The sequence below is a fragment of the Stenotrophomonas sp. FW305-3-2-15-E-LB1 genome (assembly GCF_058787375.1).
Window position 1 is genome coordinate 106,457 of sequence record NZ_JBYSZR010000004.1, and the last position, 55,448, is coordinate 161,904.

At 67.2% G+C, this 55,448-nt stretch carries 53 protein-coding genes and 1 tRNA gene (1 of these 54 cut by a window edge); 21 read left to right on the forward strand and 33 right to left on the reverse strand.

All coding sequences use genetic code 11. The annotated features are described in order from the left end of the window. Window positions 1-48: 48 nt before the first annotated feature. On the reverse strand, window positions 49-843 hold the full coding sequence (locus AC3WL7_RS04855; protein WP_079223577.1) for a MetQ/NlpA family ABC transporter substrate-binding protein: 795 nt from the start codon (window positions 841-843) through the stop codon (window positions 49-51). 28 nt (window positions 844-871) lie between these two features. Beyond that, window positions 872-1,843, reverse strand: coding sequence for a helix-turn-helix transcriptional regulator (locus tag AC3WL7_RS04860; RefSeq protein ID WP_492749536.1), 972 nt, complete (start codon window positions 1,841-1,843; stop codon window positions 872-874). Between the two features lie 82 nt (window positions 1,844-1,925). On the opposite strand from AC3WL7_RS04860, the gene AC3WL7_RS04865 reads away from it, so the two are divergent. Further along, entirely contained in the window at window positions 1,926-2,525 is a 600-nt protein-coding gene (locus tag AC3WL7_RS04865) for a hypothetical protein (RefSeq protein ID WP_108758929.1), read from the forward strand. Between the two features lie 107 nt (window positions 2,526-2,632). Continuing rightward, a complete protein-coding gene (locus tag AC3WL7_RS04870; RefSeq protein ID WP_492749537.1) occupies window positions 2,633-3,409 on the forward strand; it encodes a DUF481 domain-containing protein in 777 nt (258 codons plus the stop codon). 97 nt (window positions 3,410-3,506) lie between these two features. Here the strand turns inward: AC3WL7_RS04870 and hemC are convergent, their stop codons facing one another. From hemC to AC3WL7_RS04900, 6 genes are all read right to left on the reverse strand, one after another. Beyond that, entirely contained in the window at window positions 3,507-4,418 is a 912-nt protein-coding gene (hemC, locus tag AC3WL7_RS04875; protein WP_492749538.1) for a hydroxymethylbilane synthase, read from the reverse strand. A gap of 549 nt (window positions 4,419-4,967) precedes the next feature. Next, on the reverse strand, window positions 4,968-5,702 hold the full coding sequence (locus tag AC3WL7_RS04880) for a LytR/AlgR family response regulator transcription factor (RefSeq protein ID WP_492749539.1): 735 nt from the start codon (window positions 5,700-5,702) through the stop codon (window positions 4,968-4,970). Between the two features lie 4 nt (window positions 5,703-5,706). Beyond that, window positions 5,707-6,723 carry a sensor histidine kinase gene (locus AC3WL7_RS04885; RefSeq protein WP_108747884.1) on the reverse strand — a complete coding sequence of 339 codons (1,017 nt, stop codon included), beginning with the start codon at window positions 6,721-6,723 and terminating at the stop codon, window positions 5,707-5,709. A gap of 30 nt (window positions 6,724-6,753) precedes the next feature. Continuing rightward, window positions 6,754-7,413, reverse strand: coding sequence for an alpha/beta hydrolase (locus AC3WL7_RS04890; RefSeq protein ID WP_108758933.1), 660 nt, complete (start codon window positions 7,411-7,413; stop codon window positions 6,754-6,756). A 50-nt stretch (window positions 7,414-7,463) separates the two neighbouring features. Further along, complete coding sequence (gene mdoH, locus AC3WL7_RS04895) at window positions 7,464-9,392, reverse strand: glucans biosynthesis glucosyltransferase MdoH (protein ID WP_108747442.1); 1,929 nt, start codon at window positions 9,390-9,392, stop codon at window positions 7,464-7,466. Window positions 9,393-9,827: 435 nt separating this feature from the next. Then, window positions 9,828-9,992, reverse strand: coding sequence for a hypothetical protein (locus AC3WL7_RS04900; RefSeq protein ID WP_174208702.1), 165 nt, complete (start codon window positions 9,990-9,992; stop codon window positions 9,828-9,830). 211 nt (window positions 9,993-10,203) lie between these two features. On the opposite strand from AC3WL7_RS04900, the gene AC3WL7_RS04905 reads away from it, so the two are divergent. Further along, complete coding sequence (locus AC3WL7_RS04905) at window positions 10,204-10,590, forward strand: DUF2628 domain-containing protein (RefSeq protein WP_283222436.1); 387 nt, start codon at window positions 10,204-10,206, stop codon at window positions 10,588-10,590. Between the two features lie 68 nt (window positions 10,591-10,658). Here AC3WL7_RS04905 and AC3WL7_RS04910 read toward each other — a convergent pair whose 3' ends face one another. After that, window positions 10,659-13,193 (reverse strand): methyl-accepting chemotaxis protein, encoded by a 2,535-nt coding sequence (locus tag AC3WL7_RS04910; protein WP_492749540.1) that lies wholly within the window; start codon window positions 13,191-13,193, stop codon window positions 10,659-10,661. 267 nt (window positions 13,194-13,460) lie between these two features. Continuing rightward, on the reverse strand, window positions 13,461-14,354 hold the full coding sequence (locus AC3WL7_RS04915; RefSeq protein ID WP_108747445.1) for an NAD-dependent epimerase/dehydratase family protein: 894 nt from the start codon (window positions 14,352-14,354) through the stop codon (window positions 13,461-13,463). A gap of 233 nt (window positions 14,355-14,587) precedes the next feature. Between AC3WL7_RS04915 and AC3WL7_RS04920 the strand changes: the two genes are divergently transcribed. Continuing rightward, window positions 14,588-14,905 carry a KGG domain-containing protein gene (locus tag AC3WL7_RS04920; protein WP_079223595.1) on the forward strand — a complete coding sequence of 106 codons (318 nt, stop codon included), beginning with the start codon at window positions 14,588-14,590 and terminating at the stop codon, window positions 14,903-14,905. 96 nt (window positions 14,906-15,001) lie between these two features. Here AC3WL7_RS04920 and AC3WL7_RS04925 read toward each other — a convergent pair whose 3' ends face one another. Then, window positions 15,002-15,454, reverse strand: a complete 453-nt coding sequence (locus AC3WL7_RS04925) for a PA2169 family four-helix-bundle protein (RefSeq protein ID WP_079223597.1) — start codon at window positions 15,452-15,454, stop codon at window positions 15,002-15,004. Between the two features lie 191 nt (window positions 15,455-15,645). Continuing rightward, window positions 15,646-15,972 (reverse strand): hypothetical protein, encoded by a 327-nt coding sequence (locus tag AC3WL7_RS04930; RefSeq protein WP_492749541.1) that lies wholly within the window; start codon window positions 15,970-15,972, stop codon window positions 15,646-15,648. Window positions 15,973-16,121: 149 nt separating this feature from the next. On the opposite strand from AC3WL7_RS04930, the gene AC3WL7_RS04935 reads away from it, so the two are divergent. Together AC3WL7_RS04935 and AC3WL7_RS04940 are read left to right on the forward strand one after the other, a co-directional pair. Further along, the gene (locus tag AC3WL7_RS04935; protein ID WP_492749542.1) at window positions 16,122-16,763 is read left to right on the forward strand and encodes a glutathione S-transferase family protein; all 642 of its coding nucleotides are present in this window, start codon (window positions 16,122-16,124) and stop codon (window positions 16,761-16,763) included. 234 nt (window positions 16,764-16,997) lie between these two features. Then, window positions 16,998-17,753: an SDR family oxidoreductase gene (locus AC3WL7_RS04940; RefSeq protein ID WP_492749543.1), complete on the forward strand. Its 756-nt coding sequence runs from the start codon at window positions 16,998-17,000 to the stop codon at window positions 17,751-17,753. A gap of 56 nt (window positions 17,754-17,809) precedes the next feature. Here the strand turns inward: AC3WL7_RS04940 and AC3WL7_RS04945 are convergent, their stop codons facing one another. From AC3WL7_RS04945 to dtd, 12 genes are all read right to left on the reverse strand, one after another. Further along, window positions 17,810-18,796 (reverse strand): glycoside hydrolase family 43 protein, encoded by a 987-nt coding sequence (locus tag AC3WL7_RS04945; RefSeq protein WP_492749544.1) that lies wholly within the window; start codon window positions 18,794-18,796, stop codon window positions 17,810-17,812. Window positions 18,797-18,898: 102 nt separating this feature from the next. Beyond that, window positions 18,899-19,318 (reverse strand): H-NS histone family protein, encoded by a 420-nt coding sequence (locus AC3WL7_RS04950; RefSeq protein WP_492749545.1) that lies wholly within the window; start codon window positions 19,316-19,318, stop codon window positions 18,899-18,901. Window positions 19,319-20,004: 686 nt separating this feature from the next. Beyond that, window positions 20,005-20,232 (reverse strand): hypothetical protein, encoded by a 228-nt coding sequence (locus tag AC3WL7_RS04955; RefSeq protein ID WP_492749546.1) that lies wholly within the window; start codon window positions 20,230-20,232, stop codon window positions 20,005-20,007. Beyond that, window positions 20,222-21,277: a hypothetical protein gene (locus AC3WL7_RS04960; protein ID WP_492749547.1), complete on the reverse strand. Its 1,056-nt coding sequence runs from the start codon at window positions 21,275-21,277 to the stop codon at window positions 20,222-20,224. Before AC3WL7_RS04960 ends, AC3WL7_RS04955 begins: the two co-directional genes overlap by 11 nt. 409 nt (window positions 21,278-21,686) lie before the next feature. After that, complete coding sequence (locus AC3WL7_RS04965; protein WP_492749548.1) at window positions 21,687-22,289, reverse strand: hypothetical protein; 603 nt, start codon at window positions 22,287-22,289, stop codon at window positions 21,687-21,689. 318 nt (window positions 22,290-22,607) lie between these two features. Then, window positions 22,608-23,441 carry a hypothetical protein gene (locus tag AC3WL7_RS04970; RefSeq protein ID WP_492749549.1) on the reverse strand — a complete coding sequence of 278 codons (834 nt, stop codon included), beginning with the start codon at window positions 23,439-23,441 and terminating at the stop codon, window positions 22,608-22,610. A 23-nt stretch (window positions 23,442-23,464) separates the two neighbouring features. After that, window positions 23,465-24,196 (reverse strand): hypothetical protein, encoded by a 732-nt coding sequence (locus AC3WL7_RS04975; protein WP_492749550.1) that lies wholly within the window; start codon window positions 24,194-24,196, stop codon window positions 23,465-23,467. Between the two features lie 241 nt (window positions 24,197-24,437). Continuing rightward, window positions 24,438-24,513, reverse strand: a tRNA-Ile gene (locus AC3WL7_RS04980). Between the two features lie 40 nt (window positions 24,514-24,553). Further along, a complete protein-coding gene (locus AC3WL7_RS04985; protein ID WP_492749551.1) occupies window positions 24,554-24,886 on the reverse strand; it encodes a hypothetical protein in 333 nt (110 codons plus the stop codon). A 484-nt stretch (window positions 24,887-25,370) separates the two neighbouring features. Further along, a complete protein-coding gene (gene yjjJ, locus AC3WL7_RS04990) occupies window positions 25,371-26,771 on the reverse strand; it encodes a type II toxin-antitoxin system HipA family toxin YjjJ (RefSeq protein WP_492749552.1) in 1,401 nt (466 codons plus the stop codon). Window positions 26,772-27,017: 246 nt separating this feature from the next. Then, window positions 27,018-28,871 carry an RNA polymerase sigma factor RpoD gene (gene rpoD / locus AC3WL7_RS04995; protein ID WP_079223624.1) on the reverse strand — a complete coding sequence of 618 codons (1,854 nt, stop codon included), beginning with the start codon at window positions 28,869-28,871 and terminating at the stop codon, window positions 27,018-27,020. 90 nt (window positions 28,872-28,961) lie between these two features. Continuing rightward, on the reverse strand, window positions 28,962-29,402 hold the full coding sequence (dtd, locus tag AC3WL7_RS05000; protein WP_079223626.1) for a D-aminoacyl-tRNA deacylase: 441 nt from the start codon (window positions 29,400-29,402) through the stop codon (window positions 28,962-28,964). A gap of 61 nt (window positions 29,403-29,463) precedes the next feature. Here dtd and AC3WL7_RS05005 point away from each other — a divergent pair, with 61 nt between their 5' ends. The 4 genes from AC3WL7_RS05005 to AC3WL7_RS05020 all read left to right on the forward strand — a co-directional run bounded on the left by AC3WL7_RS05005 (window position 29,464) and on the right by AC3WL7_RS05020 (window position 33,717). Next, window positions 29,464-30,384 (forward strand): lauroyl acyltransferase, encoded by a 921-nt coding sequence (locus AC3WL7_RS05005; protein ID WP_108758948.1) that lies wholly within the window; start codon window positions 29,464-29,466, stop codon window positions 30,382-30,384. A gap of 75 nt (window positions 30,385-30,459) precedes the next feature. Then, a complete protein-coding gene (ribA, locus tag AC3WL7_RS05010; protein WP_492749553.1) occupies window positions 30,460-31,593 on the forward strand; it encodes a GTP cyclohydrolase II RibA in 1,134 nt (377 codons plus the stop codon). Between the two features lie 76 nt (window positions 31,594-31,669). Further along, on the forward strand, window positions 31,670-32,182 hold the full coding sequence (locus AC3WL7_RS05015; protein WP_295517874.1) for a PH domain-containing protein: 513 nt from the start codon (window positions 31,670-31,672) through the stop codon (window positions 32,180-32,182). Beyond that, complete coding sequence (locus AC3WL7_RS05020) at window positions 32,179-33,717, forward strand: PH domain-containing protein (RefSeq protein WP_492749554.1); 1,539 nt, start codon at window positions 32,179-32,181, stop codon at window positions 33,715-33,717. Before AC3WL7_RS05015 ends, AC3WL7_RS05020 begins: the two co-directional genes overlap by 4 nt. 116 nt (window positions 33,718-33,833) lie before the next feature. Here AC3WL7_RS05020 and AC3WL7_RS05025 read toward each other — a convergent pair whose 3' ends face one another. Continuing rightward, the gene (locus tag AC3WL7_RS05025; protein ID WP_492749592.1) at window positions 33,834-34,904 is read right to left on the reverse strand and encodes a CDP-glycerol glycerophosphotransferase family protein; all 1,071 of its coding nucleotides are present in this window, start codon (window positions 34,902-34,904) and stop codon (window positions 33,834-33,836) included. On the opposite strand from AC3WL7_RS05025, the gene AC3WL7_RS05030 reads away from it, so the two are divergent. Then, window positions 34,903-35,709: a glycosyltransferase family 2 protein gene (locus AC3WL7_RS05030; protein ID WP_492749555.1), complete on the forward strand. Its 807-nt coding sequence runs from the start codon at window positions 34,903-34,905 to the stop codon at window positions 35,707-35,709. The genes AC3WL7_RS05025 and AC3WL7_RS05030 overlap by 2 nt on opposite strands. Window positions 35,710-35,882: 173 nt before the next feature. On the opposite strand, the gene AC3WL7_RS05035 is transcribed toward AC3WL7_RS05030, so the two are convergent. From AC3WL7_RS05035 to def, 5 genes are all read right to left on the reverse strand, one after another. Then, window positions 35,883-37,187: an O-antigen ligase family protein gene (locus AC3WL7_RS05035; RefSeq protein ID WP_492749556.1), complete on the reverse strand. Its 1,305-nt coding sequence runs from the start codon at window positions 37,185-37,187 to the stop codon at window positions 35,883-35,885. Between the two features lie 95 nt (window positions 37,188-37,282). Beyond that, complete coding sequence (locus AC3WL7_RS05040) at window positions 37,283-38,998, reverse strand: ArnT family glycosyltransferase (RefSeq protein WP_492749557.1); 1,716 nt, start codon at window positions 38,996-38,998, stop codon at window positions 37,283-37,285. Between the two features lie 22 nt (window positions 38,999-39,020). After that, entirely contained in the window at window positions 39,021-40,352 is a 1,332-nt protein-coding gene (gene rsmB, locus AC3WL7_RS05045) for a 16S rRNA (cytosine(967)-C(5))-methyltransferase RsmB (RefSeq protein ID WP_492749558.1), read from the reverse strand. A 4-nt stretch (window positions 40,353-40,356) separates the two neighbouring features. Beyond that, the gene (gene fmt, locus AC3WL7_RS05050; RefSeq protein WP_200732495.1) at window positions 40,357-41,280 is read right to left on the reverse strand and encodes a methionyl-tRNA formyltransferase; all 924 of its coding nucleotides are present in this window, start codon (window positions 41,278-41,280) and stop codon (window positions 40,357-40,359) included. 121 nt (window positions 41,281-41,401) lie between these two features. Next, window positions 41,402-41,914: a peptide deformylase gene (gene def / locus AC3WL7_RS05055; protein WP_079223642.1), complete on the reverse strand. Its 513-nt coding sequence runs from the start codon at window positions 41,912-41,914 to the stop codon at window positions 41,402-41,404. 129 nt (window positions 41,915-42,043) lie between these two features. Here def and AC3WL7_RS05060 point away from each other — a divergent pair, with 129 nt between their 5' ends. The 9 genes from AC3WL7_RS05060 to AC3WL7_RS05100 all read left to right on the forward strand — a co-directional run bounded on the left by AC3WL7_RS05060 (window position 42,044) and on the right by AC3WL7_RS05100 (window position 51,864). Then, on the forward strand, window positions 42,044-43,171 hold the full coding sequence (locus tag AC3WL7_RS05060; protein WP_108747456.1) for a LysM peptidoglycan-binding domain-containing protein: 1,128 nt from the start codon (window positions 42,044-42,046) through the stop codon (window positions 43,169-43,171). A 228-nt stretch (window positions 43,172-43,399) separates the two neighbouring features. Further along, window positions 43,400-44,533 (forward strand): DNA-processing protein DprA, encoded by a 1,134-nt coding sequence (dprA, locus tag AC3WL7_RS05065; protein ID WP_492749559.1) that lies wholly within the window; start codon window positions 43,400-43,402, stop codon window positions 44,531-44,533. 43 nt (window positions 44,534-44,576) lie between these two features. Beyond that, complete coding sequence (locus AC3WL7_RS05070; RefSeq protein WP_079223647.1) at window positions 44,577-45,050, forward strand: DUF494 family protein; 474 nt, start codon at window positions 44,577-44,579, stop codon at window positions 45,048-45,050. Window positions 45,051-45,089: 39 nt separating this feature from the next. Next, a complete protein-coding gene (locus tag AC3WL7_RS05075) occupies window positions 45,090-45,824 on the forward strand; it encodes a GYF domain-containing protein (RefSeq protein ID WP_492749560.1) in 735 nt (244 codons plus the stop codon). Window positions 45,825-45,879: 55 nt separating this feature from the next. Continuing rightward, window positions 45,880-46,836, forward strand: coding sequence for an RDD family protein (locus AC3WL7_RS05080; protein WP_492749561.1), 957 nt, complete (start codon window positions 45,880-45,882; stop codon window positions 46,834-46,836). Between the two features lie 250 nt (window positions 46,837-47,086). Further along, the gene (locus AC3WL7_RS05085) at window positions 47,087-49,564 is read left to right on the forward strand and encodes a DNA topoisomerase I (RefSeq protein ID WP_492749562.1); all 2,478 of its coding nucleotides are present in this window, start codon (window positions 47,087-47,089) and stop codon (window positions 49,562-49,564) included. Window positions 49,565-49,731: 167 nt separating this feature from the next. Further along, the gene (gene tsaC, locus AC3WL7_RS05090; RefSeq protein WP_079223653.1) at window positions 49,732-50,292 is read left to right on the forward strand and encodes an L-threonylcarbamoyladenylate synthase type 1 TsaC; all 561 of its coding nucleotides are present in this window, start codon (window positions 49,732-49,734) and stop codon (window positions 50,290-50,292) included. 43 nt (window positions 50,293-50,335) lie between these two features. Continuing rightward, window positions 50,336-51,043 carry a DUF4124 domain-containing protein gene (locus tag AC3WL7_RS05095; RefSeq protein ID WP_108747460.1) on the forward strand — a complete coding sequence of 236 codons (708 nt, stop codon included), beginning with the start codon at window positions 50,336-50,338 and terminating at the stop codon, window positions 51,041-51,043. Between the two features lie 104 nt (window positions 51,044-51,147). After that, window positions 51,148-51,864 (forward strand): hypothetical protein, encoded by a 717-nt coding sequence (locus AC3WL7_RS05100; RefSeq protein ID WP_492749563.1) that lies wholly within the window; start codon window positions 51,148-51,150, stop codon window positions 51,862-51,864. Between the two features lie 81 nt (window positions 51,865-51,945). Here the strand turns inward: AC3WL7_RS05100 and AC3WL7_RS05105 are convergent, their stop codons facing one another. Then, entirely contained in the window at window positions 51,946-52,722 is a 777-nt protein-coding gene (locus tag AC3WL7_RS05105) for an SDR family oxidoreductase (RefSeq protein ID WP_079223656.1), read from the reverse strand. A gap of 111 nt (window positions 52,723-52,833) precedes the next feature. Between AC3WL7_RS05105 and AC3WL7_RS05110 the strand changes: the two genes are divergently transcribed. Beyond that, the gene (locus AC3WL7_RS05110) at window positions 52,834-53,040 is read left to right on the forward strand and encodes a hypothetical protein (protein ID WP_492749564.1); all 207 of its coding nucleotides are present in this window, start codon (window positions 52,834-52,836) and stop codon (window positions 53,038-53,040) included. 84 nt (window positions 53,041-53,124) lie between these two features. Here AC3WL7_RS05110 and sppA read toward each other — a convergent pair whose 3' ends face one another. Beyond that, a complete protein-coding gene (gene sppA / locus AC3WL7_RS05115) occupies window positions 53,125-55,047 on the reverse strand; it encodes a signal peptide peptidase SppA (RefSeq protein ID WP_079223658.1) in 1,923 nt (640 codons plus the stop codon). Window positions 55,048-55,162: 115 nt separating this feature from the next. After that, window positions 55,163-55,448, reverse strand: the final stretch of a protein-coding gene (locus tag AC3WL7_RS05120; protein ID WP_492749565.1) for an MATE family efflux transporter. The gene runs 1,079 nt beyond the window's last position; 286 of the gene's 1,365 nt are visible here — the last part of the coding sequence; its start codon lies off the right edge, out of view; its stop codon occupies window positions 55,163-55,165.

Sequence of the window (55,448 nt, forward strand, 5' to 3'; positions counted from 1 at the left end):
CCCCCCCCCCCCCCCCCCCCCCCCCCCCCCCCCCCCACTACCGCAGGGTCAGAACGCCGGCAGCACCGCGCCCTTGTACTTGGTTTCGATGAAGGCCTTCACCTGCGGGCTGGTCAGTGCCTTGGCCAGCTTCTGCACGCGGGCGTCGTCCTTGTTGTCCGGGCGCGCGACCAGGAAGTTCACGTACGGCGAGTCCTTGCTCTCGATCGCCAGCGCGTCCTGGGTCGGGTTCAGGCCCGCATCCAGCGCGTAGTTGGTGTTGATCAGGGCCAGGTCGACCTGGTCCAGCACGCGCGGCAGCATCGCCGAATCCAGCTCGCGGAACTTCAGCTTCTTCGGGTTGGCGATGATGTCGCGCTGGGTCGACAGGGCGTTGCTCGGGTCCTTCAGCTCGATCACGCCGGCCTTGTGCAGCAGGATCAGCGCGCGGCTGTTGTTGCTCGGGTCGTTGGGGATGACCACGTCGGCGCCTTCGCGCAGGTCGGCCAGCGACTTCACCTTGCGCGAGTACGCACCGAAGGGCTCGATGTGCACGCCGATCACCTTGGTCAGGTCGGTCTTGCGGTCGCGGTTGTAGGCATCCAGGTATGGCTCGGTCTGGAAGTAGTTGGCGTCCACCTGCTTCTGCACCAGCTGGTCGTTGGGCTGCACGTAGTCGTTGAACACGCGCACGTCCAGGTCCACGCCTTCCTCCTTGAGGATCGGCTTGACCACCTCCAGGATCTCCGCGTGCGGCACGGCGGTGGCGGCCACCACCAGCTTCTGCGAAGGCTCGCCGGACTTGCCGCAGGCGGTCAGGGCCAGCGCAGCGGCGAACAGGGGCAGCAACAGGGTCTTCTTCATGGGGGCAACGGGTCTCTCGGGGGGAGGGTCAGGAGTTTTCGTAGTTGGACAGGGCCAGGTCCAGCAGCGCCTTGATCTGCTCGCGCAGCATCACCGGCTCGACGATCTCGGCATCGGAACCGTAATGCAGCACGTCCATCAGCAGCTCGCGCGAGACGCTGTAGGGCACCTTCAGCTCGTAGCGGCCATCGGGCAGGAAACGGCCCTGCTGCTTGGAATGCCAGTGTTCGTCGGCCACCCAGCGCGCGGCCTTGGCGCTGAACAGGATGGTCGCCCAGCCCTTGGGCTGGCCGGAGAAGATGCCGTAGCTGGCACCCAGCTGTTCGTCCAGCTCGGATTCGGCCACGTCGCGGGCACCGCTGTCGACCACCCGCGCCTTGTGCACGCGGTCCACGGCAAAGCTGCGCAGGGCTTCGCGGTCGTGGTCCCAGGCATCCAGGTACCAGTTGTCGCGGTAGTGGGTCAGGCGCTGCGGCGAGACGGTGCGCCGGGTGGACTCATCGGTGGAGCGGGCGCGGTACTCGAACGCCAGCTGCTTGCGCTCCAGCACGGCCGAGGCAACGGTGCGGAAGCTGCCTTCATCGAACTTGCGGCCGCGGTGCGGGATCACCCGCACCCGGTCCACCGGCCAGTTGGAGACGCCGGCCTGGGCCGCCAGCAGGCTTTCGATGCGCTGCTGCAGCGGGGCCAGCACCGACGACAGCACGCCGCCGCCGGTACGCGCCAGCAGGTGCTGCGAGGCCAGCAGGGCGTGCAGCTCCTCCGAGCTGAGCCACAGCCCGGGCAGCTCGAAGCGATCGCTCTCGTCAGCCATGTAGCGGAAGCCGGCCTCGCCGTCGCCCTCGATCGGGGCCATCAGCGCGTCGCGCAGGAAGGCCAGATCTCGGTAGACGGTGGCACGGGAACAACCGAGCTTGTCCTGCAGGGTCGCCACCGTCACCGGATAGCGCGCGGACTTGAGCAGACGATGCAGGGCGGTGATGCGTTCGTATCGGTCCATGCCCCTGATTATGTCCGAGTCGCGGGCGTTGTGTGGGGGCTTTGGGCTATCGTGGGCGCCCCCCGCCCCCATGGAGCGCCCGATGCGCCGCCTGCCTGCCCTGCCCCTGCTGGCCTGCCTGCTGCTGGCCGCCTGTGATCGCGCCCCCGCTCCGGCGGCCGCCGGCGCCCCGGTACCGGCCGCCGAGCCGGCGCACGCGGTGCTGGCCGCCAGCGAGCGCCTGGCCGGCCTGCGCAGCTTCCACGCCGAACTGGACCTGCAGGGTGCGGCGCAGCCGGTGCGCAGCGCCATGGACTTCGTCGCGCCCGACCGCTTCCGGGTGCAGACCCCGGCCGGCCAGCAGACGATCATCGGTGACACCATGTTCCTGCAGGCCGGCAGCGCCATCCAGCAGGTACCGACCCCGCCAGGCCTGATGGAGCAGTGGCGCAGCCCGCTGCCCAAGGATGCGCCCGCAGCCGAGCTGCGGGCCGAGGATCTGGGCCGGCAGTCGCTGGACGGGGTGGATACCCGCCACTACCGCCTGCTGGGCGAGGCCGGCGAGCGGCTGGAATACTGGGTGGACGACCAGGGACTGCCGCGGCAGATCGTGCGCAGCGGCAGCAACCAGGGCCGTCCCTACCAGCTGCGCCTGCGCTACTCGCGCTTCAACGACCCGGCCCTGCGCATCGAGCGCCCCTGAATGGGCGATGGCGATAACGCCTGCTGAAGCGCTGCTTCCGACCGGTTCTGGCGGCTATGGCGCATCCAGTATCATCACGGGTTGTTAACCGCTTCGGAGAAGCCTTGATGTCCCTGCGCGTGACCCTGCTTGTGCCCCTCCTGCTGTGCGCGCCGCTGGCGTATGCCCAGGATGCCTCCGAACTGGCGGCGATGACTTCGCCGTGGAGCGGCAGCGGTGGCGAACTGGGCTTTGCCGCAGCCAGCGGCAACAGCAGCACCGAGAGCTTCAACGGCGCCCTGCGCCTGCGCTACACCGATGGCGACTGGGTGCACACCATGGACCTGTTCGGCCTGCGCTCCAGCTCCAAGGTGACCGAGACCAACGACGACGGCAGCACCTCCCGCCGCGACAACACCACGGCCAACCGCTATACCGGCGCCGCCGGCAGCGCGCTGCAGCTGGGCGAACACCGCCAGCTGTTCGCCAAGGTGCGTACCGAGCGCGATGACTTCGCCACCTATGATCGCCGCAGCTCGTTCGGCCTGGGCTACGGTACCCGCCTGATCAACACCGAGCGCCTCTCCTTCGACGCCCTGCTGGGCCCGGGTGTCAGCCGTACGCACAGCACCGAGGATGACCGCACCCGCACCGGCCTGATCGGCCAGGGCCAGTTCGAGCTGAAGTACGCCATCACGTCCAACACCGACCTGATCAACAACCTGCTGGTCGAATCGGGCTCGTACAACACCTTCGGCCAGAACGATTTCGGCGTGTCGGTGAGCATGAACGAACACCTGGCCCTGAAGGCCGGCTGGCAGGCCCGTTACAACAGCGACGTGGCCGACGACAAGCGCCGCACCGATACGCTGACCACGATGAATGTGGTCTACAAGTTCAAATGAGAAACGGGCGCCCAGGGCGCCCGTCTTCTTTTGGTAGTGCCGGCCGCTGGCCGGCAACTGGATGATGCCGGCCAGCGGCCGGCACTACCACAGCGGTTCAGACGTTCAGCAGCTCGCCTGCACCGCCGTCCAGCAGCATCCTGGCCACCTGCTGGCCCAGCGTTTCCGGATCGCTGGCCGGGCCCACGGCTTGGGCGCGCACCGCGCGGCCATCACTGGCACTGCCGACCATGCCCTGCAGGTGCAGATCCTGGCCCTGCCACTGTGCGATGGCCGCCACCGGTACATGGCAGCTGCCATGCAGCGCGCGGTTCATCGCCCGCTCCGCTTCCACGCAGGCACGGGTATCAGCGTCATCCAGGCGGGCGAACAATTCCATCAGCCGCGCGTTGCCACCATCACACTCCACCGCCACCGCGCCCTGTGCCGGCGCCGGCAGCCACTGCGGCGGCTGCAGGCGGGCCACGATGCGATCGCCCAGGCCCAGCCGTTCCAGCCCGGCCACGGCCAGCACGATGGCGTCGTAGCCACCGTTGTCGAGCTTGGCCAGGCGCGTGTTGACGTTGCCGCGCAGGTCCAGCAGCTGCAGGTCCGGGCGCAGCGCGCGCAGCTGCGCCTGCCGGCGCAGCGAGGACGTACCCACGCGCGCGCCGATGGGCAGCGCATCCAGCGAGGCATACAGGTTGGAGATGAAGCCATCGGCCGGGTCGTGGCGGGTCAGCATGGCCGGCAGCGCGAACGGCGCATCCAGTTCCATCGGCACATCCTTCAGCGAATGCACCGCGCAGTCGGCATCGCCGCGCAGCATGGCCAGCTCCAGTTCCTTCAGGAACAGGCCCTTGCCGCCGATGGCGGCCAGCGAGCGGTCGAGCACTTCATCGCCGCGGGTGCTCATCGGCACCAGTTCCACGTGCAGGCCGGGGTAGGCCTGGCGCAGGCGGTCGGCGACGTGTTCGCTCTGCCAGAGGGCGAGCGGGCTCTTGCGGGTGGCGATGCGGACGGTTTCCATCCGGGCATTATCGCGCCTATCGGCGGGATACGGCCAACGGCGGAGCCCCTCGTGGCTGGGGCGTTGGCTGGATCCATCGTGCTTGGCCGGGTGGGTGGGCCGCGCAGGGGACGCTGCAAGTACGTCCCTGTAAGCTCGTAGGCGCCATCCATGGCGCCTGCGCCCCTGCGCAACCCACCCACCCGGCCTCTGACAGTTTCCGTGCGCGCCAGCCACGGAAAATCAAAAGAAAAACAGAGCAACAGCGGGTCGCTCCGCTCGAAGCCGAGCATGGCTCGGCTCTACATTTCTCTCCCCTCCGATAACACCAATGCCTTTGCCGTCCGACGCAGGGAAAACGAGAGGGTTGGGCCGGGGTGGGGTGGCGGGACCGTTGGCGCCATGGATGGCGCCATCGAGCCCCCATGGATGGGTTTACGGCGTGTACCCCCCCCCCCCCCCCCCCCCCGGCCCGACCCAGCACGTAAAAACAACGAGCCAACCAACCCGCCGTTGCTGTTGCTTCAGACGTTGCTCGTAAGCAGTCGCGGCCGCAGGCCGCGCGGAACCTCACAGATGCCGCAGTTCCTGCTTCAGCGTCGCCACGCACCGCCGGCTCACTTCCAGCGGCTGCTTGCCATGCCGCAGCACCGCCTGCACCTGCCCGCCCACGCCACGCCGCAGCTCCACCAGTTCATGGCGCGCCACCAGGCAGTTGCGGTGGATCCGCACGAAGCGGCTGGCGAACTCCTCTTCCAGCGACTTCAGCGATTCTTCAATCAGGTCTTCGCCGCGTGCGTGGTGCACCACCACGTACTTTTCTTCGGCCTGCAGGTAGTGGATGTCATCCAGCGGAATCAGGCGCAGGCTGCCACGCAGGCGGGCGCACAGCATGCTGCGGGCCAGGCCGCCGCTGTGCTCGGGCTGGCCATCGCGGCCGGCCAGGAACGTGCGCGCACGGGCAATGGCCGCCGCGAGGCGTTCGGCGCGCACCGGCTTCATCAGGTAATCGATCGCTGCCGCCTCGAAGGCCGACAGCGCGTGCGCATCGTAGGCGGTGCAGAACACCACCGCCGGCCGTGGTTCGAAGCTGGCCAGGTGACGCGCGGCTTCCAGGCCGTCCAGGCCAGGCATGGCGATATCCAGCAGCACCAGGTCCGGCTGCAGTTCCGCGCACGCATGCAGGGCCTGTTCGCCGTTGCCGGCCTCGGCCACCACGTCGATGCCCTCCTGCGCGGCCAACAGGCTGCGCAGGCGCTCGCGGGCCAGCGGTTCGTCATCGGCGATGACTACCCTCACGCTCATTCCCTCACTGGATCGGCACTGTCACCTGACAGGCATAGTAGCCTTCGCTCCAGCCGGCCGTCATCCGCGCGGCACGACCGAAGCGCCACGCCAGCCGATGGCCGATGCTGTGCTGGGCGTGGCCGGCACCGCGTGCCAGGGCCAGCCCAGGGGCCTGCGGATCCGGCGCCGGATTGCGAACTGTGATCTGCAGCTCATTGTTCGTGCAGGCCAGCAGCAGCTCGATGGTGCCGCCTTCGGGCAACCGCGAAATACCATGCAGCACCGCGTTTTCCACCAGCGGTTGCAGCACCAGTCGCGGCAGCGGCAGGTCCCACGGCAGGGGTTCCTCGCGCTGCCAGCGCACCTGCAGGCGTTCGCCCAGGCGCAGCGATTCAATCGACAGGTAACGCTCGGCCAGCTCGCATTCGTCGCGCAGGGTCGAATCACCCTCGCCGGCGCCCAGTGCTGCACGGAACAGATCGGACAGATCCAGCACCGCACGCTCGGCCACGGCCGGGTCGCGGTGCAGCAGGCTGGCGATCAGGTTCATGCTGTTGAACAGGAAATGCGGGCGGATGCGCGCCTGCAGGGCGTCGGCCTGCGCGCGTGCGTTGGCCTGCACCTGCGCGGCCCAGCGGTCACTGACATAGAAATAGCGCAGCGCCAGCGCGGTGATCAGGGCGGTGGTTGCAGCACTGCCCAGGGTGAAACGCCAGAAGCTGATGCCGCGGGTGAAGTTGTCACCCAGCACCGCGTACAGGGCGTGGACGACGCCGGCGCAGGCCACCGCGATGAACGCCGACAAGCCGATGGCCAGCACCGCGCCAAGCACCTCGGGCAGGGTCGACAGTGCGCGCCGCAGCAGGCACAGGCAGGCGCTGACCGCCAGCGCAAGCCACAACGCGAAACCGCTGGCCGAGGCCAGCTCGCCCAGCGTCCAGTGGCGGCTGCCATCGGGCGCCAGGGCCAGCACCACCACCACCAGTTCGGCCAGGCCCAGCATCGCCAGCATGCGCGGCAGGCGGCACAGTTCCGGCATCCACGGGGCGCTGGCGCTGGCAGCCATGGCTCAGGCCACGCCCAGCCGTTCCTGCAGCCAGTCGCCCAGCGCCTGGATTTCCTCGGCGCAGACCTGGTGCGCCATCGGGTAGCGCTGCCACTGCAGGGACAGGCCCAGCGTGCGCAGCACCTGCGCGCTGTGCTCGGCCACCGCCAGCGGGATCACCGGGTCGCCACTGCCGTGGGCCATGAACACCGGCACGTCGACCGCGCCGTCGACGCGGCGGGCGGCTTCTGCATCGGGCAGGTAGGTGGACAGGGCGATCAGGCCCGCCAGCGGCGCGGTACGTTCCAGCGCAGCACTGAGAATGACCGCCCCGCCCTGCGAGAAGCCGGCCAGGAAGATGTGGTCGGCGGCGACGCCGCGTTCGATCTCGCGCGCGATCAGCGCATCCAGCTGGGCCACCGATTCACGCACGCCGGCCATGTCGGCACGCGAGCGGAAATCCATGCCGACGATGTCGTACCACCCGCGCATCGGCACGCCGTTGTTGATCGTGATCGGCCGCACCGGTGCATGCGGGAACACGAAGCGCAGCGCCGGCCAGTGCGGGCGCACCAGCTCGGGCACGATCGGCGCGAAATCATGGCCATCGGCCCCCAGGCCATGCAGCCAGATCACCGACCATTGCGGCGAGGCGCCGGTTTCCTGTTCCACCGTTTGCAGCATGATGCGGCTCCTTCAAGTTCGAGCCGCATTATGCCGCCGCCATGGGGCGATCAGTACAGCGGCGGCTGCTGGGCCGCTTCGCGGCGCAGTTCGGCGGCACGCACCAGAACGGGCGGCGGAGTGTTTTCCTCGGGGATGTCCAGCAACCCCAGGCGGTGCAGGAAGCCACCGGGCCCGCGCGAAGAGGTCAGCGCCACCACGGGAATGGCCAGCACCATGCCGATCACCACCGGTGCCATCCACGCGGCCAGCGAGGGCGATACCGCCCAGGCCAGCACACCCATGAAGGCACCGAACACGCCCAGCCCGCCATAGCCACGGACCAGCGCCATCCAGGAAATGCCGCCGTCGTCGCGCTGCTGCGCGTCCCAGCCCGAATCGCGGCCGGACAGCACTTCGGCCACGCCGCGCGACTGCACGTACATCACCACCGGCGCCATCAGCGCCGCCAGCACGGTTTCCACCAGCATCGACACGAAGGCGCGGAAGGCGCCACCGCAGCCGCGCCGATCCACCGGATCCAGCAGCATGGCCAGGTAGCCCAGCACCTTGGGCAGCAGCAGTACGGCCATGGTCGCGCCGAACAGGCGCACCACCTGCTCCTCGTCCTGCGCACGCCAGTACACGCTGGGCGACAGGTGCAGCAGCGCATTGAAATCGATGCCTTCCTGGAACAGCGGGATGGCGATGCCGATCAGCATCAACATGCCCCACATCGGCGCTGTGAAGTAGTGGCCGATGCCGATCAGCATGTGCACGCGGCTGATCCAGTGCAGGCCGCGGCTGCCGACCACCTTGCCGTGCTGCAGGTTGCCCTGGCACCAGCGGCGGTCGCGCACCAGCATGTCGGTCAGGGTCGGCGGGCCTTCTTCGTAGCTGCCGCCCAGGTAGGGCACCATGTGCGCGGCCCAGCCGCCCCGGCGCATCAGCGCGGCTTCGACGAAATCGTGGCTGAGCACGTGGCCGCCGAACGGCTTGCGCCCAGGCAGGGCCGGCAGGCCGGCCTGGTCGGCGAAGGCGCGGGTGCGGATGATCGCGTTGTGGCCCCAGTAGTTGCTCTCGGCGCCATGCCACCAGGCCACGCCGCGGGCGATCACCGGCCCGTACACGCGGCCACCGAACTGCTGCATGCGGGCAAACAGGGTTCGGCCGCCGATCACCGACGGCAGGGTCTGGATCAGGCCGACGTCAGCGTTGTGTTCCATGCCGGCCACCAGGCGCACGATGCTGTCGCCGGTCATCAGGCTGTCGGCGTCCAGGATCAGCATCTGCGGGTAGGCACCGCCGAAACGGCGCACCCAGTCGGCGATGTTGCCGGCCTTGCGCGCGCCGTTGTCGCTGCGGCGGCGGTAGAACAGGCGCACCCGGCCATCGGGCACAAGTTCGCGCAGCTCGTTGAAGACCAACTCTTCGGCGCGGGCGATGTCCTCGCGGCGGGTATCGCTGAGCACGAAGAAATCGAAGCGTTCCAGCTGCCCGGTGGCAGCCACCGATTCGTAGATCGCACGCAGGCCGGCCAGCAGCCGTCGCGGGTCTTCGTTGTAGGTGGGCATCAGCAGCGCGGTGCGGCTGTGCACGATCGGCAACGGCTTGTCCGGGTCGATGCCCAGGCGGTAGCCGCGGTCGAACACGGCGGTGAGGAAGCCGGCCACGGCACTGGCGAAGGACAGCGCGATCCAAGCGAACAGGCCGACGAACAGCACCAGCAGGCAGGCCTCGAGCACACTGATGCCGTCGGTGGACAGGACCCGCCACATCATCCGCGTGGCCACGGCGGTCATCGCCGCAGTACCACCGAAGAGGTACAGGCGGCGCAGCTTGATCATGCGCGGCGAGGTGCGGTGGCGTCGGACCTTGAGCTTGCCCTCGCGCAGGGTCTGCTCGGGCATCTGCAGGGGGGCTTCGGGCGGCAACAGCGCCCAGCCGGCGTCCAGCTCGGGGTTGCCCGGGCCGGCGTGGGAGGTGGTTTGAGCTTCCATCGCGTCTACTCCGCCCAGGCAGCGCAACTGGCCGTCCTGGCCAGGCGGCATGCACCAGGGTTCCCCGCGCGCATTCCCGGCGCCCGCACTTGTCCTGCCTGCGACGGCGTCACGCCGCGCAGTCGATGTCTGTCACTACCGGAACCCACACGATCTCCAACGGGGCGGAATCGAAAATGCGGCCCAGCATAAGAGGGCAAATGTAAGGTGAGCGCGAAGGTTTACGCCGGGGATTTCCCCCATTCAGCAAAAAGCGGGCGATGGCGGGCTCGAGCATGCCGCGCACACGCAGGCGCGACGGAAACTGGATCGAGCAAAATGATAACGATTCCCAATCAGGGGATTCGGCCGCAGATGCGCCAGGAGACGCCAACCTGGGTTGGCCGATGCTCGTTCTGCGCAGAAGGGTGCCAACCAGCGTTGGCACCCGCCAGGCTAGATCGTCTCGGGCGCAGCCGGATCGCGGCTGGCCGCCGTGCGCGCGCGGTCCATCGCCACCGCCAGTTGCTGGCGGGCGAGCAGTTGTTGTGCCTGCACCACTTCGGGTGTCGGCAGAAGCACCGGGCCAGGTGCGTTTTCCGGTGTAACAGGTGTGGTCATGCAACCTCCGTGGACATCCCGCCGACCGCAGGCCAAGGCCCAAGCGACAGCGGAACTGCGCACCCTATCCTAAAAACAAGAAGGGTGGGTGACGGTGCGACGCCCGGACGCAAGGCCCTGACTGGTTCAGCGTCACATTTCTTGCGGCCCGGACTGGCTGGCTGAATGCGACGCATTTATCATGAAAACGTTTTCTTACACGGACGTTCCCATGAATGCCATCGATCTTTCCCGTTTCAGCGCGAAGTGGCAGTTCCGCTTCAACTTCTACCAGCAGCACGGCTCGCCCAAGGATCCGCGCTTCGCGCCGGCCTGGAAAGCGCTGCCCGTCGGCGAGCGCCTGACGATCAACATCAATTTCCTTGCCCTGTTCTTCAGCTGGATCTACCTGCTGACCCTGGGCATGTGGCGCAAGGCGCTGGTGATGATCGCCATCTTCATCGGCCTGTTCGCACTGGCCTTCGTGCTGCCGACCATCCTGGTCCAAGGGCTGATCGGTGGGTTCTGCGCGCTGCTGGCCCACTGCACCAACTACGGCTACTACCTGGAGCAGGTAAAGGGCCGCGCCAGCTGGAACCCGTTCGACGGCTTCATCTGACGCACGGCCAGCGGTGCGGATGTGCATCAACGACGCCCGGCTCCGGCCGGGCGTCGTCGTCTGCGCCGTCAAGCCGCGCGCAGCTTCGCCGCCGCCGGCGCATCGGCCTGCAGGCGGAAGCGCGACACTGCCACCGCCAGCTGCTCGGCCTGGTCCTCCATCGCCCGTGCGGCGGCCGTCGCCTCTTCCACCAGCGCCGCGTTCTGCTGGGTGGTTTCGTCCATCTGCACCACGGTCTGGTTGACCTGCTCGATGCCCGCCGACTGCTCGCGCGAGGCGGCCGAGATCTCGGCCATGATGTCGTTCACCCGGCCCACCTGGCCGACGATCTCCTGCATCGTGCGGCCGGCACCGTGCACCAGCTGCGCGCCTGCGCCGACCTGCGCCACCGAGGCGTCGATCAGCCCCTTGATCTCCTTGGCCGCGCCGGCAGAGCGCTGCGCCAGCGCGCGCACTTCACTGGCCACCACGGCGAAACCGCGGCCCTGCTCGCCGGCTCGCGCCGCTTCCACTGCAGCGTTCAGCGCCAGGATGTTGGTCTGGAACGCGATGCCGTCGATCACCGAAATGATCTCGGCAATGCGCTGCGAAGAGTTCTCGATCTGCTCCATGGTCTGCACCACCTGGCCGACCACCTGCCCGCCTTCGCTGGCCACGCCGGCCGCCGATGCCGCCAGGCTGTTGGCCTGCTGCGCGTGCTCGGCATTCTGGCGCACGGTGGAGGTCAGTTCCTCCATCGACGCGGCCGTCTCTTCCAGGTTGGCCGCCTGCTGTTCGGTGCGGCGCGACAGATCGCTGTTGCCCGAGGCGATCTCGCCGGCCGCCAGGCGGATGCTCGCCGCCGACTGCTGGATCTGGCCGACGATCTGGGTCAGCTGCTGCACCGTGCTGTTGGCATCGTCACGCATCACCGCGAACACGCCGTGGAAATCACCCTGCATGCGCGTGCTCAGGTCGCCGGCGGCAATCGCGCGCAGCAGCGTGGAGAGCGCGGCCAGGTTGTGGTCGCTCACCTGCATCATGGTGTTGAGCGTTTCCACCATGCGGCGGAAATCGTGCTCGAAGCGCTGGCTATCGCCACGCACGGCGAAATCACCGGCAGCCGCGGCGGCCGCCAGCTGCTGGATCTGTTCGTTGATCGCGCCCAGGTTGGCCTTGGTGGTGGCCATGGCGGCGGTGAACACCGCCTTCTCGCCCGGCAGGGCCTCCATGTCCACGCTGAGGTCGCCCACGGCGTAGCGCTGCATCACGTCCACCAGGCGCTGGGTGACCGCGTTGCTGGACGCCACCAGCTGGTTGCTGTCGGCCACCATGCGGCCGTATTCGCCCGGGAAGGCGCTGGCATCCATGCGGTAGCTGATCTGGCCCTCGTCATGGCGCTGCGCCATGTCCGCCTGCGCCGCCATCACCGCCTGCAGCGTGCCACGCATGCCCTGCATCGCCTCCAGCAGGCGGCCCACTTCATCGTTGCTGCGCGGCGGCAGTGCGGTGTCCAGCCTGCCGGCCGCCACGTCACCGGCGATGCGCACGGCCTGCGCCAGCGGGCGGATGGCCAGGCGGCGCAGCAGCACGTAGACGCCGGCACTGAGGGTGAGCGCGGCGATCACGCCGACCAGCAGGGTCAGCCACAGCAGCTGCCGGGCTTCGGCCACGATCACGGCGTGCGGCACCACCACGCCCAGTGCGAAGTGCTGCGGGGCATCGCCCACCTGCATCGGCACGTACAGGCGCACGTTGCCTTCGGCATCCGGCTCGAACGCCTCGAACGTCTTGCCCTCTGCAATCTGCGCCAGCATCTGCTGGGTGGCCGCATCGCTGCGCGGCTTGCCGATTTCGGCAGCATTGGCCGCCGCCAGCACCACGCCCTTGGGCGAAAGCAGTTCGACCCGGCCGGCCCCCATCGGGGTCAGCGTGGCCAGGTGCTTCTGCAGCGCCGCCAGCGAGAAATCGACGGTGAACACGCCCAGGAAGGTGCCGTTCTCCACGATCGGCGTGCTCAGCGTGCTCATCAGCACCTGCTGGCCACCGATGGCGTACGAGTAAGGCTCGCTGACCTTGGGCAGCTTGTCCCGGCTCGGCCCCATGTACCAGTCACCCGAGCCGTCGGGCAGATCGGTGTAGGCAGTCATCGGCGACTGCTGGGTCTTGCCGTTTTCCCAGGCCCAGTAGCTCATGAAACGCCCGGTGGCATCGTGCGCTTCGCTGTCCACGAACTCCGCATCCTTGCCATCGAAGGCATTGGCCTCCCACATGGTGCTCTTGCCTACCCATTCCGGGTGCGCGTGCAGCTGTTCGCCGATGACCGCGGCCAGCGCGGCACGGTCCGGGGCATCGCCGCGGGCCCGCTGGGCCAGCACGGTTTCCACCATCGCATCGTTGCTGGCGAAGGCCGTGCCCAGATCGGCCGAGACCTTGCGCGCCTCGGCAATCGCTTCGCTGCCCATGGTCTGGCGCGAGGCATTGACCAGGCTGGCACTGGCCTGGCGGTAGATGAGGAAGGCGGTCACGCCGAAGCAGAGCAGCGCGATCGAAGCAGTGCCCAGCATCAGCTTGTGGGCGATGCTGCCCGGGCGACGGGCAGCGGCAGAGCGGGAAGAAGGCATGGATGGATCCGCAGGCAGTTCAGGACAACCGGCACCACGACGGTACCGCGCAGATGCGCGATCCCTCGCGCGGCCGCCTGCCGGCTGCGGATCGGAACCCACGGTGGCAAGGCACGCACCGGGTTAGCGGCCGCAGACGGGGCGGGTTGAGGAAAACCGCCTGCGGGAACCTGAATGGACTCACGTAGCGTCGAGCTTGCTCGAGGTTCCGCCGCGTAGAGTCGAGCTTGCTCGACTGATGCCAGGAGCAGTCGAGCAAGCTCGACTCTACTCCACCACGCGGTCGCCCACCCATTGCGTGCGCGGCAGCACTTCGATGCTGCCCGCCGCGTACTGCTGCAGCACGCCCTCCGGGCCGAAGCGCGGCTGCCAGCCCAGCGCCTGGCGCAGGCGGCTGCTGTCGTAGACGCGGTCAATGCTCAGCGGCAACGGCCAGCCGCGGCGCTCGAATTCGGCCAGCAGCTGCGGCACCCGCCGGGCCAGCACCTGCCGCGGGTTGGCGGCCAGCTGCAGGCAGTCGCTGCGCTGGAACGGCGTGGCCGCACAGGCGATGTAGCGCTGGAAGGCCCCGCCCTCGTCCACCAGCAATGCCGCATGCGCGCTGGCCACGTCGCGCGCATCGATGCCGCGATGCAGGCGGAACATCGCCATGCGTTCAGGCGACTCGGGGAAGCAGCGCGCCATGCGCAGCACGCGCACGTCAAACCCTGGCCCTGCCGCGCGCTCGGCCAGCGCTTCGGCCTGCAGCTTGGTGCGGTGGTAGATGGTGCGCGGCAGCGGGTCGGTGGTTTCATCGATCCAGCGGCAGCCACCGGCCACCACGGCGTGGCCGTACAGCGCCGTGGTGCTGGTCAGCACGAAGCGGCGCACACCCGCCTGCCGGGCCAGCTGCAGCAGCTGCGCGGTGGCGTCCACGTTGATCTGCTGGAACACCTCATCAGGCACCAGGCCGACATGCGGTGCGTGCAGGGCTGCGGTGTGGATCACCGCATCCACGCCCCGCACGGCGCGCTCCAGCGCCTGGCGGTGGGTAATGTCGGCAATGATGCGGGTGGTGTTGAACGGGCTGCGGTCCAACCCCACCACGTCGTGCTCGGCAGCCAGCGCACCGAAGATCGCGCGCCCGATCCGCCCGGAACTTCCGGTCAACAGGATCTTCATTGAATCCATTCACTCGACAACGCCCGGGAGCTACCGGGATGACCCGATTCTAGGCGCGGGCGAAGGCTCGGCAACAGCCTGTTCACGTGCGCGGCCTGGTAGCGGGGCGTCAAGCGCATGCATGGCCGGCGTGAAAGCCGCGGTGGGGATATGCACCTGCCATTAGCCCCGCCTGTGCAGGATGGAAGCGGTCGTCGAAGCTGGCGGCGTCCCTTCCGCACAGGAGACACAGCATGGCCAATGCACCCCACGGCGCACAGAATCGCGGCTTCGCCTCGATGGATGAAGACAAGCAACGCGCCATCGCCGCCAAGGGCGGCCGCGCGGCCCACGCATCGGGCAACGCGCATGAATTCAGTTCCGCCGAGGCACGCGTCGCCGGCCGCAAGGGAGGTGAGGCGATCAGCCGCAACCGCCAGCACATGGCGGCGATCGGCCGCGAGGGCGGGCATGCACGGCATGCCAATGCGCAGCGCCAGCAGCAGCAACAGATGCAGGACGAACCGCAGGCCCCTGCCGCACCAGCGTCGCCCTACCCGCAACAGGGCTGACTCTCCGTCTGGGCCAATCCATCCGGGCCAATAACGACCAGGCCCCGCCAATGGCGGGGCCCTGCACAGCAGCGATCACGCAGCCGAAGCTGGGGATCAGGCCGCCTTCATCGCATGCTTGCGGTCGCGCATCACGCGGTGGCAATCCTGCACTTCCGGCAGCCACGCGGTCACTTCCTGGCGCACGGCCGGCGGCAGGTCGTTGTCGTTCAGCACGTCCTTGAACGCGCCCAGCAGGCGGTCCTCGGATTCTTCCAGCTCGGCCACGTAGCCATAGTTGGTATCGCCGAAGGCGGCGCGTACTTTGCCGTAGAACTGCTGCATGGAACCGACCATGGTGCCGTGCTCGGCCGGCTTGCCGCCGGTGGCGACGACGGCGCTGCTGAGCGAGGACACGATACGCGCCTTGACACCGGCGATGCGCACGAACAGTGCGGACAGCTCGGTGTCCTTCACCTTGGTGGCGGCTTCTTCATAGAACGACTTGCCGTCGCGGGCGATCTCGATCAGGTCGTTGAGGCGGTGTTCGATGGTGGACTGGGTGCTCATGGTGTTTCTCCTTGATCGGGTCTGCGGGATGAGGGCAGCGGTGTGTCCGTTGCCTGCAGGACCAGAGTGGAGAAGTGCATGTGCGGCGCGGGTGAGCACTGTTTTATGCAGGAATCACTGTCTCGAACGGCAACTGACTGTTCACGTTCTCTTGCATGGGATTCACGCTCAGAGAACGTTCTCGTCCATCCTCATGGATTCGGCGATTCGCCATGCGATGACGCGAATTTCGACAGCGAAGACGACTCGACGGGCAAATCGTTTGCCAGGCACCATTCCACAAAGTCGGCCACCGCCACTGTCACCCGGACAGTGCCGACGCCACTCACTCTGGCGAGCCACACGTGGCGCTCAATATCTTTCTCCCACTCGGCAAACGTATCGTGCCAGTCCCGCTCAGGCAGGAGCGCCTTGAAGATGGCGTACTCTTCCTCCCGGAACCATGCAAACGCAAGATACGGAGCATCATCCGCGCGAGGACGAGGAAGTGGCACGAGGGCGGGACGACGGTGTCTCATGGTTCCATGACCTCGGCGGAGCGTCTCTGAAGTATCCGACAGCGGCCCCTTTCGGTAAATGCGCAGGTAGGTGCGACCAGGTGTCGATTCCCGCCCCCGCCGTTCGTCGGAACGGGAAAGGCAGGCCCTTCGCCTGCAGGAGCACCGCCATGCACCCGATCCTCACCGCCTTCGCCACCTCCCCCGACCGCGGCCAGGGCCTGGCCCGCGACATGCGCGTGCGCTGGGCGCTGGAGGAACTGGGCATCGCCTACGACGTGCAGCTGCTGACCTTCGCCGAGATGAAGGAACCCGCGCACCGTGCGCGCCATCCGTTCGGGCAGATTCCCACCTATGAGGACGGCGATCTGCGGCTGTTTGAATCGGGCGCGATCATCCTGCACCTGGCCGAGCAGCATCCGGGCCTGCTTCCCGCGGATGCAGCGGGCCGCATGCGCGCGATCGTCTGGATGTTCGCCGCCTTGAACACGGTGGAACCGCCCATCGTCGAGCGCTCGATGGCCTGGGTGCTGGAGCGCGAGCAGCCCTGGTACGCGCAACGGCTGGTGATGCTGGATGAGCGCGTGCGGCGGCGGCTGGATGAGCTGTCAGCACGGCTCGGTGATGGCCCCTGGCTGGACGGCGCGTTCAGTGCCGGCGACCTGCTGATGGTGTCGGTGCTGCTGCGCTTGAAGAGCAGCGGCATCGTCGATGCATTCCCGTTGCTGGCTGCCTACGTGGCGCGCGCGACGACGCGGCCAGCGTACCAGCGCGCGTTTGCTGCGCAGCTGGCGGTGTTCCAGCACCAGTAGCACCAGCAGCCGCCACATTGACGCCCAGCCCGCACAGGCCTAAAGTCTGCGCCGCAGCCCTGCATCAGGCGCTGCCGCAGGCGTTATCGTCATCCAACGCGCCCACACCCGGGAGGGCCTCAGCAGAGGGAACCCGGATCAAAGGCGCCACGGTACCGTCCTGCCCTCCCCTTTCTGCTGGAAGGGATGCATCCTGCCGTGGCCTTTCCCCAGACCCTCTGGAAAGGCACTCCCATGAAGCTCTCCGGCAACACCATCCTCATCACCGGCGGCAGCCGTGGCATTGGCCGCGCATTCGCCGAAGCCCTGCATGACCGCGGCAACCAGGTCATCATCACCGGCCGCGACCCCGCACTGCTGGACGCCATCTGCGCGCAGCGCCCCGGCATGACCGGCCTGCCACTGGAGCTCGGCGACACCGCGTCGCTGGCGCAGGTGGCCGAGGTCGTACACGCGCGCTTTCCCTCGCTGAACGTGCTCATGGCCAATGCAGGCATCTCGCGCGCGGAAGATCTGGCCAGCGGCCACTGGGATGACCTCGATGCCGAAGCCATCGTCGACACCAACATCCTGGGCGTGCTGCGCACGGTCGCGACCTTCCTGCCGCTGCTGACCCGGCAGCGCAGCGCGACCTTGATGGCCACCAGCTCGTCGCTGGCCTTCCTGCCCCTGGCCAGCTTCCCCACGTACTGCGCCAGCAAAGCCTTCCTTCATTCGTGGCTGGTATCGCTGCGCCATCAACTGCGCCACCTGCCGGTGGACGTGCTGGAACTCTCGCCGCCCTACGTGCAGACCGGGCTGACCGGCGCCGCGCAGGCCAGCGACCCTCGCGCCATGCCCGTGCAGGACTACGTGCAGCAGGTGCTGCTGAAGCTGGAACGCGGCGATCATCCACGCGGTGAAGTGCTGCTGGACGCTGACCAGGCGCGACGCTGGGCCGAACGCGATGGCACCTACGATGCGATCTTCGCGCTGATGAATCCCGCGTAGGCGCGGTCGCACCACCGCGCCTGACAGCCGCCGCCGGAAGGATCCGGTGGCGGCCCTCAGCGCAGCGGATCGGCCGCCACGCCCTCATGGGTGATCTTCACCGGCAGGATGTGGCCCTGCGCATCGAAGTGCATGCGCTCGATGGCGGTCTCGCGATGGTCGCGGGCGGTGTCACCGTGCGGGCGACGGTGGTAGACGATGTACCAGCGGTCGGTGCCCGGCACGTGGATCACCGAGTTGTGGCCGGCGCTGGTAGCGATGGCTTCATCCTGCTGCAGCACCGTGCCGACACGCTTGAACGGGCCGGTGGGTGCATCGGCAATGGCATAGGCCACCGTGTAATCCGGGCCACCCCAGCCGCCTTCGGACCACATGAAGTAATAGTGGCCACCGCGCTTGAACATCAGCGGGCCCTCCACGTATTCCGGCGCGGGGGTGATTTCCTTGAACAGCGAACCATCGGCCAGCGGCAGCACGCCGGTGAAATCATCCTTCAGGCGGACGATGTTGGCGTGCTTCCAACCGCCGTAGATCATGTACCAGGCGCCGTCGTCATCCTTGAACACGAACTGGTCGATGGGCTGCGCGCCATTATGGAAGGCGCCTACCAGCGGCTTGCCCAGCAGATCCTTGTACGGGCCTTCCGGGCGGTCGGCCACGGCCACGCCAATGCCACCCAGTTCGCTGTCGGTCTTGATGTCGTTGGCGGCAAAGAAGAAGTAGTACTTGCCGTTGTTTTCCACCACGGACGGCGCCCACATCGCGCGCTTGGCCCAGGCCACGTTTTTCGCGTTCAGAACATCGGCATGCTTGGTCCAATGCACCAGATCCGGCGACGAGAATGCATCGAAGGTGATCTGCGCATCGTAGTCCGCCGAGGTGGTCGGGAATATCCAGTAGCGGTTGGCGAATACCGCCGCTTCCGGGTCGGCATACCACCCCTTCAGGATCGGATTACCCGAGGTGGCCGGCGGCGCGGCCTGCGCGCCCGTTGCCAATGCCGCTGCCATGCAGGCGGCCATCATCCACTTGCCCAACGCCATGCCGTGCGCTCCCGTGCTGGATAGATTGGGAGCATATTAGATCGATTCAGATGCGGAATGCGCGGGCAGCCCCACCCCATGCGCGGGAGTGGGACGCAGGCCTCAGGCTTTCTTGATGACGGTGCGCTTGCCGATGCTGCTGGTCTTGCCCGCGGTCGGCTTGGCCAGGCCCGGAATCAGGAAATCGGTGACCTTGTGGCCCATGGACACCTTGTGTGCCAGCCAACGCGGCATGCGGCCACGGCCGGTCCAGGTCAGGCGCTTGTATTCCGGATCGCGGTATTTGGCGGCGACCTTGCCGGTTTTACGGCGGGCGGGTTTGCGCGCGGGTGCGGCGGTTTCTGTGGCTTCATCACCGAAGAGTTCTTCGATGGTGTAACCGGCTTCGGCGGCAGCGGCCTTCAGCAGGCGGCGCACGGCGGCGGCCGGGCGGCGGGTGGTGATGAGGGCTTTGCGCTGTTCGGCCGCAGCCACCAGTGCGCCCAGCTCCCGAAGGCTGAGCGATTCGATATCGATAGTCATGCGGGGAAAGGTCTACTGCGGCGGGCTGGGTGTCAAGTTTGTTTTATTGATAAATCAGCAATGGCTGGCGGACGATGCTTCCCGCTTATCAGACATGGCATCGAGGCCCCCTAGCTGATCGTCAAACAGAGCGGATGGTTGCCAGCACGCGAGCCATGAAAGCAACCGCGAAGCCGGCCAAGTACTCGAGAAGTGCCCGATGCCGTTCTCTCAAAGGAACTGAAGCTGTCGAGCCTTTCAGAGGCGTACGCGTCAGCGGTTTGATCTCGTCCTTGGTCAGGCAAAGCTTTTCAGGATTTTCAAACATCCTTGTTGGAAGGCTAGGCGCCCTTGGGCGCGCTAGGGCCCTCTGGTGCGCCCACTGCCTTACGCAACAAGATCGCCCGGTTCCACTCCCCGATGTAATCCAGAGAGCTACTCTCGGCTACACACCAAGGAGGAGCCCTGGACGAGTTGCCAGCCGCACTGGCGTTTGAGCAGGAGATCACCCTTCTGATGCAGCAGCTAACCGCCCAGCGGGTCGACCTATCTAGCAAACACCGGCTGACCGTCGAGGAATCGGCGTTCTACCGCAGCGTCTCTCGCAGCCAGTTCGACTCTCACATTGCGGAACACCTAATCGAGGCTCGCAACTTCACGGGTGAGAAGTTCCACCAAAAAGCCCCGCTTATGCGGGGCCATCGAGTTCACCCGGCAATCTTGATCTTGGGTAAATCCACCAATGTTGGAGTCACGACGACCGCTTTTCCATCTTGAATTCGAATGACAAATCGGCCGGTCTTCACTTGCCCTTTGTGTACGGGAGCCAAGTTAGCCTTGCCGTTGCTCTGCGGCGCTACGATTCGAACTGGACGATCAGACACCTCAAACGCCGGTGCCTTCATGGCGGCGGAGTTGTAGGAGCTACGCATCATGGTTGTATCCCACATGTTGGTGAACGATTTCCGGCTCGTTTAAAAATGCAAAAGGCATGCCACGTTGCATAAGGCCTACCCGTGTACGGCCTCCGACCGTCGGAATGCCCATTGCGAACTTCTGTATAGCAGATTCGGCGTTAACCAAGGTTGACACCAAATCGACTGCGGATTGTACAGGCAAATTGGCCCAACTGAATTGAGGAGCCCCCTGACCCCAGGGCAAGTCCTCCGGCAGCTCCACCGTGACGTCAAGCTGAGCTTGTTCAGGAATCTCTACGCCCTGCTCCCTCAGCTGATCCAGCACTGATGTCACTAAAGTCGAACGTTGCCTCTCCATCGCGGCGGCCACTGCATGGTTTATGGGCCACATCGCGTTGAAGCTGGTACCGTTTATCAATGCTTCGATCGACGAAGTCTGTCCTCCCCAAGCCGCACTGCAATGGGGTGCATCCGGAAATATCTCGGCAGCTTCCCCTGCATCTCCCGCCGCGATACTGACCCTAAAAACCTTGATGTAGGCATCATCTGGGCAGTAGCCAGAAACGATGAACTGAAGGTCATCAGCCCGGTAGTACCCGTCACCCTTCTCGGGATCGAACTGGACCTGCTGCTCCCAAAGGGGGCGCAGGAAATCGATGAAGTCGTTTACGACCTGCTCGGCAGCTTCGTATATTTTCTGATCTGCGAAGCACCTCCGGCGAAACCGGTCTGCCAGATCTGAAATTACTACTCCGTTCAACGTACCGAGTCCTGCAGTGGTTGCTGCCACGGAGCGTTCAATATCGGACACGTCCTTGTCCTGATACAGAACGAACATTTTCCGTACTCCGCCCATGATGTTGGTAGGCGTCATCTGGAAATTGCGCTCATCAAGAACAAGTAGTGGCCTCCCCTCCGCATCCCGAATTAGCTCACCATCTTCATCTCGAGCCAGTGCGTCGGGAGTACGAAATGGAAAGTACGCACGCTCCATCATGCTGGAGAGCGAATCGCATCCTAAAACGACGCCATGGTAAGTGGCGACGACTACGTTTGTGGTCATCCACTCCCACTGTTTGCTGTGCCCCGGGTTCGGCCAGCTTCTGCTCAGCCGATGGCGAATACTAGTCTCAGTCTCAGAAGATTACGACAGGGGTCTGCCTGGCGGCACCTTTATCGTGGTTTTCCCGCCCCCCTCCCCACAGGACGCCCCTCCCCTGACTCTCGGTCCGGCTCGGCTGGCCTCGCGCCACTCCAGCACCATGCGCGAGACCGTCTTTCAGCCACCAGCCGGCTCCCCAGCCACTACCCCCTCCTTTCGCACCAATCGCGGTTGCAGCAAAGGCCATTCATTGATCCGGGCATCTCCCTACCTGATGTGAGCACCAGCAACGAAAAGCTGCGAGAGGAAGCTGACGAGCTACAGCGCAATGCCGCCGGGTCACACCACATCTGGACGTAGACCTTAGAGATTAGAGAACAGAATCCAAAACCTGCGGATACAGCTGAAGTAGCCAGATTGAAAAAACAGCAAGCGCGGCCAAAACACAGTTAGCGAACACCGCATAGCCAATCTTCGCCCCACCTCCACTGGCAGCGTGGAGGTGCTTTCGTCGATCTGTGCTTGTGTGAAAGATGATGACATACCAGATGCCACCTACGACGACTGCTGCCAGGTTGATCGCTATCTCCTTACTCCATGTCCAGGGCCAAACACGCCCCAGTAGGACTGCTGCGACAGCAAGCATGTAGGTGCGGATAGTAGTTAGGAACCAGTCAAGTACCGGCAGATAGTACTCGTCAATGTCGAAGATGGCGGCAACAAACCACAACGAATTTACTGCGAGCGACAGGTAAAACATCGCCCCAAGAAGAGGGATCGAAGAGATTCCACTCACAACTGCTTCGACAGTTTTAGGGTTTTTCCAGATGTATGGCCCCCACCATTGGAAGATTACTGAAAGCACAAGTAATCCCCAAAATTCAAGAATCCAACCGCCGCGCAGAGGCTCACCCACCGACCTCGCGGCACCCAGAGTAACGTCTAGCTGGCTTGGGAATTGCTGGGAGGACATGGTACTACCCGCTGCATTTACGTCTGATATCGGCCCCAACTGCTGCTTCTTAAGGCATGGGTGCTGCGGACAATCTCGGACCGGCATATGGATCATCCCCAAGCCAGTCCCATGCGCACCGTTCCAGCGAAGTGACGATCTGATGGCGTCAGCGTAATGCCACGCTGTCTTTCGGAGACTAGTTAACTGCGCTGAACGACCCTTGCAGCGACTAGATAGCGACCTGCAGCTGTAGCTCGTGTGTAGGCGTCAGGCCGGGGATTGGCTCCCTTTGGCTCAATCGGCGTGTTGATTGCGTCCTAATCGCGCCACAACGGTCTACGCGGCTTGCAGGACCTTCTCTGCACCTTCGACGGCCGATGTGACGGGATAGAAGCGCAACTCAGCCGCCAACGCCTCAGCCTCAATCTCTTCGCGCGCACTGGCTACAGCAGTCCTCTGCTTATCGCCCAGCGTAACGTCGTCGCTTCGCGTCGTCGCACCGATCAACGCCGCTCCTGAGATTCCAACCAGTTCCCGAGCACGCTGAAGCTCAAAAAGGCGAGCTCTAGCATCACGAATGCTTGCACCAATACGCAATGGGTGAACGACACAGAAGTGGAGAAGCGCCCGTTGTGATGCAAAGCCAAACTTCACAGGATTGCCTCCGTTGACCAGAGGAGTAGAACGGCCAAAATAGTCCGAAAACTCCGGACGCTGCGCCAGCACTAAGTCCTTAACCTCGGTACTAAATCGTCGATTGACGTCTTCTGGAAGTGGCGTCTCGGCTTGATCAAGGTCTTCTAGCTTGGCCAAGCTCGCCATACTGGAATAGAGCAGCGCAGCTGTACGCAGGAGATCATTTAAACTGTGTGCAGACGTTTCCCTCAGCGGCCCAGGGACAAGCCCCATGTACCTCGCATCCGAAGACTCAATGCTCCCGTTGCGCTGTTCAGCAATTGCGACGTATGTGGACAATGCTTGATCAATTAGACGGCGAGCACCGGTGGCCTGAGCACCAAACATCCCATCAAGTGACTCGTCTCGAATGAAACGGAAGACGCCTGCCGTACCCTCGAAATTGTAAAGAACCCCAACAAGAATTCGCTCACCAGTTCCCGTCACCGGCTCCCAAAACATGGGCCGCCAAGGGTGCCGCTGAGGCTTGGTCACGATGGACTCCGTAGGCATATTCATCACAGATTTGCCAATAGATCATCAGGTCTGGGGAAGCGAGCAGTGAGGCGTGCACCCAAGTCCTCAAGGCGCTCAACGATCAGTGCTTGCCACGGTCCAGCATTGTGCATCCCTTCTACAACAAGGGCCGCGCTGGCAACTTCTGATCGATTCAGAGCCAACCATTGGGCGATTGCACCATGTAGCGCCTCGTCCGCCTTTCCGGCCTCTACCATCAGTATGCACAACTTGTTCAGGTCATCCATGTGAAGGCCGTTCCCAAGAGCTAGTGCGTGATCTATCCAGGCCTCTTGGGTGCCGTCCCAAAGTATATTTCCGAGGTTGCGGTCGCGGTTGTCTATCGCTTCATCTATCGCAAGAGCCAGCGGGGTGGAAGGAAAGGAACCGACCAAAGTAGTAGCCAGTCTAAACGCGATTTCCTGGTCGGCCTCCGCATGACCCGGCCCTAGTCCAACCCGCTGCTTGAGATTAGGGTATCCAACATCAGCACTGGCAAACGACACCCCGTGGGTGTCCGCAATTAGGAATGGTCGAGGAACAACCAGACCCCATCGGCTCAGAAGAATTGAGCAGAGCGCCTCCGCAAAGACAAATTCCGGAGGGTCCCGCTTAAGAACTGCGGCAAGAAGCTCGCCGTCCACCGTCTGAATTACACACCGGAGAGCCCCAAAATCGCCGTCTCCAGCTGGCGTTTCCGATCCTTCAATTACCGTGGCCCAAGCCAATTCCATTTATCCCCCCCCTTGAGGCCTTGGTGGCGCCATGCCCGATTGGAGAGATCCTAACCGGCCTAGAGCCCACCGGCCAATGGCGGACGAGAGTTACAGAGTGGGGGGGCGGGCTCTAGTGAGATCAATGAGCGATCCGCGAACATCTAGCCCGCTGAGATCTACCGCAGCGGCTACCGTGCATTCGACTGTCTAGGTGTGGGGAGCGTACCGCAGACGCCCTCCAATCGACCGAGCATTAATCTGGTGGGCCCACCAGGATTCGAACCTGGAACCAAAGGATTATGAGTCCTCTGCTCTAACCGTTGAGCTATAGGCCCTGCGCAGCGCCACAGTGTAGTGGAGCGCGCCCCCGCCCGGCTACTCAGGCATCACGGCCAGTGCCTTGGCCACCTGCTCCAGCCGCACCTCGGCAATCTCCGCGAAGTGCTGCATCTGCCTCAGATGCGCGTGGAAAAGGGCCACCGTCCGCCGGGCCGATTCAAGCCCTGGCTGATTGCCACCACTAAAGCCCTCAACCAGTCCCGATCCCGGGAGCGTCAGCAACGCGTACGTCGTACGCCGGGCAAACCCCAGCCGATCCTCGCGCTCATCCTGCAGCACCTCATCCCAGTCCATCAACGGCACGAAATCACAGTCGTCCGCCGCCCCCTTTTCATCAGAAGCGACACCAGCTATCGGCTTCAGTCCCATCTCGCTCTCCTACGATTCGTCGAACCTCTTCCGCCTCCTGTTGAGAGAGGCGACCGGGTGCTTCAACACGGTCGTAGGGCCGCCCGCAGCTTTCCTCCTTGCGGAGTCTTGTATGGCTGCGCGCCACCCGGTCAGAAACCTTGGAGCTCACCGGGATGGCGAGTGATACGGCTTGACCTTGGACTGCCTGCTATTGCGTCAGACAACCCGCCTACGAAGGTGTGTTGAGCACCTGCGAAGGACTGTGTAGAAAGGAAGGTAGAGGGCTCAATTGCTGATTGCGACACGCTCTGGAGTGCATGCAGCATCCGGAAGGTCCAACGCCTTGAACGGATTAGGAATTCGACTGGGTGAGCGCAGCGCACAGGAAAATTCTGCGGTCAGATTCCAACAATCCTCAAAGCCGAGTACGTCACAGGGCGCAGCGCCGAGGCACTAAGAGCGACTCAATCATTGGAAACGCGGGGAGATGCGTCACCCGAAATCACCCGAACCGCGCCCCCATCACCCTCACCCGCTCGGCATTCCCCCGCGCCAGCGCGCGCAATCCGTCCGACCCCACCCGCGCATCCCCCGCAACGCGCGCCCAGAACTCGCTCGCCAGTGGCGCCGCCCAGCGCAGATGCTCCAGCTCCCCGCTCTCACGCGGCGCCACCGCATCCAACAGCACATCCTGCCGTAGCACACCCAGCCGCGACGGCGCCAACGACATCGGCAACATGTCGTAGGCCGGCGCCAGCGGGAACGGGCCGCGATCAACGAGGCGGAAACCGATGTTGCCCTGGTGCATGTCGCTGTTGCCGATCAACCGGCCAAACGCATGCAGCCGCGCCATCGCCTGCACGGTCGCCGCAGACAACCAGCCCAGCGCCTGCAGCTGCGCACCCGCGCGCGGCCACTCCAGCGTCGCTTCGCCGGTAAACGCGGACGACAGCGACAGCAGCGAAACAAAGCCCCGGCGCCCCAGCACATCGGCACTGCGGTCGAAACGCGTGACTTCCAGGAAGGTATGCGTGGGCGTCTGCAGCAACTCACTGCTGGCGGCATCCACGCCAGCGGCGCGCAGGGTTTCCAGTGCCAGGTGTTCGCAGACCAGCAGGTCGGACCAGCGTTGCGCGGCCTCGCCGCCGTCGGGCTGGGCAAACTTCACGATCACCGCGCGGCGACCACCCTCGCCTTCCACGGTGGCGGTGAACTTGGGCTGCTCGCCGCCGGGCGAAGAACCCACGTCTTCGCCGGCCAATGCGGCACGCGCGCGTTGCGGGTACTGCTGCGGGCGGTCGCGTACATCCACGCGGTCAGGCGGTGCATCCAGCGCGGCCAGAGCCGCCTGCACGGCCTCACTGCCCAGCAGCAGATCGCCGGTCTCGGTTCCGCCGCCATGCACCAGCGCCACCAGCACGTCGTCGCGCTGGCAGCGGGCCAGATCCGAAGGCAGTCCAAGCCCGCGCGCACGTCCATGCGCGAAGCTGCGGCCGAGGAAGCCCTGCGGGCGCAGGTCGTCGAGGTACCACGGCAGGCCCGGGAAGAAGGCGGCGATGTCGCCGTCCGGCGCGCGCAGCAGGTTGGGCCGCGCACGGCTGGCATCCACGTGGAAGGTGTCGCCACTGAGCGCGATCACACGACCCAGCTCTTCCAGCGTGGCGTCTTCGCGCAGGCGGTACAGCGGCCATTCGCTGCCCACGCGGGAGGGCTGGCGCAGGGCATAGGCGGTGGCGCGCGTCTGGCCCAGGCGCACGACCTGATCGCCACTGGCCGCGACCAGGCGGCTGAGCGTCATGCGGTTCACGCCCAGGCGCTCGGCCAGCGCGGCCGCCGGCTGTGGCTGGCCGGGGGGAAGCTGGGCGATCAGATCCTGGGGTTGCAGGAGCGCGCGGCGGGCCATGGGCGGGCCTTGGGGACGAATAGTGTTACGTATTTATCGCAAAATAATGCAGCCTGCAAGCGGGGTAAAACTTAAAAACTATTGTTTTACACGGATTTTTGCAAAACCATCCCTAGCAGACATCAGAAATAGTGTTACGTAAAAATTACGAATACTGCATACACCCCGCCGGGCGCGGCCCGGCGCTACCAAAGAAAAACCCCGCCGAAGCGGGGTTTCTCTCAACTCATCAGCATTCGCCGAATATCAGTCGATATCCAGGAAGCTGCGCAGCTGCTCCGAGCGGCTCGGGTGACGCAGCTTGCGCAGGGCCTTCGCTTCGATCTGGCGGATGCGCTCGCGGGTCACGTCGAACTGCTTGCCGACCTCTTCCAGCGTGTGGTCGGTGTTCATGTCGATGCCGAAGCGCATGCGCAGCACCTTGGCTTCCCTCGGGGTGAGGCCGGCCAGCACGTCGCGCACGGTTTCAGACAAGTTGATGTTGGTGGTGTTCTCGATCGGGGACTCCACGTTGGTGTCCTCGATGAAGTCGCCCAGATGGGAATCCTCGTCGTCGCCGATCGGGGTTTCCATCGAGATCGGCTCCTTGGCGATCTTCATCACCTTGCGGATCTTGTCTTCCGGCATGTCCATTTCCTTGGCCAGCTCCTCCGGCGTAGCCTCGCGGCCGTACTGCTGGAGCATCTGGCGGGAAATGCGGTTCAACTTGTTGATCGTCTCGATCATGTGCACCGGGATACGGATGGTGCGTGCCTGGTCGGCAATCGAGCGGGTGATCGCCTGGCGGATCCACCAGGTGGCGTAGGTCGAGAACTTGTAACCGCGGCGGTATTCGAACTTGTCCACGGCCTTCATCAGGCCGATGTTGCCTTCCTGGATCAGGTCGAGGAACTGCAGGCCGCGGTTGGTGTACTTCTTGGCGATGGAGATGACCAGGCGCAGGTTGGCCTCGACCATTTCCTTCTTGGCCTTGCGGGCCTTGGCTTCGCCGTAGGCCATGGCGCGGCTGATTTCCTTCAGCTCGTCCAGGTCCAGCAGGGTCAGCTTTTCGATGTCGATGGTGGCCTGCTGCTCGGACACGATCTGGTCCTTCACCTCACGCAGCGCCGAGGACCACTTCTGCTTACGCTTCAGTGCGTCTTCCACCCATTCCAGGTTGGTCTGGTTGCCTTCCCAGGAACGGATGAAGTCCTTGCGCGGCATGCGGGCGGTGACGGTGGCCAGGTTCAGCACGCGGCGCTCATGCGACTTGATGTCGGCCATGGTGTCGCGCAGCTGCTTGGTCAGCACGTCGGTCAGCGGCAGCGGCAGCTTCAGGGTGACGAACACCGCCGACATCTCCTCGCGGAGCTTGGGCAGGTTCTTCTTGTCGCCCTTGGCGGCAGCCTTCTTGAAGGCATTGAACGCGTCGGTCAGCGCCTGCATGCGCGCGGCGACTTCCTCCGGGTCCGGACCGGTCGGTGCGGCTTCTTCATCACCGCCGTCGACATCATCATCTTCGTCTTCGTCGCTGTCGTCGTCGCTGTCGTCGCTGTCATCGGACGCAGCAGCGGCCGGAGCCGGCACTTCGTCGGAGAGGTCGTTGAAGCCGACGATCACTTCGGCCAGGCGCTTCTTGCCTTCCTTGTGGGCGTCGTAGTCGGACAGCAGCGATTCGACCGAGACCGGGAACTGGCCCAGGGCAGCCTGCACCTGCGAAAGGCCTTCCTCGATGCGCTTGGCGATGGCGATTTCGCCTTCGCGGGTCAGCAGCTCGACGGTGCCCATTTCGCGCATGTACATGCGCACCGGGTCGGTGGTGCGGCCACCTTCGGTGTCCAGCGCACTCAGCGCTGCGGCGGCTTCTTCGGCCGCGGTGTCGTCGACCTCACGGTTGCCCGTGTTGCCGTCGTTGAGAAGCAGGGTTTCCACATCCGGCGCAACTTCATGGACATCAATGCCCATGCCGTTGATCATGCCGATGATGTCTTCGATCTGTTCCGGGTCGACCATGTCGTCCGGCAGATGGTCATTGACTTCGGCGTAGGTCAGGTAGCCCTGTTCCAGGCCCTTGCTGATCAGTTGCTTGATTTCGGATTGGGCAGGACGTTCGTTGGCCATGTAGTGCTCGCGCCACCGGCTAGGGAGAAATAGGGAACGTAGCATTATACCAGCCCGGGGCCCCGCCTGCCGGGCGGTGGTCCCGGCGGCCTAGGGCCTGAGAAGGAAGGTCACGGGACCGTCGTTGACCAGGCTGACGACCATATGGGCACCAAACCGGCCCGTTTCCACCCCCGGGGCGTGTTTTTCACGGCAGATCCCGACAAATCGATTGAACCCGCGTTCAGCCTCGTCCGGCGGCGCGGCGCTGGTGAAGCTGGGGCGCATGCCCGACCGGGTATCGGCGGCCAGGGTGAACTGGCTGACCAGCAGCAGCCCGCCCCCGGTATCGCGCAGCGAACGGTTCATTTTCCCCGCCTCATCTGCAAATACACGGTAGCCAAGCAGGCGATCGGCCATCCGCTGCAGCTGCGCCTCGGTATCGCCCGGTTCCATGCCCACCAGGGCCAGCAGGCCGGGGCCGATCTGCCCGACCGCCTCGCCCTCCACATGCACGGCAGCCTGGGTGACACGCTGGATCAGGACGAGCATCGAAGGGCTCCAGATAACGGGGGCGGCCACGATAGCAGCGCCCTTGGCTAAACTGGGGCCAATGAATCCGCAACGCAAAGCCCGGCTGGTCCATCGCGCCACCACCCTGTTCGCCCGCCTGCCCTGGCCGCTGCTGCGGGGGTTCGCGCACGCCGTGGCCTGGGCATGGATCCGCCTGAACGCCCGCGAGAGCCGGGTGACCCGGCGCAACCTGGAGCTGGCCTACCCGGAGATCACCGGCGACGCGCGCGACCGCCTGCACCGCGAGCTGCTGCGCTCGACCGCCCTGCAGGCCATCGAAACCCTGCGCCTGTGGAGCCGGCCGCCGGCCGACAACCTGCGCCTGCACCTGAAGGAACAGCACGGCGCGGCCCTGTACGACGCGGCCCTGGCCAGCGGCAAGGGCGTGATCGTGGCCGCCCCGCACTACGGCAACTGGGAGCTGTTGAACCAGTGGCTGGCCTCGCGCGGGCAGATCGCCATCGTCTACAAGCCACCGGAGGACGAGGCCAGCGACGCCTTCCTGCAGCTGGTGCGTGGCGGCCAGAACGTACAGCAGGTGCGCGCTGAAGGCCCGGCCGTGCGCCAGCTGTTCAAGGTGCTCAAGGACGGCGGTGCCACCGGCATCCTGCCCGACCAGCAGCCCAAGGCCGGCGACGGCGTGTTCGTGCCGTTCTTCGGCGTGCAGGCGCTGACCATGACCCTGGTCAACCGCTTGGCTGAGCGCACCGGCGCCACCGTGCTGTACGGCTGGTGCGAGCGCATCGGGCCGGACATGGAGTTCGCCCTGCACATCGAACCGACCGACCCGGCCGTGGCCGATCCGGACCCGCAGGTGGCGGCCACCGCGCTCAACGCCGGCATCGAGCGCATCGCCCGGCGCGATCCCACCCAGTACCAGTGGACCTACAAGCGCTACACGCTGCGCCCGCCGGGCAGCGGCGAAGATGACCCGTACGCCACCGAAGAACATCCGCATTGAGGACGGCGGCGGCTGGCCTGCGACCGGCTGCCGCGGTACGTTGAATACCGCGCTGGCGCCCCCATAGAGACTGCGATGTCTGCCTCCCCCGGTCCTGCCATGCCTGCTTCTTCCCTGTTCGGCGATCCCGCCGCGATCCGCTGCGAACGCGCGGTGGCCGAGCTGCGTGCCGGTCGCCCGGTGCTGCTGCACGATGGCCACGGCCAACGCCTGGCAGTGATCGCGCTGGACAGCGCCACGGCCAGCAGCTTCGCCGCCTTCGCCAGCGCTGCGCGCGAGCGTCATTACCTGTTCCTGACCGCCACCCGGGCCCGCGTGCTTGGCGTGGAGGCCGCCGAGGGTGCGCGCCTGCCGCTGGCCGGCGTAGCCTTCGATGCCCTGCCCTCGCTGGGCTACCTGCGCGAACCGGGTCCGATGCCGGAAGGCTGGAGCGCGGGCGACGACTTCGATGCCGGCGCAGTGGAGCTGGCCCGCCTGGGCCTGCTGCTACCGGCGATGGTGGCCGTGCGCCTGGACACCGGCGACCCCACCTTCGACGGTGCGGCCGAGGTGGCCCTGTGCGACCTGGCCGAAGGCGCGGCCCATGCCGCCCATGACTACGAACTGGTGGCGCGCTCGCCGGTGCCGCTGCGCGACGTCGGCATGACCACCTTCGCGGTGTTCCGCGGCGGCGTGGCCCAGCGCGACCAGGTGGCGATCATCGTCGGCGAGCCCGACCTGTCGGCGGTGGTGCCGGTACGCGTGCATTCCTCGTGCCTGACCGGTGACCTGTTCGGTTCGCTCAAGTGCGACTGCGGCGACCAGCTGCGGCGCGGCCTGCGCAAGCTGAAGGAACTGGGTGGCGGCGTCCTGCTGTACCTGGACCAGGAAGGCCGCGGTACCGGTATTGCCGCGAAGATGCGCGCCTATGGCTACCAGCACGACGGCCTGGACACCATCGACGCCGATGCACAGCTCGGCTTCGGTGCCGATGAGCGCCGCTACGGCAGTGCAGTGGCGATGCTGCGCGGCCTGGGCATTTCGCGCGTGGCCCTGCTCAGCAACAACCCGACCAAGGCACAGCGCCTGCGCAATGCCGGCATCGAAGTGCTGGACTGCATTCCGGTCACCGGCGAGATCACCGCCGAGAACGAGCACTACCTGCGCACCAAGGCCGACCGCGCCGGCCACATGCTCGATGTCGACGCGCTGATCCAGGCCGCCCAGTAACGCGGCCGACCTGCTACCGTCTGCGCGGGGTGGCCACAGCCACCACCGCCCTGCCCCGCTGCCCGACGGACACCGCGTGACCGAACTGCCTTCGCCTGCATCGCCGCACCTGGACCACCTGGACCACTGGCAACCGCTGCCGCTGCGCGCCGCCCGCCTGGCGGCGCTGGGGGGCGCCTTTGGCGGCCTGTTCGTGCCCGGCGCGCCACTGGCCGCCGCCTGGTGGTTCTTCGATCTGCCCGGTGGCCTGTGGGGTGCATCGGTCGGCCTGCTGGCGGGCCTTGCGTTCGGCGCCTGGCTCGGCCACCGGCGGATGACCCGTACGCGCTGGCGGCTGGATGCCCAGGGCCTGGGCCTGCGCCGCGACCTGATGTGGCAGCTGGAAACCCGCATCCCCATCTCCCGCGTGCAGCACCTGGACCTGCGCCGTGGGCCGCTGGAACGCCGCGCCGGGCTGGCCACGCTGATCGTGCACACGGCCGGTACGCGCCTGAGCGCGGTGACCGTCAGCGGCCTGGACGAGGCCGATGCCGAGCGCCTGCGCGACACCCTCGCGCACCAGCTCGACCAGGACGCCGACGCGCTGTGAGCCTGCCGCCGTCCCTGCCGCCTGCGCTGCCCGGCGATGGCCAGGAGCATCGCCTGCATCCCTGGTCGTGGCTGTTCGTGCTGCTGATGCAGCTGCGCCATTACCTGCTGCCGCTGGTGGCGCTGCTGGTGTTCGGCCAGCGCGGCGACCGCGACCCGATGTGGGCACAACTGGTTCCGCTGTCGGCCATTGCCGTGCTGGTACTGGTCTCGGTGCTGCAGTACCTCAGCTACCGCTACCGCATCGGCAGTGATGCGATCACCGTGCGCAGCGGCCTGCTGTCGCGCAACCGCCGCGAGATTCCCTTCGCCCGCATCCACAACGTGGAGGTGCGGCAGAACCCGCTGCACCGCCTGTTCGGGGTGGCGGAGCTGCGCCTGGAATCGGCCGGTGGCGTGCGCCCGGAAGCGGAGATGCGCGTACTGAAGCTGGACCAGGCGCTGGCGCTGGAACGGCTGGTTCGCCAGCGCGGCCAGGCGCCGCAGGCCGTGGCTGGCGATGCAGCGCAGGACAGCGCCGGCGACGAGGATGAGCGCGTGCTGCTGCGCCTGTCGGCGTGGGACGTGCTGCGCATGGGCCTGCTTTCCAACCGTGGCTGGGCCTTGGCCGCGGCCGCCGTCGGCGTGCTGTTCCAGACCGTGCCACGGCCGATGATGGACGACGCCCTCCAGCGCGGTGGCCGCCAGGCCTTCGGTTACGTCAGCCACCTGCACGCGGGCCTGACCGGCACGCTGCTGCTGGTGGCCGCCGCCCTGCTGCTGGGCTGGCTGGGGCTGCGCGTGCTGTCGGTGGTGCTGACCGTGCTGCGCTACCACGGCTTCACCCTGAGCGAGCGCGAACGCCGGCTGACGGTGTCCACGGGCCTGCTCAGCCGCACCCGCAGCAGCGTGGCGCGGCGCCGCATCCAGGCATGGACCCTGCGCGAAGGCACGCTGCAGCGCTGGTTCGGCCTGCGCCAACTGCGCATCGACAGCGCCGCCGCCGGCCCCGCACGCGATGACGACCGCGCCCTGCGCGAGCTGGCGCCGCTGGCCGCGGCCACCACCTGCGAAGGGTTGGTGCAGCACCTGCTGCCGCAACTGCAGTGGCCGCCGGCACAGTGGCAAGCTTTGCCGCAGCGCGGCTGGTGGCGGCTGAGCCTGGGCAGCCTGGTGCTGGTGCCGTTGCTGGCGGCCGCTGCGTACTGGCGCTGGGGCCCCTGGGGGCTGCTGGTGCTGGCCTGGCTGCCGGTGGCGCTGCTGGTGGCGCATCGGCAGATGGCGCGCATGGGCTGGCATCTGGATGACCAGTTCGTGGCCGTGCGCGGCGGCTGGTGGCAGCGCTGGTGGCGCTGGGCCGAACTGGACAAGGTGCAGGGCCTGCGCCTGCAGCGCTCGCCGCTGGACAAGCTGCTGGGCACCGCCAGCCTGCAGCTGGACACGGCCGGTGCCCATGGCGATGTGGCGCTGGCGCTGAACTACCTGCCGCAGGCGCAGGCACAACAGGTGATGGAGCAGCTGGCCGCAGCGCTCGCGCGGCGCAAGCTGCGCTGGTGACGGCGGGGTACATGGACACCCGCCGGTAGAGTCGACCGTTGGTCGACTATCGCGCGCAGCGCGAGGTTTCCGGACAATTGATGGAGAGCAGTCGACCAACGGTCGACTCTACCCCATCACCGCTGCGACGGGCCCCAGTACCCCAGGTCTTTGCGGATCTGCAGGTCACGCATCCAGCTGCCGAACGGCTTGCGCCGCAGGGCGCCCATTTCGCCGGACAGGAAATCCTCGGTCGCGGTGATCACCCGCTCGCTGGAGCGGCCATCGCGGAACGGGTGGATGGCATCGGCATAACGCACGATCTCCGCCTGCAGCGCCGCCTCCGGGTGCAGCGCGCGCTGCAGCATCGCCGGCAGCTGCGCCGGCAGCTGCGCCGCATCATCGAAGTCGATCATGTGCGGCTTGGGCACGCGGTTGCGGAAGGTCACCACCGGCTTGTGCTGGACGATGAACTCCGAAACGATCGACGAGGTATCCGACACCAGCACGTCGGCCGCACGCTGGGCGGCCATCACCTGTTCCGGCTCGATGAAGCGCGCATTGGCACCGGCCAGCGCGCGGTAGCGCTCGAACAGTTCCGGCGGGCACTTGGGGTGCAGGGTCAGCAGCCAGTAGCGCTCACCGGCGGCGATATCGGCGGCGATCGGCGCCAGCAGGTGCGGGGCCGCACTCAGGCGCTCGGTGAACGTCGAGCCGAACAGGATGACCGGACGCCCGCCGGCCGGCGCACGCAGCGCGGCACTCTCGCCACCATCGTCGCGGAACAGCGGATCCAGCTTCGGCCAGCCGGTTTCGGCCACCGCGAAGTGCCCCTGCTGATCGGCGATCTGCCGGAACGGCGCGGTGGTGGCCGGCCCCTGCGTGCAGTACAGGTCGAACATGCCGCGCACCCGGAAGTGGCCACGTGCACTGTCCCGCTTCTCCACGTTGAAGCCATGGAACAGCTGCACCTTGGCCCCGGCGAGGAAGGTCGGCACCCAGTTGGCGGCGCTGAACACCGCGCGCGGGCGCATCGCCAGGGCCTGCTTCAGGCCGATGCTGGGCACCCCGGGCAGGCTGCTGCCAGCCGCGCCGCCCTCGAACCAGGCGGCCACCTCCTGCCCGGACGCGTGCAAGGCCTGCGCCAACGGGGCGAGAATAGGCAGCGCATAGCGCTCCGTCGCAAACAACAGGTACCCGGCCATCATGTCCTCCACGACCGCTCCCATCGAACGGCCTCGCATCTCGGCGTGCATTATCGCGTTCAACGAGGCCGGGCGCATCGGCGACTGCCTGGCCTCGCTGGCCTTCTGCGATGAGATCGTGGTGGTGGACTCGCAGTCCACCGATGCCACCGTGGCGATTGCCGAGGCCGCCGGCGCCCGCGTGCTGCAACGCCCGTTCGACGGTTTCCGCAGCCAGAAGGCGTTCTGCGTCGAGCAGGCCCGCCACGACTGGGTGCTGTGCCTGGACGCCGACGAGCGCGTCAGCCCGGAACTGCGCACGGCCATCGAGCAGGCCCGCGACGGCGGTTTCAGCGGCCACGCCGGCTACCGCTTCGCCCGCCTCTCGGAGTACTTCGGGAAGTTCCTGCGCCACGGCAACGCCTACCCGGACCGGGTGATGCGCCTGTTCGACCGCCGCCAGGGTGGCTGGCGCGGCAAGCGCGAGATCCACGAAGCGGCCAGCGTCGATGGCAGCGTCGGCACCCTGCGCGGTGATCTCATCCACTACCCCTACCGCTCGCTGCAGCAGCAGCTGGCCAAGACCGAGAAGTACGCGCGGATGATGGCCGAGCACGAATTTGCACGCGGCAAGCGGGCCACGCTGGGCAAGCTGGTGCTGGCGCCGGCCTGGCGGTTCTGGCGCGGCTTCGTGTTCCGCGGTGGCTTCCGCGATGGCTGGCACGGCCTGGTCTACGCCTACGTGCGCGCCAACTACGTGCGGCAGAAGACCATCATGCTGTGGATGCTGGGCAACGGCCAGGCCGTGGCCGACCCGCGCAGCGAATGATCCACGGGGCATGCCCCATCCACGCATGGCGTGGTTCTACTTCGCCGGGCATGGCCCGGCGCTACCGGGTCCCCGCCGCGCATCCGTGTCGACCAACGGTCGGCACCTACCAGTAGATCCACGCCATGCGTGGATGAGCGCAACGGTCGGCACCCACCACCGCAGAACCCCCGTCAGGCCTTCGCCCGGTGCCGTGCGCCTTCCAGCAGCGACAGGCCGGTCAGCAGGCCGACGATGGTCACGTAGAAACTGGCCGTCATCTGGTGGGCGAACATCGACTGGGTCAGCCCGCACAACGCGTAGGCAATGACGATCATCACGCCCGCCGCCGCCGGCCCGCGGAAAGTGACCCGCCCGCTGCGCCGGTGCAGATGGACGAACACCCACAGTGGCACGCCGTACACCGCGATCAGCATCAGCAGGCCGGGCAGGCCCTGGGTCGCCGCCCATTCGGCCACGTCGTTGTGTGCATGGCCCAGGTGGCAGCGCACTTCGGCGGGGTCTTCGCGGCAGGCCGGCACGCGCTGCATGGCGCCGTCGAAGTGGCCGATTCCAACACCGGTCAGCGGATGGTCGAGGAAGGTCTGCCAGGCCACCTGCAGGCGCTCGACACGCGCACCGGCAGAGGAATCGACGTCGCCCTGCTCCAGCTTCTGCACATCGCTGTGCAGTTCGGTCAGGCGCACCTGGTGGCGCAGTTCGGGCACCGACAGCAGCAGGGTGGCGCCGATGGCCAGCATGCCCGCCAGCACCGACAGGCGGGCCACGCCGGTCCGCCAGCGCAGGCTCAGGGCGAGGACCACCAGCAGCGCCAGCAATGCAGCGAAGACGCCGCGGCTGCCGGTCAGCACGATCGTGCCGCAGCCGGCCGCCATGCCGACAATCACCAGCGACCAGCGTCGCGACGGGCGGCAGAACACCAGCAGCACCATCAGCATGACCACGATGTCGGCCAGCACGATGGCATTGGTGGTCAGCTCGGCACGCGGCGCGCCCTGCAGCACCTGCACCAGCGACAGCACGAAGCTGCCCAGCAGGCCGGCCAGCGCACCGCGCCAGAGCCAGCGCAGGTCCGGGCGCAGCGCACAGACCCACAGCGCGATCCACGGGATGACCAGGAACCGCGAACGGTTGTCGACATCACGCAGGCCCTGCTCGAACAGCAGCACCGACAGCAGGCCCAGCGCCACCGCCGCCAGCATCAGCGCGGTCAGCGCGCGCACGGGCGTGCCGCCCATGCCCCGCGCGCGCCACAGCAGCTCCGGCGCCAGCAGCGTGCTGACCAGCAGGGTCAACGCATACGGCAACAGGTTCACCGGTACGGTCAGTACCAGCGCCGGCATGCAGAACAGGCCGATCTGCGCGATCCAGTGCGCAGCGCCAAGGCGACCGCCGGCAGGCGCGGGCAACGGCTCGGCGCGGGTGGGGCTCAGGTTGTCCGGTGAAGCTGGCACGTCGGGATTGATCGCTGCGGTCATGCGGAAGAAAACGGCGGCCCATGTCGCAGACCGCCCGCCTGATGTTTTACTGCCTTTGTGCACGCTTGGGCAGTCTGGACAATCCAGCCGCCACGTTATTGCTCGTTTCTCTGCAACCGCCGTTCACGTTTCAGTTCGGCTTCGGTCGGTACGCAGGGGCCATGCACCGCTCCGGCCGGTACCAACCACCAACGGCGACGGTTGGCGACACCGGCCAGCACCGCCCCGTCGCGGTCCACGCAGCCCAGCAGCGTATCCTCCTGGACCAGCAGCCAGCGCCGCTGCGGCGACAATTGTTGCCACTGCACCCCCGCCTGCAGCTGCTCATGCCAGGGCACGGTGAAACCAAAGGTTGCTGCCGGGCGGTCCACCATCAGCAGGTTCTGTTCCTTCCAGGCCACCAGGCCCAGCTCCGCATCGGCACCGATGCGCGCCCCGACCGAGCGCATCAGGCCGCGGGCCGAGCTGGAATCATTCAGCACCGGGTAGCCGACCAGGCTGTACAGCACCCACACCACGGCCAGCATCGAGACCAGCGCCAGGTGCCGCCGGGCCGGGCCGAACAGCAGCAGGCTGGCAATGCCGGCACCGCCCATGGCCAGCGCCGCCCACGCCATTGCCTCCATCGCCCCCGAGGCCAGGCCACGCTCCAGCACCAGCCTTGCCTCGAAACCGGGCGTGCCGAGCAGGGCCGACGCGCCGGCGGCCAGGGTGCCCAGCGCCAGCAGCAGGGTGAAGCCGCCCAGCAGCCGCTGGACGTCGCGCCGGCGCAGCAGCCCCGGTATCAGGGGCGCCAGGGCCAGGCAGAACATCGGCAGCGTGGGCAGGATGTAGACGTCGCGCTTGCCGTGCGGAATGGAGAAGAACAGCACGATCAGCAGCCACCAGCCCAGCAGCAGCAGGTAGCGTGCATCGCGCCGCTGCAGGCGCCGCCGCCACGCCGGGATCGCCCACGGCAGGGCCAGGAACGCCGGTATCCACATCGATGGCATCGTGCCCAGGAAGTACCACCACGGCTGGTGGTGATCCCACGACTGCGTGTAGCGCTTGGCCGTCTGCCGGAACAGGATGTCATCCAGGTAGGCCTGGTACTCGCCCGACTTCGTCGCCAGCGCGGTCATCACCATCGGCACCAGCCACAACGCGGCGGCCAGCACGAAGGCCAGCGGCGCCAGCCAGAAACGCAGGTCGCGCGCATGCAGGCGCACCCGCGGCCAGTGCCGTGCCGAGGCGATCGCCGCCGGCAGGATCATCAGCAGCGCGAGCATGCCCACGCCCTTGGTGATGACCCCGATGCCGGCGAAGAACCAGCCCGCCCACCACCAGCGCCAGGCCGGCCCCAGCAGCAGGTGGCGCAGCAGCCCGTAGTTGGCCAGGGTGATGAACAGCACCAGCAGCGGGTCGATCTGCGCCTTCTTGGCCTGGAAGGTGAACTGCAGCGCGAACAGCAGCGCCCAGCCGGCGTACAGGCCGACCCGGCGCGTCCACAGCCGCCGGCCCAGGTCGACCACGCACCACAGGGTGCCCAGCGCGGCGATCAGCGAGGGCAGCAGGAAGGCCACCCGCCAGTTGCCGATCACGCTGTAGAGGGTGGCCTGCCACCACATCAGCATGGGCGGCTTGTCCGAATACAGCTCCAGCCCCCGGTGCGGGAACAGCCACTGGCCGCTGTCCACCATCTGCTTGGCGACCAGCGCGAAACGTGGCTCGTCCGACGGCCAAGGGTCGCGCAAGCCGAGCCCTGCGCCAAGCACCAGCAGGGCCATCACTACGAACAACCACGTCTCGCGTGACGCGCGGGTTTTCAGCATGAGGACTTGGACAGCGGAGAGGTCAGGCTGTTTTTAGCAGACGCGCGTAGAAGAATCCGTCAGCATCGTCTTCACCGGGCAGGCGCTGGCGGGCGATGCCCTCGCAGTCCAGGCCGAAAGCGTCATCCAGCGGCGCCGCCTGGGCATCCGGGTGCCACTTCAGGAAGGCGCGCACCTGGTCCACGTTCTCCGCGCGCAGGATGGAACAGGTGGCATACAGCAGCACGCCGCCGGGGCGGAGCATCGCCCAGCAGGCTTCCAGCAGGCGCGCCTGCACCCCCACCAGCGCCTCGACGTCCTCGGCACGGCGGTGGAACATCACGTCCGGCTGGCGGCGGATGACGCCGGTGGCCGAACACGGGGCATCCAGCAGGATGGCGTCGAACGGGGTGCCATCCCACCAGGCCGCGGTATCGCTGGCGTCGGCCACCTGGGTCTGCACGTGCTCGCCCACGCCGGTGCGCGCATAGGTGTCCTTGGCCCGGGCCAGGCGCCGCGCATCGATGTCCAGCGCCAGCAGGCGCAGGCTCGGGTCGCGTTCCAGCAGGTGCGCCGACTTGCCACCGGGGGCGGCACAGGCGTCCAGCACCCGCGCACCGGCCGGCGGCGCCAGCGCATCGGCCGCGCACTGCGCCGACAGGTCCTGCACCGACAACGCGCCTTCGGCAAACCCCGGCAGCTGGTTGACCGGGCTGGCCACAGCCAGGCGCAGCGCATCGGCGCTCAGCGGGCTGGCCTCGGCGGCAATGCCGGCCTCGGCCAGTGCGGCCAGCGCCTTGTCGCGGCCACCGAGCTGGCGGTTGGCGCGCAGCCACAGCGGGGCCGGCTGCAGGCTGGCGCTGAAGATCGCCTCGGCCTGCTGCGGCCAGTCGCGCTCGACCGCCTCGGCCAGCCAGGCCGGGAACGCGTCGCGCGCAGGTTGTTCGGGGAAGCCTTCGCGCTGCGCACGGCGCAGGATGGCGTTGACCAGGCCGGCCTGGCGCTCGCGGCCCAGCGCGCGCGCGGCGTCGACGGTGGCCGACAGCGCCGCATGGGCCGGCAGTTCCAGCACGTCCAGCTGGGCGAAACCGACCATCAGCAGGGTGCGCAGGTCGGCATCGCGCGCCGACAGCGGCTTCTGCATCCACGCCTGCAGCGCGGCGTCATAGGTGCTGCGACGGCGCAGCACGGCGAAGCACAGGGCTTCCAGCAGCGCGCGGTCACGGGTATCGGCCAGCTTGGGCAGGGCCCAGGCCAGTTCGGCCTTCAGCGAACGGCCACGGGTGAACACCTGGGCCAGCACGCGGGCGGCCAGCATGCGGGTCGCAGCGCCCGGCGCGGCCTTGGCAATGGAGAAATCGTTCTGCTTCGACACCGGCTTACGCTCCCACGCGCAGGTCGCGGCGCGCATTGAGGTAGTCGGCGGCGGTGATCGCCTTGCCGCCCTCGCGCTGCAGTACGCGCAAGCGCAGGGCGCCCTGCCCGCAGGCAATGTCGATGCCTTCGCGGCCGGCGGCCAGCACGGTGCCCGGGGCCTGGCCGTGGGCCAGATCCAGTGCCACGGCGCCATGGATGCGCACGCGCTCGCCGGCCAGTTGCGCTTCGGCGATCGGCCACGGGTTGAACGCACGCACGGTGCGCGCCAGTGCCTGCGCGTCCTGCGCCCAGTCCAGCTTCGCTTCGGCCTTGTCCAGCTTGTGTGCGTAGGTGACGCCCTCTGCCGGCTGCGGCCGCGCGATCGGCTTGATGCCCGCGCGCAGCAGGCCCAGGCCATCGGACAGCACCTGCGCGCCCAGCGCGGCCAGCGAGTCATGCAGGTCGCCACCGGTGGCGGTGGCGGCAATGGCCAGCTCCTGGTGCAGCAGCACGGGGCCGGTATCCAGGCCCGCTTCCATCTGCATCAGGCACACGCCGGTGGTGGCATCGCCGGCCTGGATCGCGCGCTGGATCGGCGCGGCGCCACGCCAGCGCGGCAGCAGCGAGGCATGCACGTTCCAGCAGCCGTGGGTCGGGATGTTCAGCACGGCGCGGGGCAGGATCAGGCCGTAGGCCACCACCACCATCAGGTCCGGCTGCAGGTCACGCAGCTGTTGCTGGGCGGCCTCGTCCTTCAGGGTCTCCGGCTGGTAGACGGGAATGCCACGGGCGACCGCTTCGAGCTTGACCGGCGACGGCGCCAGGCCACGGCCACGGCCGGCCGGGCGGTCGGGCTGGGTGTAGACGGCCACGACCTCGTGATGGCGCGCGGCCGCACGCAGCGACGACACCGCGAATTCCGGCGTACCGGCAAAGACAATCCTCATGGCTACCCCACTTGCAGGATGGATTCGTGCAGAAAGAACAACGGCGCCGTCGACCGGCGCCGTACAGCCCGCGCCGGAAGCGCAGGCAGGGGCCGCCGTGAAGGGCGGCCCGCGATGGCGGTCAGGCGACGTGCTTGCGCTGCTTGGCCAGCTTCTTGCGGACCATTTCGCGCTTCAGCGGCGACAGGTAATCGATGAACAGCTTGCCGTCCAGGTGGTCCATCTCATGCTGCACGCACACGGCCAGCAGGCCGTCGGTGCTCAGCTCCTGCGGCTGCCCCTGGCGGTCCAGGAACTTCACCGTGATGGAATCGGCGCGGGTCACGTCGGCGAAGATGCCGGGCACCGACAGGCAGCCTTCCTGGTACACCTGGCCCCCGTCCTTGGCGACGATTTCCGGGTTGATGAACACCCGCGGTTCGTTCTTCTCTTCGCTCACGTCGATGACCATGAAGCGCTTGTGCACGTCCACCTGGCTGGCAGCCAGGCCGATGCCCGGGGCGTCGTACATGGTCTGGAACATGTCGTCGATGAGGGTCTGGAAGGCCGGGGTGGTGACCTCGGCGGCATCGATCAACGCAGCCTTGGTACGCAGGCGCGGATCGGGGAACTCAAGAATGGGGAGCAGGGCCATGGCTGTTTCCGGGTTGGGGGCCGGGGATACGCCGGCATACGTCGCAGATTCTATCTGCAACGCTTGCCTTGCGCCCCGGTTTCTGGACTATAGTGCGCGAACCTGTTGGGGAATCAGGGCTTCGCACCTATGTTGCTTCGTTTTCGTACGGTCGTCGCTGCGGCGATGCTGACCGTGGCTGCCTATGCTACCGCCGTTGAAGTGAACGGCGGGCACCCGGACACCTATGTGGTCCGCAAAGGGGACACGCTGTGGGACATCGCAGGACGTTTCCTGCAGAAACCCTGGCTGTGGCCCGAGATCTGGCAGGCCAATCCGCAGATCGCCAACCCGCACCTCATCTACCCGGGTGACGTGCTCAGCCTGGCCTACCTGGACCGCGTGACGGCCCAGCCCGGCCCGCGCACGGAAGCCCCGGTGACCGGCGTGCCGCTTTCGGAGGTCGAACCCTTCCTGAAGCAGCTGCGCGTGGTCGACAGCATCGACCAGCTGCCCTACGTGGCCGGCCTGGAAGATAACCGCCTGCGCGCCACCAGCGGCCAGACCGTGTATGTCCGCCTGGCCGATGCCCAGGTGGGCCAGCGCTGGGCCGTGGTCCGCCCGACCGTGCGCTACGGCCAGCCCAAGCCGACCGAGGACCTGACCGCCAACGGCGATGTCACCCCGGGCAGCGGCAACTTGTGGCAGGCCTACAACGCGCCCAACCACCGCCGCGGCGTGCTGGGCTATGAACTGGCCCAGGTCGGCCTGGGCACCCTGACCAAGGTGGCTGGCGGCAAGACCGAAGCCTCCACCCTGGTGCTGGACGCCAACACCAACGGCCGCGAAGTGCGCGCCGGTGACCGCCTGGTCCCGGTGGAAGCCCAGCCGTACGACCTGCAGTTCTTCCCGCATGTGCCGGCGGCCAGCCTGGAAGGCCTGGACGTGCGCGTGCTGGCCGTGACCGACATGTTCAATGCCGGCGGCCCGCGCGATGTCATCGCCATCTCGGCCGGACGCAGCCAGGGCGTGGACAACGGCACGGTGTTCTCGCTGTGGCGCCAGGGCAGCCATGTCGCCCACCGCATGAAGTACCCGAATTCCTCGCGCATGGATGATTCGCCGTCCACCGGCGCGGGCCGGGTCAGCCTGCCGGACGAGTACGCCGCCCACGCGATGGTGTTCCGCACCTTCGACAACGTCAGCTATGCGCTGGTGATGCAGGGCGTGAAGCCGGTGAAGGTGGGCTACAGCGCCCAGCACCCGGACGCGAAGTAGAGTCGACCGTTGGTCGACTGCTCTTCGATCCGTCTGCGGTAGTCGACCAACGGTCGACTCTACCCAGCTGGCGGGCCCCGATAGAGTCGACCGTTGGTCGACTGCTCTCCCAACCGCCCGCGACAGTCGACCAACGGTCGACTCTACCCGCCTTCGGCGGACTCCCCTGACAGCAACATGCGAAGGCGCCCTAGGGCGCCTTCGTCGCCCGTGGCCGATAGTCGGGCGATGCCTGATTCCACCTCCGCCCCCGATGCCCTCGCCCGCCTGGTCCTGGCCGGCGGCCCGCTGGCGCCACGCCGCGCCCTGCTGCTGGCCAGCGGCAATGCCGACGCCGCCCTCGCCCTGGGGGTGGCCGGCTGGCGCGCCCATGGCTGTTCGGCGGAACAATGCGCAGCACTGCAGCAGCCCGACCCCGCAGCGCTGGCCACCACCCTGCGCTGGCTGCACCAACCGGGCCGGCAGTTGCTGGGTTGCGCCGATCCCGCCTTTCCGCCATTGCTGCAGGACATCCCGCAGCCACCACTGGCCCTGTTCGTGGCTGGCGATGCCAGCCTGGCCTGGCACCCCGCGGTGGCGGTGGTCGGCAGCCGCTCGCCGACGCCCACCGGGCGCGCCCTCGCCGCCCGCTTTGCCGGTTGCTTCGCCGAGGCCGGCCTGGCGGTGACCAGCGGCCTGGCGGCCGGCATTGATGCGGCCGCCCATGCCGCCGCGCTGGATGCGGGCGGGCGTACGGTGGCGGTCATCGGCACCGGCCCGGACCAGGCCTATCCGCCCGGCAATGTCCGCCTGCAGGCCCGCATCGCCGACGAAGGTGCCGTGCTGAGCGAGTACCCGCCGGGCACCCCGGCGCGGGCGGGGCAGTTTCCGGCACGCAACCGGCTGGTGGCCGGGCTGGCCCTGGCCACGGTGGTCATCGAGGCCGCGCAGCGCTCCGGTGCACTGATCACCGCGCGCCTGGCGGCGGAGGCCGGGCGCGAGGTCGGCGCAGTGCCCGGTTCGGTGCTGAACCCGCGCGCGGCCGGCTGCCACCGGCTGATCCGTGAAGGCGTGGCCCTGATCGAGCGGCCCGAAGACATGCTGGAGCTGCTGGCCCCTGCCCTGCGCCAGCAACTGCCCGGCTTGCAAAGCCGCCTTGCCACCCCCACTGAACAGGCTTCGCCGGCAGACCTGCCGGACCGGTGGGCGAACGACCCTGACTACCAGAGCTTGTGGCAGGCACTGGACCACAACCCAAGCGGTATGGATTCATTGATCACGCGTTGTGGATTGACGGCGCCTGAGGTGTCCTCCATGCTGCTGGCCATGGAACTGGCGGGAATCGTGGTGTGCGTACACGGCCGCTACTGTCGAACTCCCTAGTTTCTTCACCTCCACAGCGTCGCCCGACGCAGGCCGAGGGGCAATGAAAGAGAGCATCCTTGACGTACTGTTGTACCTGTTTGAACACTATTTCAGCGAAGATGCGGACCTGATCCGCGACCGCGACTCGCTGCAGAATGGCCTGATCCAGGCCGGTTTCAGCCCCACCGAGATCAACAAGGCCTTCGACTGGCTCGACGCGCTGGCTGCCCAGCGGCCGAGCGTGGCGCAGGCCCGGGTCGACGGTCCCGTGCGCGTTTTCCACGGCCCCGAGCTGGACAAGCTGGACGTGGAATGCCGCGGCTTCCTGCTGTACTTGGAGCAGCACGGCATCCTCGACGCCGACCAGCGCGAGCTGGTGCTGGACCGTGCCATGGCCCTGGACCAGGACGAACTGGACCTGGACGACCTGAAGTGGGTCGTGCTGATGGTGCTGTTCAACCAGCCGGGCGCCGAAGCGGCCTACGCCTGGATGGAAACGCAGATGTTCATGGACGAGCCAGAACCCCTGCACTGACCTTACACTTGGGGACCGAGCGCATTCAGGAGCGTCCCCGTGAGTGAGTGGTTTCACGCCCAAGGCAACCGCCAGCAAGGCCCGTTGCCGGCGGAACAGTTGATCGAGCTTTTCCGCAGCAACGAAATCACCCTGGACACCCTGGTCTGGCGCGACGGGCTGCCGCAATGGCAGCCCCTGCGCAGCGTGGTCGACGAACTTGGCCTGATCGTGCCGGCCGTGGACGCCCCGGTCGGTGCCCCGCCGCCGCCGGCCGCTCCGCAACCGCCCATCCTGCCGCCGGAAGCGCCTTACCGCGCCAGCGCCGCCAGCACGACCCTGCCACCGCCCAAAAAGGGCCTGTCCGGCTGCGCGCTGACCGCCATCATCGGCGGCGTTGCTCTGCTGGTGCTGGTGCCGATCCTGGCCATCCTCGCCGCGATCGCGCTGCCCGCCTACAACGACTACACCCTCAAGGCCAAGGTGGCCGGTGCAGTCACCGCCCTGCAGCCGCTGAAGGAACAGGTGCAGCGCTTCGCCGACGACCAGGGCCGCTGCCCGGGTGCCAACGACGCCGGCTTCCCCGAAGCGGGCAGCTTCGCCAGCCAGGGCCTGTCGGCGGTGCACATCGGCCGCTTCAACAACGGCCATTGCGGCATCGAAGCCACCCTGGCCGTTCCCGGCAAGACGATCGACGGCGACCTGTTGTGGCAGGAATACGACCGCGAAAGCGGCCGCTGGGAATGCACCGGCGAAAGCGACGACAAATACCTGCCCGTGCAGTGCCGCGGCTGAGCCGCCGGCAGCGCAGGCTGCATGACTTCCAAGGACGACCCAACAGGGGACAGCAATGACTGAGTGGTATTTTGCCGAAGGACAGCAACGCCAGGGACCGTTCCCGGTCACCGAGATCCGCCAGCGCTTCCAGCGCGGACAGCTGACTCTGGACACGCTGGTGTGGCGCGAGGGCATGGGCCAGTGGGCCGCCCTGCGCCAGGTGGTGGACGAGCTGGGCCTGCAGACCCTGGCCGACGCCAGCGAAAACACCGCCTCGGGCGGCTTCGACCTGCGCGGTGACTATGCCGCCATCGACAACGGCACCGCGCCGCTGCCGGGTACCGGCGCCCTCAGCTCGCCCTACAGCGCCCCCAGCGCCGCAGGCGGCTATGCCGACACCACGGTGGTGACCGGTGGCGAGGTGGTCTATGCCGGGTTCTGGAAGCGCTTTGCCGCAGCCTCCATCGATTCCATGGTGATGATCGGCGTGCTGGTCGTGGTGTTCGTGGTCGGCGCGATGATGTTCGGCGGCATGACCGCTTTCATGGGCGACCTCAACTCGCCGGAAAGCTCCCCGGGCATGATGCTGTTCATCGTGCTGGGCGTGTACGGGCTGCCGACCGTCATCCAGGCCGTGTACTTCACCATGATGCACGCCTCCGCCCGCCAGGCCACGCTGGGCAAGATGGCCGTCGGCATCAAGGTCGTCCGCACCGATGGCCAGCGCCTGGGTACCGGCCGCAGCCTGGGCCGCTGGGCCGCGCTGTTCCTGTCCTATGTATTCAGCTGTGGCCTGGCCTACATCGTCTCTGGCTTCATGGCCGGCATGACCGCCCGGAAGCAGGGCCTGCACGACATGATCGCGGACACCCTGGTGGTGGACAAATGGGCCTACACCGACCACCCGGACCGCCAGCGCCACGAACTGGGCACGGTCACCCTGGTGGTCATCGTGCTGGCGATACTGGCCGCGCTGGCCTATGCCGGCCTGATGGTGATGAGCGTGGTGATGGCTGCCAGGCAGTCGTAAGCCCGCCCCCTGCCCCGGCCCACGACAGGGCACGAGGGACGGGGGAATCGCCGTCCCGCCACGCTTCTCCTCACACCGGGCCGCTTGACACGGGTGGCTCGGGCGTGATTCCTCTAATAAGGAAACCTGAACGCCCGGCACATTACCGGGCGTTCAGTTTATGGATTTGCCCGTGGCCGCTTCACTAATGCGGCCGTTTGCTCCACCCTAGCGGCCCCTTCCCCCGGTCCGCCCACAGACCTTTCCCGACATGCCCAAGCACCTGCTCATCGTCGAATCGCCGGCCAAGGCCAAGACGATCAACAAATACCTCGGCAAGGATTACACCGTCCTGGCCTCGTATGGGCATGTGCGCGACCTGATCCCGAAGGAAGGCGCGGTCGACCCGGACAACGGGTTCGCCATGCATTACGACGTCATCGACAAGAACGAGAAGCACGTCGATGCCATCGCCAAGGCCGCCAAGGGCGCCGACGACATCCTGCTGGCGACCGACCCGGATCGCGAGGGTGAAGCGATCAGCTGGCATATCGCCGAGATCCTGAAGGAACGCGGGCTGGTCAAGGACAAGCCGATGCAGCGCGTGGTCTTCACCGAGATCACCCCGCGCGCCATCAAGGAAGCCATCAACCAGCCGCGGGCCATCGCCAGCGACCTGGTGGACGCCCAGCAGGCGCGCCGCGCGCTGGACTACCTGGTCGGCTTCAACCTGTCGCCGGTGCTGTGGCGCAAGGTGCAGCGCGGCCTGTCCGCCGGCCGCGTGCAGAGCCCGGCGCTGCGCATGATCGTCGAGCGCGAGGAGGAGATCGAAGCCTTCATCGCCCGCGAATACTGGTCCATCGGCGCCGAGTGCGCGCACCCCAGCCAGCACTTCAATGCCAAGCTGATCAAGCTGGACGGGCAGAAGTTCGAGCAGTTCACCGTCACCGACGGCGACACCGCCGAGGCGGCCCGCCTGCGCATCCAGCAGGCGGCGCAGGGCTCGCTGCACGTCACCGACGTGGCCAGCAAGGAGCGCAAGCGCCGTCCGGCGCCGCCGTTCACCACGTCCACCCTGCAGCAGGAAGCCTCGCGCAAGCTCGGCTTCACCACCCGCAAGACCATGCAGGTGGCGCAGAAGCTGTACGAAGGCGTCAACATCGGCGACGAAGGCACGGTCGGCCTGATCTCGTACATGCGTACCGACTCGGTGAACCTGTCGCAGGACGCACTGGCCGAGATCCGCGACGTGATCGCCCGTGACTACGGCATCGCCTCGCTGCCGGACCAGCCCAACACCTACCAGACCAAGTCCAAGAACGCCCAGGAAGCGCACGAAGCCGTGCGCCCGACTTCGGCCCTGCGGACCCCTGCCCAGGTCGCCCGCTTCCTCACCGACGACGAGCGCCGCCTGTACGAGCTGATCTGGAAGCGCGCGGTGGCCTGCCAGATGATCCCGGCCACCCTCAACACCGTCAGCGTCGACCTGTCCGCCGGCAGCGAACACGTGTTCCGCGCCAGCGGCACCACCGTGGTCGTGCCCGGCTTCCTGGCCGTGTACGAGGAAGGCAAGGACAACAAGAGCGCCGAGGACGAGGACGAAGGCCGCAAGCTGCCGGCGATGAAGCCGGGCGACCGCATTCCGCTGGAACGCATCGTGGCCGACCAGCATTTCACCCAGCCGCCGCCGCGCTTCACCGAAGCGGCGCTGGTGAAGGCGCTGGAAGAGTACGGCATCGGCCGTCCCTCGACCTACGCCTCGATCATCCAGACCCTGCTGTTCCGCAAGTACGTGGAAATGGAAGGCCGCAGCTTCCGCCCGTCCGACGTCGGCCGTGCGGTGTCCAAGTTCCTGTCCAGCCACTTCACCCGGTACGTGGACTACGACTTCACCGCCAAGCTCGAGGACGAGCTCGATGCCGTCTCGCGCGGCGAGGAAGAGTGGATCCCGTTGATGGCCCGCTTCTGGGAACCGTTCAAGGAGCTGGTGGAAGACAAGAAGGAATCGGTCGACCGCGCCGAGGCCAGCGGTGCCCGTGAACTGGGTACCGACCCCAAGACCGGCAAGCCGGTCAGCGTGCGCCTGGGCCGTTTCGGGCCGTACGCGGCCATCGGCAGCACCGCCGAGGACGCCGAGGAGAAGCCGAAGTTCGCTTCGCTGCGCCCCGGCCAGTCGATGCACACCATCTCCCTGGAAGACGCGCTGGAACTGTTCCTGATGCCGCGCGCGCTGGGCGAGGACAACGGTGAGCCGGTCAGCGTCGGCATCGGCCGTTTCGGCCCGTTCGCCAAGCGCGGCAGCACCTACGCCTCGCTGAAGAAGGAAGACGACCCCTACACCATCGACCTGGCCCGTGCGGTGTTCCTGGTCGAGGAGAAGGAAGAGATCGCGCGCAACCGGATCATCAAGGAATTCGAAGGCAGCGACATCCAGGTGCTGAACGGCCGTTTCGGCCCGTACATCAGCGACGGCAAGATGAACGGCAAGATCCCCAAGGATCGTGAGCCGGCCTCGCTGACCCTGGCTGAAGTGCAGCAGCTGATGGAAGAAACCGGCAAGCCGGTGCGCAAGGGCTTCGGCGCCAAGAAGGCCGCTGCCAAGAAGGCACCGGCCAAGAAGGCGGCAGTGAAGAAGGAAGCCGCGCCGAAGAAGGCGGCGGCCAAGAAGGCCCCGGCGAAGAAGGCTGCAGCGAAGAAGGCTCCCGCCAAGAAGGCGGCAAAGAAAGCCGTCAACAAGGCCGCGAAGTAGATCCACGCCATGCGTGGATGATCTGCCGGAATGTGCGGACCAACGGTCCGCACCCACGGTCACACTTGGCCGGCATGTGCGGACCAACGGTCCGCACCCACCACCCACCACCCGTTCTGCACGCCGCAGGGGGATAATGGAGCCCCACGTCGGGCCGGCCATCCCCCATGAAAGAACTCACCCTCGATACTGCTGTGGCCACGCTGCGCACGGGAGGCGTGATCGCCTACCCGACCGAAGCCGTCTGGGGCCTGGGATGCGACCCCGCGCATGAGGCGGCGGTGCACATGGTGCTGCGCCTGAAGCAGCGCCCGGTCGAGAAGGGCATGATCCTGGTCGCCGCCGACCTGCCGCAGCTGGAAGGCTGGGTCCGCCTGGAGGCCCTGCCCGATGCGCGGCAGCGCGCGGTGCTGGCCAGCTGGCCCGGCGCCAACACCTGGATCCTGCCCGCCGGCCCCCGCGCGCGCCACTGGGTGACCGGTGAACACAGCGGCATTGCCGTGCGCATCAGTGCCCACCCGCTGGTGTCGGCGCTGTGCCGCGCCTGGGGCGGGCCGCTGGTGTCCACCAGTGCCAACCTGGCCGGTGAGCCGCCCGCGCGCAGCCGCGAAGAACTGGACCCGCGCCTGCTGCGGCTGCTGGACGGCCTCCTCGATGGCCAGACCGGTGGCCTGGCCCAGCCGACGCCCATCCGCGACGCGCTCAGCGGCAGCATCCTGCGCTCCTGATGCACCGATTGCGCCGCCACGGCAATGCGTGCAGGCTGCAGCCATGAAGCTGCTGCGCCCTGCCCTGTGCCTGGCACTGTCGATGCCATTGGCGGCCCTCGCCGCCGATGACGTGCGGGTCTACCGCTGCGTCGGCAGCAATGGCGCCGTCGCCCTGCAGGACAAGCCCTGCAGCAGTGGCCGCCAGGAAGTGCGCGACCTGCAGCGGCCGCGCGACCCGCCGCCGCGTACCGCCAGCACCGATGTTCCGCCGCCGGCGCCAGCGGCGACGCCGGACATGGGCGTGCGCGAAGTGCGCCACGTCTACATACAGCCGCCGCAGCCGATGTACGAATGCGTGCGCGACGACGGCAGCCGCTATACCAGCGACAACAACGAGGGCAATCCGCGCTGGGTGCCGGTATGGACCACGGTCTGGTACCCGTCGGGCCCCTATGGCGGGCAACGCCCGCGGCCGCCGGGCCCAGGCCCGGGGGGTGGCGCGATCGGCATCGGGCCGCCGCCCGGCGGTGCAGGTATTCCGGTGCACCGGCCTCCGCTCGGCTATGGGGTGAACGTGCCCGGCGGCAACGTGCTGGTGCGCGACGCCTGCACCCAGTTGCCGGCACGCGAGGTCTGCTCGCGTCTGCGCGACCGCCGCTGGGAGCTGGACCGCCGCTACAACAGCGCGCTGCAGAGCGAGCGCACCGCCATCAGCACCGAGCAGCGCGGCATCGACGCGCGCCTGTCGCAGGACTGCAGCGGCGGCTGAGCACTGCGCTTTGGTAGATGCCCACCTTGGTGGGCACCCTGGTTTGCCCATGCCAACCAAGGTTGGCATCTACGGGGCAGTGGCCGCTGTTGTAGGCTGCTGCCATGAAAAAACTGATCTGGCTGGCGTTGTGCCTGCTGCCCGGCGCTGCGGCAGCTGACGAAATGGTGATCTACCGCTGCACCGGCAGCAGCGACGTGCCTGTCGTGCAGCGCGTGCCGTGCGCGGCCGGCATGAAACAGTCGATCGTGAAGCTGCCCGGGTCCGCACAACCCGCACCGCCGCCAGCCCCCGAACCGGCTGCGCCGGCCGCAGCCGCGCTGCCAGCAGCCGCCCCGGCGCCGGCAACCACCGCCGCCCCCCCGCGCGCAGGCCAGGAACGCATCATCAGCGAGGCCTACATGGTCGAACGCGAAGGCGGCGATGCCATCCTCGACAGCGCCCTGCTGCCACGCCCCGGCGATGCGACGGTCGATGACACGGCGCTGCCCAAGCTGCCGCTGCCGCCCATCTTCCAGTGCCTGGATTCGCAGGGCGGGCAGTACCTGCACGAATACGAAGCCTCACCGGGTCGCTGCGAGCTGATGAACGTCAGCGGCCTGGGCGGTGCCACCCCGGTCAATGCCGCCAGCTGCGAGGTGGTCCGCGACCGCTGCACCGAAGTGGCCGAGGCGCAGCGCTGTGGCAGCTGGCAGCAGCGCTTCCGCACTGCACGCGGCCGCGAGCGCTTTGCCTCGGCGGACAACCGCGATGACGCACGCGCCGAGCGCGAACGGCTGCAGGCCGTGCTGGCCGCGAGTGATTGCCGGGTACCGGATTGAGTGTCCGCCGGGCATGGCCCGGCGCTACCCGTCCGGCGCCGCACCATCGCCGGTAGCGCCGGGCCATGCCCGGCGAAAGGGTCAGAACCCGTAACGCAGGAAGCCACCGTCCACCGCGATGCACTCGCCGGTGACGTAGCTCGATGCGGGCAGGCACAGGAAGCCCACTGCTGCGGCCACTTCCTCCGGCTCACCAATGCGGCGCATCGGCGTGCGGTTGATCACTTCTTCGTAGTAATCGGCATCGGACAGCGGGCCGGACGTGCGCCGGGTGCGGATGTACCACGGCGCCACCGCGTTCACGCGGATGCCATCCTCGGCCCATTCCACGGCCAGGTTGCGGGTCATCTGGTGCATGGCGGCCTTGGTCATGCCGTACACCACGCCACTGCGCACATGGGTCAGGCCTGAAACGCTGCCGACATTGACGATGGCCGAGGACGCATGCCGCGCCAGCAGCGGGTGCGCATAGCGCGACAGCTCGAACGCCGAGAACAGGTTGGTCTCGAAGATCTGGCGCCATTCGTCCTCGGAGTACTCGGTCGCTGCCTTGGTGACGTTGCCGCCGGCGTTGTTGACCAGGATGTGCAGGCCATCGCTGTGGTCTTCCACCCAGTCCAGGATCTGCCGGCGGTCTTCGTCATCGGAAACATCGGCGGCCAGCGCGTGCACCTGCATCTGCGGATACACGTCGAGCAGTTCGTCGCGCGCGGTCTCCAGCATGTCGATGTCACGGCCGACGATCATCAGATCAGCGCCGAAGCTGGCCAGTTCATGCGCGATCGCCAGGCCGATGCCGGCGCTGGCGCCGGTGATCAGGGCCGTCTGCCCATCCAGGCGCCACCGTTGCTGGGTCATGAGTCCTCCGGGGCCGCGCCCGCTGTATTTCGATGCCGCAAGGATACGCGTCACGGACGGCAGGTGACGACAGTGCGACACTGCCTGCATCACCCGCCCCGGAGCACCACCATGCGTCTGCTGATACCCGCCTGCCTGTCGGTCGCACTGCTGGCCGGTTGCCAGCGGCCGGCCCCGCCCAACCCCGAGAAGCCGCCGGAGCCGCAGGCGCTGGCCAAGGCCATCAACCAGCCGCTGGACCGCGCCAACGGCGTGCAGAAGACCGTGGACGACGCTGCCGAACGCGAGCGCAAGGCCGAGGCTGAGGCAACGCAGTAGCAGAATCCGCCGGGCATGGCCCGGCGCTACCAGAAAAAAAACGCCCGGCCGAAGCCGGGCGTTTTCATTGGCGGCAATCGCCGGTCAGAACCCGCAGAAGCAGTACGCCAGTGCCTTCACCGGTGCACCGTTGCCCTTCTCGCGCGCGGCGTTCTCGACGAAGCGCAGCTGGGTATCCACTTCCGGCATCGTGCGCGCCAGCATCATCCGCGCCATGCCCGAATCGGCCAGCATCCAGGCACCGGCATGGCTGCCGGCGAAACCACTGATGAACTGCGCGAACGGGGTGGCGGGCTTCTCGACGTAGCGCACGCGGTACTTGTCTTCATTGCCCAGCTTGGCACGGCTGGCGGCGTCGGCCACCGCGTCCTTCATGCCGCCGAAGGCATCGACCAGGCCGCGTTCCTTGGCCTGCGCGCCGCTCCAGACGCGGCCACGGGCCACTTCGTCGATGGCCTCGACCGGCTTCTTGCGGGCCTCGGCCACGCGGCCGGTAAAGTCGGCATAGCCCTTGTTGATCACCGACTGGATGACCTGGCCCACGGCCGGGTCCATCGGGCGGGTGACATCGAAGGCACCGGCGAAGCGGGTCGTGCCCACGCCATCGGTGTGCACGCCGAACTTGTCCAGCGCGCGGCTGAAGTTGGGGATCATGCCGAAGATGCCGATCGAACCGGTGATGGTCGACGGATCGGCATAGATGCGATCGGCGTTCATGCTGATCCAGTAACCACCGGATGCGGCCAGGTCGCCCATCGACACCACCACCGGCTTGCCGGCAGCCTGCAGGGCCACCACTTCGCGGCGGATCTGCTCGGACGCGAACACTTCACCGCCCGGCGAATCCACGCGCAGGACCACGGCCTTGACCTGGTCGTCGTCGCGCGCGGCGCGCAGCAGCGCCGAGGTCGAGTCGCCACCGATGCGGCCGGCCGGCAGGTCGCCACCGCTGATCTCACCGGATGCCACCACCACGGCCACCTGCGGACGGTTGTCCACCGGGTTGCGGCGCGCATCGAGCTGGCCCATGTAGGACGCGAAGTCGATGTTGCGGAAGCCGCCGTCGGCGTCTTCATCGGCCACGCCGCGCTCGATCATCAGATCCTCGAATTCCTCGCGGGTCTTCAGCGCGGTCACCAGCTTCTGCTGCAGGGCGAACTTGGCCAGGTCGCCACCGGCAGCGGCCACGCCCTCGGGCAGGGTATCGATGCCCGCGGCCAGCTGCGCCGGATCCAGACGGCGCGCCTTGGCGATGTCGCCCAGGTAGCGCTGCCACACGTCGTTCATCCAGAACAGGTCGGCTTCCTTGGACGCCGGCGAGGCCGCATCCAGCACGTACGGTTCGGCGGCGGACTTGTACTCACCCACCTTGAACAGGTGCACGTCCACGCCCAGCTTGTCCTGCAGGCCGGTGCGGAAGTACTGGCGGTAGCGGCCCAGGCCCTCGAGCACGACCGAGCCCATCGGGTCCAGGTAGACCTCGTCGGCCTGCGCGGCCAGCAGGTACTGAGACTGGCCCATGCTCTGGCTGAAGGCAACGATCTGCTTGCCCGAGGCACGCAGGTCCTGCAGCGCACCGGCCACTTCACGCAGCGAGGCGAAGCCGGACGGCTGCAGCTTGTCCAGCTCCAGCACGACGCGCTCGATCTTCTTGTCGTTCTTGGCCGACTCGATCACCCGCAGCAGGTCGCGCAGCTGCACTTCCTCGGCGCCGTTGTCGCCGACGGCCTTGGCCAGCGCGCGGCTGACCGGGTCGGCGCTGAACTGCTCGACCAGCTTGCCTTCAGGCGCAATCACCAGCGTGGTGCGGTCCTGCAGCGATTTGCTGGCACCGGCACCCATGCCCGCAGCGACGATGAACATCACCACCACCAACAGCAGCAGGCCGAAGAACACCAGGTTGAGGATCAGCCTGCGGGTGAAATTCATCACGTCCCACAGCCCGATGAAGAAACTGGCGACGGGGTTGCGATGCGCCGGGGGCAGCGGGGGCACGGGTTGGTTCATGGAGCGCTCCGGATGGCTTCTTGCCGTGGTAACAGCATAGCCGGTGCCGTGTGAGGCGGCATCGGACACAAGTCAGGGGTTCGCCCGTCACGGGGTGTGGTGACGGGCGCGACGATCATTCCAGCGCAGACTGGCCGATGCGCAGGCTGCTGCGGCGCAGGCGCCAGCCCATCAGGATGGCGGCGGCGGTCAGGCCGACGATCAGGCCGATCCACATGCCCTGCGGCCCCATGCCCAGGCCCAGGCCGAGCCCGGCACCGAGCGGCATGCCCAGGCCCCAGTACGCGAACATGGCGATGAACATCGGCACGCGCGTGTCCTTCAGCCCGCGCAGCGCGCCGGCCGACAACACCTGGATGCCATCGGGGAACTGGAAGGTGGCCGCGTACAGCAGCAGGGTC

What these genes read in the sequence shown, in the direction of transcription:
- AC3WL7_RS04860 (WP_492749536.1), bottom strand. Translation starts at nt 1,843, where the DNA reads ATGGACCGATACGAACGCATCACCGCCCTGCATCGTCTGCTCAAGTCC.
- hemC (WP_492749538.1), bottom strand. Translation starts at nt 4,418, where the DNA reads ATGGAAACCGTCCGCATCGCCACCCGCAAGAGCCCGCTCGCCCTCTGG.
- AC3WL7_RS04880 (WP_492749539.1), bottom strand. Translation starts at nt 5,702, where the DNA reads ATGAGCGTGAGGGTAGTCATCGCCGATGACGAACCGCTGGCCCGCGAG.
- AC3WL7_RS05060 (WP_108747456.1), top strand. Translation starts at nt 42,044, where the DNA reads ATGTTGCTTCGTTTTCGTACGGTCGTCGCTGCGGCGATGCTGACCGTG.
- dtd (WP_079223626.1), bottom strand. Translation starts at nt 29,402, where the DNA reads ATGCTCGTCCTGATCCAGCGTGTCACCCAGGCTGCCGTGCATGTGGAG.
- AC3WL7_RS04900 (WP_174208702.1), bottom strand. Translation starts at nt 9,992, where the DNA reads ATGACCACACCTGTTACACCGGAAAACGCACCTGGCCCGGTGCTTCTG.
- AC3WL7_RS05105 (WP_079223656.1), bottom strand. Translation starts at nt 52,722, where the DNA reads ATGACCCAGCAACGGTGGCGCCTGGATGGGCAGACGGCCCTGATCACC.
- AC3WL7_RS04920 (WP_079223595.1), top strand. Translation starts at nt 14,588, where the DNA reads ATGGCCAATGCACCCCACGGCGCACAGAATCGCGGCTTCGCCTCGATG.
- ribA (WP_492749553.1), top strand. Translation starts at nt 30,460, where the DNA reads ATGTCTGCCTCCCCCGGTCCTGCCATGCCTGCTTCTTCCCTGTTCGGC.
- AC3WL7_RS04950 (WP_492749545.1), bottom strand. Translation starts at nt 19,318, where the DNA reads ATGACTATCGATATCGAATCGCTCAGCCTTCGGGAGCTGGGCGCACTG.
- AC3WL7_RS05085 (WP_492749562.1), top strand. Translation starts at nt 47,087, where the DNA reads ATGCCCAAGCACCTGCTCATCGTCGAATCGCCGGCCAAGGCCAAGACG.
- AC3WL7_RS04965 (WP_492749548.1), bottom strand. Translation starts at nt 22,289, where the DNA reads ATGTCCTCCCAGCAATTCCCAAGCCAGCTAGACGTTACTCTGGGTGCC.
- mdoH (WP_108747442.1), bottom strand. Translation starts at nt 9,392, where the DNA reads ATGGAAGCTCAAACCACCTCCCACGCCGGCCCGGGCAACCCCGAGCTG.
- AC3WL7_RS04905 (WP_283222436.1), top strand. Translation starts at nt 10,204, where the DNA reads ATGAATGCCATCGATCTTTCCCGTTTCAGCGCGAAGTGGCAGTTCCGC.
- AC3WL7_RS04910 (WP_492749540.1), bottom strand. Translation starts at nt 13,193, where the DNA reads ATGCCTTCTTCCCGCTCTGCCGCTGCCCGTCGCCCGGGCAGCATCGCC.
- AC3WL7_RS04915 (WP_108747445.1), bottom strand. Translation starts at nt 14,354, where the DNA reads ATGAAGATCCTGTTGACCGGAAGTTCCGGGCGGATCGGGCGCGCGATC.
- rpoD (WP_079223624.1), bottom strand. Translation starts at nt 28,871, where the DNA reads ATGGCCAACGAACGTCCTGCCCAATCCGAAATCAAGCAACTGATCAGC.
- AC3WL7_RS04935 (WP_492749542.1), top strand. Translation starts at nt 16,122, where the DNA reads ATGCACCCGATCCTCACCGCCTTCGCCACCTCCCCCGACCGCGGCCAG.
- AC3WL7_RS05095 (WP_108747460.1), top strand. Translation starts at nt 50,336, where the DNA reads ATGAAGCTGCTGCGCCCTGCCCTGTGCCTGGCACTGTCGATGCCATTG.
- AC3WL7_RS04925 (WP_079223597.1), bottom strand. Translation starts at nt 15,454, where the DNA reads ATGAGCACCCAGTCCACCATCGAACACCGCCTCAACGACCTGATCGAG.
- AC3WL7_RS04985 (WP_492749551.1), bottom strand. Translation starts at nt 24,886, where the DNA reads ATGGGACTGAAGCCGATAGCTGGTGTCGCTTCTGATGAAAAGGGGGCG.
- AC3WL7_RS05025 (WP_492749592.1), bottom strand. Translation starts at nt 34,904, where the DNA reads ATGATGGCCGGGTACCTGTTGTTTGCGACGGAGCGCTATGCGCTGCCT.
- AC3WL7_RS04975 (WP_492749550.1), bottom strand. Translation starts at nt 24,196, where the DNA reads ATGGAATTGGCTTGGGCCACGGTAATTGAAGGATCGGAAACGCCAGCT.
- AC3WL7_RS04890 (WP_108758933.1), bottom strand. Translation starts at nt 7,413, where the DNA reads ATGCTGCAAACGGTGGAACAGGAAACCGGCGCCTCGCCGCAATGGTCG.
- AC3WL7_RS05040 (WP_492749557.1), bottom strand. Translation starts at nt 38,998, where the DNA reads ATGCTGAAAACCCGCGCGTCACGCGAGACGTGGTTGTTCGTAGTGATG.
- yjjJ (WP_492749552.1), bottom strand. Translation starts at nt 26,771, where the DNA reads ATGGCCCGCCGCGCGCTCCTGCAACCCCAGGATCTGATCGCCCAGCTT.
- AC3WL7_RS04945 (WP_492749544.1), bottom strand. Translation starts at nt 18,796, where the DNA reads ATGGCGTTGGGCAAGTGGATGATGGCCGCCTGCATGGCAGCGGCATTG.
- AC3WL7_RS05035 (WP_492749556.1), bottom strand. Translation starts at nt 37,187, where the DNA reads ATGACCGCAGCGATCAATCCCGACGTGCCAGCTTCACCGGACAACCTG.
- AC3WL7_RS04940 (WP_492749543.1), top strand. Translation starts at nt 16,998, where the DNA reads ATGAAGCTCTCCGGCAACACCATCCTCATCACCGGCGGCAGCCGTGGC.
- tsaC (WP_079223653.1), top strand. Translation starts at nt 49,732, where the DNA reads ATGAAAGAACTCACCCTCGATACTGCTGTGGCCACGCTGCGCACGGGA.
- AC3WL7_RS04855 (WP_079223577.1), bottom strand. Translation starts at nt 843, where the DNA reads ATGAAGAAGACCCTGTTGCTGCCCCTGTTCGCCGCTGCGCTGGCCCTG.
- AC3WL7_RS05005 (WP_108758948.1), top strand. Translation starts at nt 29,464, where the DNA reads ATGAATCCGCAACGCAAAGCCCGGCTGGTCCATCGCGCCACCACCCTG.
- AC3WL7_RS04930 (WP_492749541.1), bottom strand. Translation starts at nt 15,972, where the DNA reads ATGAGACACCGTCGTCCCGCCCTCGTGCCACTTCCTCGTCCTCGCGCG.
- AC3WL7_RS05110 (WP_492749564.1), top strand. Translation starts at nt 52,834, where the DNA reads ATGCGTCTGCTGATACCCGCCTGCCTGTCGGTCGCACTGCTGGCCGGT.
- AC3WL7_RS04885 (WP_108747884.1), bottom strand. Translation starts at nt 6,723, where the DNA reads ATGCCGGAACTGTGCCGCCTGCCGCGCATGCTGGCGATGCTGGGCCTG.
- AC3WL7_RS04870 (WP_492749537.1), top strand. Translation starts at nt 2,633, where the DNA reads ATGTCCCTGCGCGTGACCCTGCTTGTGCCCCTCCTGCTGTGCGCGCCG.
- AC3WL7_RS04865 (WP_108758929.1), top strand. Translation starts at nt 1,926, where the DNA reads ATGCGCCGCCTGCCTGCCCTGCCCCTGCTGGCCTGCCTGCTGCTGGCC.
- AC3WL7_RS05100 (WP_492749563.1), top strand. Translation starts at nt 51,148, where the DNA reads ATGAAAAAACTGATCTGGCTGGCGTTGTGCCTGCTGCCCGGCGCTGCG.
- fmt (WP_200732495.1), bottom strand. Translation starts at nt 41,280, where the DNA reads ATGAGGATTGTCTTTGCCGGTACGCCGGAATTCGCGGTGTCGTCGCTG.
- AC3WL7_RS05080 (WP_492749561.1), top strand. Translation starts at nt 45,880, where the DNA reads ATGACTGAGTGGTATTTTGCCGAAGGACAGCAACGCCAGGGACCGTTC.
- AC3WL7_RS05070 (WP_079223647.1), top strand. Translation starts at nt 44,577, where the DNA reads ATGAAAGAGAGCATCCTTGACGTACTGTTGTACCTGTTTGAACACTAT.
- AC3WL7_RS05030 (WP_492749555.1), top strand. Translation starts at nt 34,903, where the DNA reads ATGTCCTCCACGACCGCTCCCATCGAACGGCCTCGCATCTCGGCGTGC.
- AC3WL7_RS04960 (WP_492749547.1), bottom strand. Translation starts at nt 21,277, where the DNA reads ATGACCACAAACGTAGTCGTCGCCACTTACCATGGCGTCGTTTTAGGA.
- sppA (WP_079223658.1), bottom strand. Translation starts at nt 55,047, where the DNA reads ATGAACCAACCCGTGCCCCCGCTGCCCCCGGCGCATCGCAACCCCGTC.
- dprA (WP_492749559.1), top strand. Translation starts at nt 43,400, where the DNA reads ATGCCTGATTCCACCTCCGCCCCCGATGCCCTCGCCCGCCTGGTCCTG.
- def (WP_079223642.1), bottom strand. Translation starts at nt 41,914, where the DNA reads ATGGCCCTGCTCCCCATTCTTGAGTTCCCCGATCCGCGCCTGCGTACC.
- AC3WL7_RS04955 (WP_492749546.1), bottom strand. Translation starts at nt 20,232, where the DNA reads ATGATGCGTAGCTCCTACAACTCCGCCGCCATGAAGGCACCGGCGTTT.